The organism is Alcaligenes sp. YSL9, assembly GCF_030515105.1.
Lineage (GTDB): Bacteria > Pseudomonadota > Gammaproteobacteria > Burkholderiales > Burkholderiaceae_B > Alcaligenes > Alcaligenes phenolicus.
In genome coordinates, this window is the sequence record NZ_JALXJU010000001.1 from 795746 (window position 1) to 852193 (window position 56448).

The following is a 56448-nucleotide window of genomic DNA, read 5'->3' on the forward strand; positions in this document are numbered from 1 at the left end:
AGTTGGAAGACGAATTAGGCGTGGTCATCTTCGAGCGTGGCGGGCCCGAGGTGGCTATTACCCCCATTGGGCTGCGCATCGTCACCCAAGCACAGAAAGTGCTGGAAGAGGGCGCCAACCTGCGCGAGATTGCCCGCCAGGGCCACGATCCTTTGGCTGGCCCTTTGCGCGTTGGCATTATTTACACCGTGGCACCGTACCTGCTGCCCAAGCTCGTTCCCAAGCAGATTGAGCTGACCCCGCAAATGCCACTTTTATTGCAAGAAAACTTTACCGTGCGTCTGCTGGAATTGCTGCGCCAAGGTGAGATTGATTGCGCCATTGTGGCCCTGCCTTTGCCTGAAACAGGCTTGGTTATCCGCGAGCTGTACGACGAGCCTTTTGTGGTGGCCATGCCCCATGAACACGCCTGGGCCAAGCGCAAGGAAATTGATCCCGAACAGCTGAAAGATCAGACCATGCTGCTGCTGGGTGCCGGCCATTGTTTCCGCGACCAGGTGCTGGATGTTTGCCCGGAGCTATCGCGCTTTTCAGCGTCCAGTGAAGGCATACAGCGCACCTTTGAAGGCTCTTCACTGGAAACCATCCGTCATATGGTGGCCACCGGCATCGGTCTGACTGTCCTGCCTGCCAGCTCTCTGACAGCCCCCGGCCAGGCCAACGAACTGCTGGCCTATGTCCCCTTCAAGAAACCCATTCCAGATCGTCGCATTGCCTTGGTCTGGCGCAAAAGTTTTCCACGTACGTCGGCCATTGACGCCTTGACCCGTGGGATCATGGAAAGTGGCTTGGCTGGGGTCAACTACTTAAAAGTCGAATACAACAGCAATTTCCCGTATCCTGAACTAGCGTAAATCGCACACCTACTGCGTGTTATTCTGCTTCAGTACCTATTTAGCCCTCTGTTCAACAGGAGTCCACTATGGCAAAAGCCGTGAAAGCAGTCAGTAAAACCGCCAAGGTCAGCAAGGCCGAAGAAGCCCCGAACACTGATACCAAGGTCGCAGTTGCAGCCGATGTAAAGGCTGAACCAAAACCGGCAGCCGCCAAGGCCCCCGCCAAAAAAGTGACCGCTAAAAAGGCCGTCGCCAAAAAGCCTGCCACCGCAGCCAAAGCTCCCGCCAAGGCGGCCGCTAAACCTGCGGCCAAGCCAGCTGCCAAACCAGCCGCTGCTCGCAAGCCTGCCGCGACCAAGCCTGTTGCCGCCGCCAAACCCGCTGCTCCTGCCAGCGCCGCCAGCAGCGCTCTGAAAATTGATATCGGTATTTCGACGGCAGACCGTGCTGCTGTAGTTAAAGAGTTGTCCAAGGTACTGGCCGACTCCTACACCGTGTACCTGATGACGCACAACTTCCACTGGAACGTCACCGGCCCTATGTTCAAGACTCTGCATGAGCTGTTCATGACGCAGTACACCGAACTGTGGCAAGCCCTGGATGACATCGCCGAGCGTATCCGCGCCCTGGGTCACTACGCCCCTGGTACCTATGCCGAATTCCAGAAGCTGTCCTCCATCACCCAGCCCGCTTCCGTGCCGGATGCCACCACCATGATCGAACTGCTGGTCAAAGGTAACGAAGCGCTGGCTCGTACTGCACGCACCGCTTTTGACCGTGCCGACTCGGCCGACGACCAGCCTACCGCTGACTTGTTGACCCAGCGTCTGGACGTGCACGAGAAAAATGCATGGATGCTGCGTAGCCTGCTGCAGTAATTTCCATCTTATCGCCCTCAAATAGCGATAAAAAAAGGCCACCAAACGGTGGCCTTTCCTATTCCCCCTATAGAAAACCCTGAATTCAGGCGTCAGGCAGGCATAAAGCCCTGTTATCGGTGTATGCTTTCCTGCATATTCACGGAGGTGTTTTCTATGAAAATTCGTTTCACTCCTGTTGCAGCGGCCATGAGCCTGGCAACGGGTCTGCTCTTGTCCGGTGCTGCTCACGCTGACAACATCCGTATTGCACTGGCCGGTCCTTTCACAGGCTCGGTTACCCAATACGGTGACATGGTCAAACAAGGCGTCGATACGGCCATCGAACAGATCAACGCTGCCGGTGGCGTTCTGGGCAAACAGCTCGAACTGGTCACTGTTGACGATGCCTGCGAACCCAAGCAAGGTCCCGTCGCAGCCAACCGTATCGTGAATGACAAGATCCACTATGTTGTCGGTCACGTTTGTTCGGGCGCTACCATCGCGGCCACCGATATCTACAACAACGAAGGCGTGTTGATGGTGACTCCATCGGCAACAGCACCTGCTGTTACCGACGGCAAAGGCTACGAAATGATCCTGCGCACCATTGGTCGCGACGATCAGCAAGGTCCAGCCGCTGCCAAGTTCATCCTGGAACAGATCAAGCCCACTAAAGTTGCCGTCCTGCACGACAAACAGTCCTACGGCCAAGGTATTGCCGCTTCGGTTCGTTCCGAACTGCAAAAAGCCGGTACCGAAGTTGCCCTGTTTGAAGGCATTAACGCGGGGGACAGCGATTACTCCGCCGTCATCACCAAGCTGAAATCCACCGGCGTGGACTTCGTGTACTTTGGTGGCTACCACCCTGAAATGGGCCTGCTGCTGCGTCAAGCCGCCGAGCAAGGCGTGAAAGTCCACTTCATGGGACCGGAAGGCGTGGGTAACCCCGACATTAACGCCATTGCCGGCAAAGCCGTTGAAGGCATGCTGCTGACCTTGCCTGCGGACTTCTCGCAAGATCCGGACAACCAGGCCATCGTCCAGGCTTTCAAGGACAAGAAGCGCGATCCTAGCGGCGCGTTCCAGCTCTCCGCTTACGCAGCCACGATTGCGATTGCCGAAGGCATCAAGGGCGCTGGCGAGGACGATCCAGTCAAAGTGGCCGACTACCTGCACGCCAACAGCGTGAAAACGCCTATCGGTCAAATCAGCTGGAACAAGCAGGGCGACCTGAACGACTTCAAATTTGACGTCTTCAGCTGGCACGCTGACGGTTCCAAAACCGTCTACGGCAAGTAATCCCTGATTCTTGCTCGTAAAAAAACCGGCCTTCGGGCCGGTTTTTTATTATGTATCGCCTTGGAGCACCTTGCTTCAGGCAGGCTGCTCAGGCCTCGATACGCAAACCCGTATCGCGGTCGAACCAATGCAAAGGGTGGGGTGGCATGTAGCCAATCTGGATGGCCTCGCCAATTTGAATTGGATATTCGCGAGTCTGCTCAATCGGGCAGCGCACGATGATGCGATAGTCGCCACAACCCAGATGCAGTAACTGCTCGGAACCCAGAATTTCCACCATTTCCACCTGCGTAGTCACACCGGGCACATGCAGCTGGATGTGTTCTGGTCGTATGCCCAGGAACACCTTGCGGCCACGCACCGCAGCGGGCACCATTTCCGGGCCAAACTGCACGGGCTGGCCATTGTCTTGCGTGATCTGACCTTGTGCATCCACCTCTACTGGCAACAAGTTCATGGGCGGTGAGCCAATGAAAGTGGCCACAAAAACGGAAGCAGGCTTTTCGAATACCTCGGCGGGTGTCCCGATTTGCTCAGGCATGCCCTGATTCATCACAATCATGCGCTCGGCCAAGGTCATGGCTTCAATTTGATCGTGAGTCACATACAGGCTGGTGGTTTTCAGGCGACGATGCAGTTTCTGAATTTCCAGACGCATCTGCACTCGCAGCTTGGCATCCAGATTGGACAAGGGCTCGTCAAACAGGAACACCTTGGGTTCACGCACAATCGCACGGCCCATCGCAACACGCTGACGCTGGCCACCCGACAGTTGCCCAGGACGGCGTTCCAGCAGGGCACCCAATTCCAAAATCGCAGCGGCGGCATTGACCCTTTGCTTGATCTCATCCTTGGAAAACTTACGGATTTTCAAGCCATACGCCATATTGTCAAAGACCGACATATGAGGGTAGAGCGCGTAGTTCTGAAACACCATGGCAATGTCACGTTCAGCCGGTTCCAGATCATTGACGACCTTGCCGTCGATCAGCACCTGACCTGCCGTGACAGATTCCAGCCCCGCCACCATACGCATCAAGGTCGATTTACCGCATCCAGAGGGGCCCACAATCACCACGAACTCGCCATCCTTCACGTCCACATCAATGCCGTGAATAACGACCGTCCCGTTCGGGTAGGTTTTCTTGACGCCTTCAAATCGTAAGCTAGCCATTCAATAAAGCCTGTAGAGAATTACTTTTCAGAGTCGATGAGACCTTTGACGAACCACTTTTGCATCAGCATCACCACCAGGGCAGGCGGGATCATGGCCAAAAGGGCCGTTGCCATCACCACGTTCCACTCGGTCACGCTGTCACCACCGGAAATCATGCGCCGGATACCAACCACGATCGGGTACATATCCTCTTTGGTGGTAATGATCAGCGGCCACAAATACTGGTTCCAGCCGTAGATAAACTGAATCACAAACAAAGCGGCAATGCTGGTCTTGGACAAGGGCAGCAGAACATCTTTAAAAAACCGCATCGGGCCGGCACCATCAATACGGGCGGCCTCGATCAATTCATCGGGCACCGTCAGAAAGAACTGACGAAACAGGAAGGTCGCGGTTGCTGAAGCGATCAAGGGCAGGATCAGGCCCCCATAGCTGTCCAGCAACTGTAGGTCCGCCACGACCTTGTACGTGGGCATAATGCGCACTTCCACCGGCAGCATCAGGGTGACGAAAATCATCCAGAAAAACAGCATGCGGAACGGGAAGCGGAAATACACCACGGCAAAGGCCGAGAGCATGGAAATAATGATCTTGCCAACCGCGATGCCCAGCGCCATCACCATGCTGACCAGCAACATGCGTCCCACTGGTGGGGAGTTGGTGGCCGTACCCTGCAAAGCGGTGATGTAGTTCTCTACCATGTGCGAGCCCGGCCAGAGCGACATGGGCGCACGGGCCACTTCCGCACTGGTCTGGGTGGAAGCCACAAACGTGATGTACAGGGGCAGAGCAATCACGATCACACCCAGGATCAGGGTCAGATGCGTGAAAAAATCAAGAATAGGGCGTCGTTCAACCATGACTATGTTCCTTGCTGCGCATCAGCTGTACGTCACTTTGCGATCAATATAGCGGAACTGAATCACCGTCAGCGCCACAACCACCGCCATCAGCACCACAGACTGGGCTGCCGAAGAACCAATATCCAGGCCACGGAAACCCGTGTTGTAGACCCGGTAAACCAGAATCGAGGTGGCTTCACCCGGCCCGCCCTGACTGACCACGTCAATAATGGCGAAGGTGTCAAAGAAGGCATAAATAATGTTCACGACCAGCAGGAAGAAGGTCGTCGGGGCCAGCAAAGGAAACACAATGCCCCAGAAACGGCGCATGGGACCGGCACCATCCATGGCGGCCGCTTCAATCAGGGAGCGCGGGATGGCTTGCAGGCCAGCCAGGAAAAACAGAAAGTTGTAGGAGATCTGCTTCCAGACCGAAGCAATCACCACCAGCAACATGGCGTCATTGCCATTCAAGCGTGGATTCCACTGAATGCCATGCTCCAGCAGGAACACGGCCACAATCCCTACAGAGGGGGAGAACAGGAACAACCACAACACCCCGGCCACCGCCGTTGCCACGGCATAAGGCCAGATCAGCAAGCTGCGATACAGCAGCGCGCCCCGTATTACTCGATTCGCCATCACGGCCAGCACCAAAGCCACGACCAGTCCCAACACCGACACGGCGAGCGAAAATACCGCCGTCGTCTTGAACGAGGCCATATATTCTGCACTATTGAACAGCTCGGCAAAGTTATCCAAGCCTACAAACTGCGAAGACAGGCCAAAGGGGTCTTCCAAATGAAAAGCCTGCCACAGCGCTTGACCGGCAGGCAGAAAAAAGAAGATCAGAGTAATGGCTAGCTGCGGAGCAAGTAGCAAATAGGGCAGTGTCTTATGACGAAAGACGACACGTTTTTCCATAGGTTTGCGCGCAATGGGAAGGGAGCGCCACCATCAGGGTGGACAGACTTCTAATGAAACGAAAAGCGTATGAGCGGCTTGGACAAGATGGTGACAGTTTGCCGGCCTGAGGCCAAGACAAGACGCCGTCCGCACACTCATACGCTCGATTGTAAACCACCCGCGCAAGGCGGGCAGGGCTTACTTCACGCTCTTTTCAAAGCGCTCCAGCAGTTCGTTGCCACGACTTTGCATGGCTTTCAAACCTTCTTCAGGGGTGACTTTGCCAGCAAAAATCTGTTCCATCACCCCATCTTCGATGTCACGAATCTGTGGCAAGGAACCCAGACGAATGCCACGCGAATTCTCGGTGGTGCTGGCGTCCAGCTGTTTGACGGCAACATCTGCGCCCACGTTCTTGGCGTAGAAATCGGAGTCCTTTGTCTTTTCAAAGCCTGCTTTGGTCACAGGCACATAGCCGGTGTCCTGGTGCCAGGCCGCCGCTTGCTCAGGGCTGGAGATAAAGTGGAAGAATTCGGTCACGCCCTTGTAGACATCATCCGATTTCTTGGCAAAGACCCACAGGGAAGCACCACCAATAATGGAGTTCTGAGGCGCGCCTTGTACATCGCTGTAGTAGGGCAGGCTGCTGGTGCCAAATTCAAATTCGCCGGTTTTGATGATGTTGGCGCGGTTACCGCTGGAGCCGGTAAACATGCCGCACTTGCCGCTGGTAAACAGGGCGTTGGCCGTATCACCACGACCACCATAGGAGAAGGAACCATCCTTGGACATATTTGCCAGGAAAGTCATGTGCTTCAGGAACAGTGGGTTATCCAGCTGCAGACGAGCGCTGGGGCCGCCAAAGCCGTTGTTCTCGCTGGCAAAGGGGATGTTGTGCCAGGCAGCAAAGTTCTCCAGCAGAATCCAGGAGGGCCAGGAAGAGGTGTAGCCACACTCTTGACCGGACTCACGCAGTTTCTTGGCGGCTTCGTGCAGCTCCTGCCAGGTCTTGGGCGGCTTCTCGGCATCCAGGCCAGCTTTCTTGAAGGCGTCCTTGTTGTAGTACAGCACCGGGGTGGAGCTGTTAAAAGGCATGGAAATCAGCTTGCCTTCATTGGAGGAGTAGTAGCCGGCAACCGCACCCAGAAAGTCATCCGGGTTGATAGGTTTGCCCGCTTTCTCCGACATTTCCTGAACTGGTTGAATGGCGCCCTTGGCGGCCATCATGGTGGCAGTCCCCACCTCGAATACTTGCAAAATATCGGGGGCATTACCGGCACGGAAAGCGGCGACACCGGCGTTCATGGACTCGCCATAGTTGCCTTTATACGAGGCTTTAACCTGGTAGTCCGACTGAGATGCGTTAAAGTCTTTGACTAATGCATTAACCCGTTCGCCCAAGGCTCCTTCCATTGAATGCCAGAACTGAATTTCTGTGGCCGCTTGCGCAGTGCCGATAGAAGCAATCAGACCGGCTAGAGACAGAGCAAATAGTTTTGTTCGCATCAGGCTTTCTCCTGTATAAAAGGTGCCGCTAAGGTGTAGCAGGTTTTAAAACTCAAGCTTATGACTTGTTTATGACGCTCTCGTGAATGTATCCATGACAGCGTTATATAAGCAATGACTAATTACCCTCAAACGCTAAGAAAACGTGTCAGAGGACAGATTTTTAATGGGAGCGATGATGAATCCACACGATACCTCTTTTAAGCTGGCGTTTATCGGCGCGGGCAATATGGCCAGCGCCTTGGCGGCTGGTTTAATTGGGAAACGCTGCGGCGGCTCGGACGTTTTGGCGATTGATATTTACCCGCCCGCCCTGGAGTCGTGGGCCCAGCAGGGAGTACAAACCGCGTATGAACCCGGCCCAGCCTTGTCCAAGCAGCGTATCTGGGTTTTTGCCGTCAAGCCCCAGGTCATGAAAGAGACCGTACTGGCCTGCAAACCCTATCTGCAAGAGGACACCCTGGTGATCAGCGTGGCCGCTGGCATTCCGGCAACCGCTCTGGCCCAATGGCTGGGCGAACCCGGCCAGCCGTACCAGCGTGTAATCCGCTGTATGCCCAATACCCCGGCCTTTATTGGTTGTGGCATTACTGGCCTGATGGCCCTGGAACAAGTGGATGAAAGCGATAAAGCCATTGCGCAGCAATTGTTGAAATCCGTGGGGGAAGTGGTCTGGGTTGAAAATGATGCGGCCATTGATGCCGTCACGGCGGTTTCAGGCAGTGGTCCAGCTTACGTGTTTTTGTTCATCGAAGCTTTGATCAAAGCCGGTATCGAGCAAGGTTTGTCGCCAGAACAGGCCCGCCAGCTGTCCCTGGCAACGCTGCACGGCGCCACCCAGTTGGCCACCTTGTCGCCGGAAGAACCCTCGGTCTTGCGCGAGCGCGTCACCTCCAAAGGGGGGACTACGGCAGCCGCCCTGAATATCTTTAACGAAGGCGGCTTTACACCCCTGGTCCAAAAAGCAGTCAATGCTGCCAAAGTGCGTGCCAGAGAGCTGGCCCAAGAGTTTTCCTGATCCCCGGATTACTCCCTATAGCATCGTCAAAAATTGATATAGCGCAATAAAAAAGCAGTAAAACAAAGAGCAGGGGAGTTCTCAAGGGAGCTCCTCTTTTCTTTTATAAACAAGGCTTTTAGTATGCGAGCGGGTTTTGGAAACACCCTGTTAACAATGCCTCGTTATTTTCAAAATAAATAAGCAGGGCGCTAGGGCTTATACGAAGTGACAAGTTTTAGGCGGCTCCCCCAAAATGGGTTCCCCTGGAGCATAACAATGCCTATCCAGACCCCAGAATAAGCACTTTCTAAAAAGCAATGCCGGGAACCCCCGGCCTCGGGAGACAGCTGCTATGACCCTTACTCGACGCTTTACCCCCGCTCTGACCGCCTTGGCCACCGTACTGGCCATGGGCACCGCCTATGCGGCGGACACCATCAAAATTGGTATCCCTCAACCCATGACTGGTCCCTCCACCCAATATGGTGACCAAATCCAGGCCGGTGCATTGACCGCAATTGACGCGATTAACGCAGCAGGGGGTGTCAAAGGCAAAAAGCTGGAAGCCGTCCTGATTGACGATGCGTGCGAACCCAAACAGGCTGTGCCTGCAGCCAACCGTGTGGTCAACTCCGGCGCGAAATTCGCCGTGGCCCACGCGTGCTCGGGAACCACGGTGCCTGCCGTGAACATTTACGAGCAGGAAGGCATTGTGGCGATTACTCCCGGTGCGACCTCGCCTCTGGTCACCGACACCATCAAGCCCCATTACTTTTTCCGCACCATTGGTCGTGACGACCAGCAAGGCCCCTTTGCGGCCGACTACATTGCTGACGTCCTCAAGCCCAAGAGCATTGCCGTCCTGCACGACAAGCAGACTTACGGCTCCGGTGTTGCCACGCAAGTGCGTGACGCGCTCAAGAAAAAGAACATGAACATTGTCATGTACGAGGGCATTAACGTCGGTGACAGCGATTACTCGGCCGTAATCACCAAGCTCAAGGGCGTGAACCCCGATCTGATTTATTTCGGTGGTTACCATGCCGAGCTGGGTCTGCTGCTGCGTCAGGCGCGTGAACAAGGCATGACCAACACCTTCATGGGTCCGGAAGGCGTTGCCAACCGCGACCTGGTCGCCATTGCCGGTCCGGCAGTGGAAGGTTTGCTGGTGACCTTGCCAACCGACTTCACCAAGATGCCGGCCAACAAGGATGTGATGGAAAACTTCAGCAAATACAAGCGCAATCCTAACGGGGCCTTTACCTTCCCGGCCTACGCGGCCGTGCAAATTATTGCCGATACAATCAATGCGGTAGGCGAAGATTCGGCCAAGGGAGCCGACTACATGCACGCAAATGCGTTCGATACCGCCATTGGCAAGGTAGAATACGACGCCAAGGGTGATTTGAAGCATTTCGAATTTGCCGTTTTCAAGTGGGATAAAGAAGGTAACTTTGATCTAGTTGAGAAATAAGACTGGATTATGTGCCCCCGCTCTTTACGAAGAACGGGGGCATTGCTTTTGGATGCCCACAAAGCCTCAGAACAAAACGACGGACTCAACGGAAAAAAACAAGCATGTCTGATTTACTCCCTCAGATCGTGCAGCAGCTGTTCAATGGATTATCCTTGGGCGCTATTTATGCACTGATCGCCATCGGCTACACAATGGTCTATGGCATTATCGGAATGATTAACTTTGCCCACGGCGAGATCTACATGATCGGCGCCTATGTCGGGCTGGTAACCCTGACTGCGATTGGCGTAGGCTCGGGTCTGCCCATCTGGCTGATCATTCTTATCATGTTGCTGGTTGCCATCCTGGTAACCGCGGTTTACGGCTATGCGATTGAAAAAGTTGCCTATGCGCCGCTGCGTGGCAGCCCTCGGCTGGTCCCGCTGATCTCGGCCATTGGTATGTCCATTTTCTTGCAGAACTGGGTTGCCCTGGGCCAAGGCGCACGCGATATGGCGGTGCCTACCTTGCTGTCCGGCTCCTTTCAGTTCAGCCTGGGCGCAGACGGCTTTACCGTCACGGCGCCTTACTCACGCGTCATGATCATTGTCGTGACCGTGGTGCTGATGATCATGCTCAGCCTCTACATCAAGTACTCGCGTCTGGGTCGCGCCTCGCGTGCATGTTCACAAGACTTGCGCATGGCCAACCTGCTGGGTATCGACACCAATAAAATCATCTCCTTCACCTTTGTCATCGGCGCCATGCTGGCTGCCGTGGGCGGCGTGCTGATTGCCACCGCCATTGGCAAGCTGAACCCCTTCATCGGCTTTATTGCCGGTATCAAGGCCTTTACGGCAGCCGTGCTGGGCGGTATTGGCAGCATCCCGGGCGCCATGCTGGGCGGTGTCCTGCTGGGTCTGGCAGAAACCTTTGCCGCTGCCTTTATTTCGTCGCAGTACAAGGACATCGTGGCCTTTTTACTGTTGGTCTTTATCCTGCTGTTCCGCCCAACGGGCCTGCTGGGTAAACCCGAGGTGGAGAAAGTCTGATGATGAACCGCTTTAGCAATGCATTTATCGCCGCTGTCTTGGCAGGCATTATTGTGGCTCCCGTCTTTGGCCTGCAAATTGTGCGCGCCGGGATGAACACCCATCTGGAAAGCGATTGGCAGATCATTCTTATCGGTATGGCACTGGTCTTTGTGGTCCAGCTGATCCGTCCTAACGTCAATCGCACCAAGATACGTGAAAGCCGCTGGACGCTGCCCAAACTGAGCATGCAGCACAAGAAGATCCTGCTGTACATCGTGATCGCTTGTGCCGTGGTCTGGCCCTTTTTTGGTGGTCGTGCCCAGGTGGATATTGCCACCCTGGTGCTGATCTACATCATGCTGGGCCTGGGGCTGAATATCGTGGTGGGCTTTGCCGGCCTGCTGGACCTGGGTTTTGTGGGCTTTTACGCCGTGGGTGCCTACACTTACGCCTTGCTCTATCACTACGCAGGCTGGGGCTTCTGGGAAGCACTGCCATTAGCGGGTGGTATGGCGGCCCTGTTCGGCTTTCTGCTGGGTTTCCCCGTGCTGCGCTTACGCGGCGACTATCTGGCTATCGTCACCCTGGGTTTTGGTGAAATCATTCGCCTCTTGCTCATCAATATGTATGACCTGACCGGCGGCCCGGATGGCATCTCCGGTATCCCCAAGCCAACCGTATTCGGTTTCCCAATGGCACGCCGTGCACCGGAAGGGCAGACCACCTTCCACGACCTGATGGGCTGGACCTTCAGCAACCAGGACGTGGTGGTGTATCTGTATTTGATGGCCCTGGCTTTGGCCCTGATCACCTTGCTGGTCTCCAGCCGTGTGGTGCGCATGCCTATTGGCCGTGCCTGGGAAGCCCTGCGCGAGGACGAGATTGCTTGCCGTTCGCTGGGCCTGAACCCCACTTCCATCAAACTGTCCGCCTTTACCATGGGTGCCATGTTTGCCGGTTTTGGTGGTGCTTTCTTTGCTGCCCGTCAGGGTCTGGTCAACCCAGAGTCCTTCACCTTTATTGAATCCGCCCTGATCCTGGCCATCGTGGTGCTGGGTGGTATGGGTTCACAAATCGGCGTCATTCTGGCGGCCATTGTGCTGACAGTGGTCCCTGAATTGGCCCGAGAGTTCGCGGAGTATCGGATGTTGATTTTTGGTCTGGTCATGGTGGCCATGATGGTTTGGCGTCCACAGGGCTTGCTGCCTGTGCAACGTCCTCATGTGGAGTTGCGTACATGAGCCCATTACTCCGAGTATCCGATCTGTCGATGCGTTTTGGTGGCTTGCTGGCGGTGGATTCCGTCAGCTTCGATGTGGCTAAAGACGAAGTGTTTGCCATCATCGGCCCCAACGGTGCCGGTAAAACCACGGTATTTAACTGCGTAGGCGGCTTTTACAAACCCACTTCCGGTTCCGTCACCCTGGAAGACCAGCCCATTCACGGCCTGTCCAGCCACAAGGTGGCACAAAAAGGCCTGGTACGTACCTTCCAGAACGTGCGTCTGTTCAAGAAGCTGACGGTGCTGGAGAACCTGCTGGTTGCCCAGCACAGCCAGCTCAAGGCCGGCTTTTTGTCCGGTCTGCTGAACCTGTCACGCTACAAGCAATCCGAAAAGGAAGCTAAAGAGCGTGCGGTGACATGGCTGGACTTCATGGGCCTGACCGATATGGCCAACCGTGAAGCGGGCAACCTGGCCTACGGCCACCAGCGCCGCCTGGAAATTGCACGTTGCATGATCACCCAGCCGCGCTTGCTGATGCTGGACGAACCTGCGGCGGGCCTGAATCCCCAAGAAAAACGCGATCTGCAAGCCCTGATCGACCAACTGCGCCGCGAATTTGGCGTGGCCGTCCTGCTGATCGAGCACGATATGAGCCTGGTTATGGGCGTATCAGACCGGATCCTGGTTATGGAATATGGCAAACCCATTGCCACCGGCCTGCCTGAAGAAGTGCGCAATGATCCGCGCGTCATCAAAGCCTATCTGGGGGAAGAATAAGTGCTGAAGCTGGACTCCGTATCTACCCATTACGGCGCTATTCAGGCGCTGGATCAAGTTAGCGTGGACGTGAATCAGGGCGAGATCGTCACCCTGATTGGCGCGAACGGCGCTGGCAAAACCACCTTGCTCATGACCGTTTGCGGCTCGCCCCGAGCCAGCTCGGGCAGCATCAGCTTCATGGGCGAGGACATCACCCACGCCGATACGCACCGCATCATGCGCAAAGGCATCGCCATCTCTCCTGAAGGCCGTCGCGTCTTTCCAGACCTGACCGTGTCGGAAAACCTGAAGATGGGCGGTTTCTTTCTGAACCGCAGCGAGATCGACGAAGGAGAGGACCACGTCTACAAACTGTTCCCCCGCCTGAAAGAGCGCGCTACGCAACGAGCAGGAACCATGTCAGGTGGTGAGCAGCAAATGCTGGCCATCGGTCGCGCACTGATGAGCAAACCGTCCTTGCTGCTGCTGGACGAACCTACCTTGGGCCTGGCCCCGCTGATCATCGCCCAGATCTTTGACATCATCCGTACCATTCGCGATGAAGGCGTGACGGTGTTTCTGGTAGAACAAAACGCCAATAAGGCCCTGCAAGTTGCAGACCGTGGCTATGTGCTGGAAACCGGCAAGGTAGTGATGCAGGATACCGGCGCCAATCTGCTGGCAAATCCGGATATTCGGAAGGCGTATTTGGGGGCTTAGACTGCCAGCGAATGCAGCCTCAAAGCGGTAGAGCGTCATCGATTTAAAGCACGCTTTAATTTACGTGCTTGAAAAAAACCTGAATCTCAGCTTTTGCTGGATTCAGGTTGTTTTTATTCGGGTGACAAGTCAGAACAAGGCCATTCGCACCAGAACTAAAAGCTGTCGATATGCTTGCCGGACGCTTCAGGGGAGCAGAACACGACAGCATCCCCTGAAACCTGATATCGCTAGCTGCGAAACGACTTAATCCTTCAACAAGCCTTCGCCGCGCAGTGCCGCCTTCACACCTTCGTTCTGCTCCATGCGAGCAAAGAAAGCGTTCAGGTTCTTCATGCCCGACAGGTCCAGCTTCATCAGAGCAGCCCAGCGCAGTACCACGTACAGGTAGGCATCGGCCACGGACAAGGAACCAGACAGGGTTTCTTTGCCTTCCAGGTGCTTGTCGATCACGCCCAGTTGCTTAGTCAGCAAGGCAGCGGTCTTGGCCTTGACTTCGGCCTGGGTCGCTTCCTGATCCGCGTAGCGATGCGTACCGAACACCACACCCACGTTACGGTGGATTTCGGCGTTCAGGAAGGCCAGCCAACGGCGGGCTTCAAAGCGTTGTTCGATGGTGCTGCCAATCAAATTGGCTTGCGGGTTCTTCTCGTTCAGGTATTCCAGAATGGCGATGCTTTGTGTCAGAACCAGATCACCATCGACCAGAACAGGCACAGCGCCGTTGGGGTTCAGTTTCAGGAATTCTTCTTGCTGCAGCTCGTCGCGGCTGACGCGCTGGGATTCAAACGGCTTGCCTATCCACTCCAATGCAATGCGGGTCACCAAAGGACAAGCACCAGTCATGTAATACAGTTTCATAAGTTCTCTTTCCAAAAGTGCGATAAACAAATGGCGCGAGCTTGTCGCGCCACTCCAAAATCATCGAGGCTGCAGGTGGCGAGCCAGGAAGCGCTCCATGCGCTCGTAAAACTCGAACTTGTTCTCGTCGTTATGGAAGCCGTGGCCTTCGTTATCCTTGACCATGTACTCCACATCCACACCACGCGCTTTCAAAGCGGCAACCATCTGGTCACTTTCTGCCTTGTTCACCCGTGGGTCGTGTGCGCCCTGGGCGATAAATAAGGGAGTGCGGATCTTGTCGGCATGTAAAACGGGGGAGTTGGCTTCCAGCAGCTCTTTATCCTTTTCCGGATCACCTACCATGGCGTGCATTTTCACCAGCAAAGGCTTCCAGTACGGCGGGATGGTATTCATGAAGGTCAGCAAGTTGGACACGCCCACATAGTCCACTGCTGCGGCGTACAAGTCCGGGGTTTTCACGATACCGGCCAAGGTCGCGTATCCACCGTAGCTGGCGCCGTAAATAGCGATGCGCTTGGGGTCAGCAATCTTTTGATCGATCAGCCACTGAACGCCATCGGTAATGTCGTCCTGCATGCTCAAGCCCCATTGCTTGAAACCCGCTTCCCAGAACTTGCGTCCATAGCCGGTCGAACTACGGAAGTTGATTTGCAAGACGGCGTAGCCACGGTTGGCCAGGAACTGCACCTCGGGGTTAAAGCCCCAGTAATCACGCGCCCACGGGCCGCCGTGCGGGTTGATGACCACAGGCAGATTACGGCTGGGGACACCCAAAGGCAGGCTCAGGTAGCCGTGAATCTTCATGCCGTCACGTGCCGTAAATTCGATAGGGTGCATGACCGCCATATCGCTTTCAGGCAAGGCACTGTTGATTACAGCCAGTTTGTGCAAGCTATTGCTGTCCACATCGTAAAGGTAGCGTGAACCTGGATTGCGATCGCTGTAGCTGGCCACAATCATTTTCTTTTCATCGCGTGTGATGGACTGAATGCTGATCTCGTAGCCCGGCAATTGGCGGGCGATGGCGGCGTGGATTTTCTCGCTGTGCTCGTCAAAGAAATGCTGACCGGGTTTGTCGGTGTAATAATCCACCGAAGTCAGCACCTGACGCAGGCGAGAATAGCCAGCTCCCATCAGATCGTGATCGGGTAATTCGTAGATTTTTTCTTCTTCATCCGGCTTGGCAGGGTCAATCAAGACCAAGGCCAAGGTGTCACGACCACGGTTGCTCAAGGCGTAGAAGCGCTGATTGTCGGCATGAAAAAAGAGAGGGCTGACTTCCGTGCGGAAGTCCGTTTGCAAAATGCTGCGGAACGGCTCGGAATCGCTGTCGCGATAACGCAGTTCGGAATCCACGCCCGAGATCGAAATCGCCATGCGCACCCGACCTTGGTGGTCTGTGCTCCAGCCCAGTACATCACCGGGGTTCTCGGCCGCCAATGTGCTTTCACCGGTCAGGACATTGACCTTGTAGACGTCGAATACTTCCGGATTACGGCCGTTGTGCGACACCAGAATATGCTCCGGGTCGTCCGGCAAATCGTCCTGCACTCCGGCACGTACGCCTTCCAGCGGCGTCAGGTCCGTGACTTTACCAGTCAGCACGTTTACGGCCAGAACGTGATAGTTCTCGTCGCCATTGACGTCCTTGGCATAAATAACGGTTTCATCGCCTTTCCAGAAGTACTCGGCAATATCGCGCTGATGTTCGGCGGTGACGCGGCGAGCCTCGCCCACAGGCTCACTGCCTTTTAACTCTTGCACAAAGATATTCTGACGGGCGGGGTGACCGTCGATCTTGACGGGCTCCATAAAGCCGATCATGCGCCCCTGATCCGAAATCCGGAAACCGCTACGCTTGGGATTCTGAAAGAAGTCCCGAATGTCGTACAGTGGGGGAGTGGTGCTCGCGACGTTATCCGGTATCAGGGCGTGGGCGCCCAAAGAGAGCAAGAGGGACAAGAGCATAAGCAATAACCTATAAAACAGGGTTATGAGGGTGAGACCAGGGACAAGCCTGTATCAATCCCATTACTATATCGGATGATGGTCCCAAGCAAAGGCAAGAACCCTCTGAAAATAGGGCCAGAATGCCAGGGGCAGCTCAAGGACAAGGACAGGCATGACTTCTTTGACTCGTATCGTTTTTCTGGATAGGGAAACACTGTCAGACAGCGTAGAGCTGCCGCAGGTTCCCTTTAAGCATGAACTGCAAGTTTACGGACGTACCGCTCCCGATCAAGTGGCCGAACGTATTGCCGATGCCGACATTGTCATCAGCAATAAAGTGGCACTCCGCCGCGAGCATTTGCAGGCCGCGCCCAACTTGAAAATGATCGCATTGGCCGCCACGGGTAGCGACAATATTGATCTGGATGCCGCCCGTGAACGCGGCATTGTGGTCAGCAATATCCGCGACTACGCCGTGCGCAGTGTTCCGGAGCACGTTTTTGCCCTGATCTTTGCCTTGCGCCGCAATATCTGCGCCTACCGCCAGTCCGTCAAGGAAGGCCGCTGGCAAGAAGCCCAGCAGTTCTGTTATTTCGACTATCCCATCCGTGATCTGGCAGGCTCCACCTTAGGGCTGATTGGCTCTGGATCTCTGGGGCAGGCCGTCGCCACCATGGGGCGAGCCCTGGGCATGAAAGTCATCTTTGCTCAACGCCGTGGCCAGACCATCGTCAGCAATGCGGATGACCGCTTGCCCTTTGAGCAAGTGCTGGAGCAAGCCGACGTCCTCTCCCTGCATTGCCCCCTGACTGCTGAAACACAAAACATGCTGGGCATGGCCGAGTTCGAGCGTATGGCCCCACGCCGCCCCTTGCTGATCAATACCGCCCGTGGCGGGCTGATCGACAATCAGGCACTGGAGCACGCCTTGCGGCAGGGCTGGCTGGGTGGTGCAGGCATTGATGTTTGCACGCCCGAGCCGCCACCCGCTGACCATATCCTGATGCGCTTGTTAGACTTACCCAATTACATTTTGACGCCGCATATAGGCTGGGCCAGTCAGGAGGCCATGCAGGCCCTGGCAAACCAGTTGATCGAAAACATTGTTGCTTTCCACCGCGGCCAAGCACGCCATACGCTGTAAATAATGACTGATTTAAGCTCCTATCAAGCCAATTTCTCCCTCGCTGGTCGCTGTGCGCTGGTGACCGGCTCGTCCGCCGGTCTGGGCCTGGAAATCGCCCGTGCCTACGCCGCCCATGGCGCCCATGTGATTTTGCATGGTCGTAAGGCCAGTAAACTCCTGCCTCTTGCCAACGAGCTTGAAGCTGGCGGTGCCCAGGTTGATACCTGGGAACATGATCTGGCCGATCTGGACTCCTTGCCAGACTCCTATCAAGCCCTGTGCCAGCGCGTCGGCACTCCCGATATTCTGGTGAACAATGTGGGCGTGCGACTACGCAGCCGCTTGCAGGATGCCGATTGGGACGATGTGGAGCATTTGCTGAATGTAGACCTGCTGGCCACGCTGAAACTGTCCAAGTACGCGGCCCAAGCCATGCTCGAGGCTCAGACCCGGCACGGCCGTATTGTGACCTTGACCTCCATTGCAGGCCCGCTGGCTCGCCCAGGCGACGCCATTTACCCGGTTGCCAAGCAGGGTCTGGCCGGCATGGTACGAGCACTGGCCGTAGAATTTGGCGGGCAGGGCATTACCAGCAATGGCATCGCCCCCGGCACCTTTGCCACGGAAACCAATGCCGCCCTGGCTCAAGACCCCGTCAAAGGTCCTTTAGTGGTTGGCCGCAACCCTTTGGGACGCTGGGCCAAGCCGGACGAAATCCGCGCTGCCGCTGTGTTTCTGGCCTCTCCGGCTGCTTCCTATGTCAATGGCCATATCGTGGTTGTAGACGGCGGTTTCTCCATTACTTTCTGATTGTTCCCTGACCATGCCGCTACCTCGTCCCATCCGCATCGCGATCAATGGCTATGGCCGCATAGGCCGTTGCCTGCTGCGCGCCATTTACGAATCCCCACGACGCCAGGAATTTGATGTCGTGGTCATTAACGAGCCCGCCACCATAGCCACCATGGCGTATCTGACGCGCTTTGATTCGACCCACGGCGTATTTCCGGCCCAGGTAGAGCACAACGAGCACGAGCTGATTGTGGGGGATAAGGCCATCCGGGTGCTGCATGAAACCGACCCGAAATCCATAGACTGGGCGGCGCTGGATCTGGACATGCTGATCGAATGCAGTGGTGCCTTTGGCAGTCGAGCCCAGCTGCAGCAATTTCTGGACGCCGGTTGCCCGCGTGTGCTGGTATCCAATCCCGGCAATAGTGCCCAGGACGTGGATTTCACCGCTGTGCTGGGTATTAACCATGAACAGTTGCAAGGCGACGAACGGATTGTCTCCAACGCCTCCTGCACCACCAATGCCATCATCCCGGTTCTGGCTGAACTGGATAAGACTTTCGGCATACGCCACGCCTTTTTAAGCACGCTGCACTCGGTCATGAACGATCAACCCATGATCGACGGCTACCACAGCAGCGATCTGGCCCGCACCCGTTCCGCCTTGCAATCCATGATTCCAGTCTCTACCGGGCTGGCAACTGGCGTAGAGCGGCTGTTACCGCAACTAAAAGGCAAAGTTCAGGCCAAATCCATACGCGTCCCTATCTTGAACGTGTCGGCCATTGATCTGATGGTCAACCTGGAACGCGACACCAGCCGGGATGAAATCAACCAGTTGTTCCAGAAAGCGGCGCAGCAATGGCCTGGTATTCTGGACTACTCCGATCAGGCCCATGCCTCGATCGACTTCAATCACAACCCGCACTCCGGTGTGGTGGACGGCTCGCAAACCCGAACCAATGGGGATGGGCTGGTCAATATGCTGGTCTGGTTTGACAACGAATGGGGGTTTTCCAACCGCATGCTTGATATTGCCTGTGTGTGGGCTGCGCGCTTCTTGCGCCAGCCGTGAACACCCCATTTTCAAACTGAACTGTCTTCCGAATTCTTACAGGAGCCATGATGAGTACGACACGTATTGAACAGGATTCCATGGGAACCATTGAGGTTCCCGCCGACCACTATTGGGGCGCGCAGACACAGCGCTCGATCCAGAACTTCCCGATTGGCCGAGACCGCTTCCAGTGGGGCCGCAGCATGATCGAGTCGCTGGGCATCCTGAAAAAATCCACAGCCCTGGCCAACCAGGAACTGGGCGAATTGCCCGACGAGCTGGCCCAGCTGATTGTCAAAGCGGCTGATGAAGTGATTGCAGGCCAGTGGGATACCGAGTTCCCATTGGTCGTGTTCCAGACCGGTTCTGGTACGCAAAGCAATATGAACGTGAACGAGGTGATCTCCAACCGCGCCATTGAGCTGGCTGGTGGCGAGAAGGGCAGCAAAAAGCCCGTCCACCCGAATGACCACGTGAACCGCGGCCAATCCTCCAACGATACTTTCCCCACCGCCATGTACATCGCTGTGGGTCTGGAATGTCAGCGCCGCCTGCGCAAAGACGTAGGTCAGCTGCGCGACACCCTGGCCGCCAAAGCCAAGCAATTCAACAGCATTGTGAAAACCGGCCGCACCCACTTGCAAGATGCCACGCCCATCACGCTGGGCCAGGAAATTGGTGCCTGGGTGGCGCAGATTGATTTCGGCCTGCAAACCGTGGACAAGGCTCTGGACGGTATTTACCAACTGGCGATTGGCGGCACCGCCGTGGGTACGGGTCTGAACGCCCATCCCCAGTTTGGCGAACGCACAGCAGCCCATATTGCCAAGATCACAGGCTTGCCATTTCAGGCGGCTGAAAACAAGTTCTTTGCGCTGTCGGCTCACGACGCGCTGGTGAATCTGTCCGCCTCCCTGCGTACCCTGGCCGGTGCCTTGATGAAGATGGCTAACGACGTGCGCTGGCTGGCCAGCGGCCCTCGCTGCGGGATTGGCGAGCTGCAAATTCCCGAGAACGAGCCCGGTTCCTCCATCATGCCCGGCAAGGTCAACCCCACTCAGTGCGAAGCGCTGACCATGGTGGCCGTGCAGGTGTACGGTAACGACGCGGCGGTGGGCTTTGCCGGCAGCCAGGGCAATTTCCAGTTGAACGTCTACAAACCTGTGATGGTGCACAATGTGCTGGAAAGCATTGCCCTGATCAGCGACGCATGCCTGGCTTTTGACGAGCATTGCGCTCAAGGTCTGGAGCCTGTCATGGAAAAGATCCAGCACAATCTGGACCAGAACCTGATGCTGGTCACCGCCCTGAACCGTCACATCGGCTACGACAAGGCCGCCTACATCGCCAAGACAGCCCACAAGGAAGGCCTGACCCTACGTGAGTCCGCCCTGAAATCCGGCTATCTGACTAACGAGCAGTACGATCAGTGGATTGTGCCACTGGATATGACCCACCCAGGCTAAATTCAGCCTCGCTTGTGCTTGAGCGTATTCGCCCCTTCAATGGGGCGAATACGTAAACAGCGTAGCCATTTGTCCCTATGAAAGAGTAGGGGAGTGTCCCATCCCACCTATCTGCCTTTCACTGCCTTATGCGTATAAAGAAAACCTTCAGTTTGTCCTCTGCATGTGCAGCCACCGTGCTGGGCCTGGCCGTAGCCACGGCCTCAGTATCGGCCCAGGCACAATCTGAACCTGTTCCTGCCATCAGCGGACCGGCTGTCTCGGTTGAGACCCTGGTCAGTGGGCTGGAACACCCTTGGGCCATGGCTTTTTTGCCCAATAATGCTGGCATTCTGATTACCGAGCGCCCAGGCCGCCTGCGTGTTTGGACCCAAGAAAACGGCTTGTCCGAACCGATTGCCGGTGTGCCTAAAGTCCATGCGCAATCCCAGGGGGGCTTGCTGGATGTCGCTCTGGCCCCGGATTTTTTCCGTAGCCGCCGTATTTATCTGGCTTATGCCGAGCGCCGCGACAAACAAAACTCGGCCACCACCGTCGGTTATGGCGTGCTGTCGTCGGACTTGAAACGCATCGACGCCTTCCGCCCGATTTTCCGTCAGGAGCCTGCCTTGTCCACGGGGCAGCACTATGGTGTGCGCATGGCCTTTGATCCCGGTGGACGAGACCTGTATATCGCCCTGGGCGAGAACAATCAGCCGGCCACCGCTCAGCAACTGGATCACCTGCAAGGTAAAGTCGTGCGTATTCGCCCGGATGGCATTGTGCCGCGCGACAATCCTTTCCGCAGTCAACGTGGTGCCAGAGCAGAAATCTGGAGCTATGGCCACCGCAACCCGCAAGGCATGGCCTGGAACCCTTGGACAAACGAGTTGTGGGTGGCTGAACATGGCCCGCAAGGCGGCGATGAACTGAACCGGATTCAAGCCGGCGCCAACTATGGCTGGCCCTTGCGTACCGAAGGGCAAGGCTATGACGGCAAACCCATTCCCAACGCCAGCCCCACACCGCTTGAGGGGCTGACCGAGCCTTTCCACTACTGGTCAGTCTCGCCCGCCATCAGCGGCATGGCTTTCTATAACAACGAACGCGTCCCGGGCTGGCAGCACAGCCTGTTTGTAGGTGCATTGAAAGAACAAGCCTTGATTCGTCTGGAATTTGACGAAGAGGACGGCCACATCGTCGGTGAAGAGCGCTTGCTGCAAGACTTGAAGCAGCGTATCCGAGATGTGCGTGTCGGGCCGGATGGCGATGTTTATGTGCTGACCGACGAAAGCAACGGCCAACTACTGCGCATTCAGCCCAAGTCCTGAAGCTTTAAACAGGTTTGCGACTGCGCGTCGCAATAAAACTGGGCAGGTATTTCTCGATCTCAAAGCGTGGGGCGGGGTGCATTTCTTCGATGTAATCGACCAGATACAAACCCGCTTCCAGCTGCCCGCCAATCTGCTGCGCCAAGGAGTGCCCAAAAATCAAAGGCTCCATGCGTGCCTGCTTGGCTTGCCGTGCTTCGGCGTCCAGGCTGCTCAAATCCGAGTAAGGCACCGTGAATTTAGGGCGAATCAAACCTTGCTGGGCGTAACTAGGATCTCGATCCGCAATAAACACAGCCGGATTAAAGAAGCTGGACAGCAAATGCCCACCCGGACGCAGAACACGAGCGCATTCTTTCCAGACCAGGCTGATATCAGGCACATACTGGTTAGAGACCGGGTGCAAGATCAGATCAAAACTCTCGGCCCCAAAGCGCGACAAATCGCACATATCACCTTGTTCGATCTGCAAGGACAAGCCATCACGCTCGGCCACCATACGGTCTTTATCCAGCTGTCCGGCCGACAGATCAAACACCGTTACCGAGGCCCCGGCAGCGGCCAGAATGGGGGCTTGCTGCCCACCCGCACTGGCCAGGCACAGAACGGATTTGCCTTGAACATCACCTAACCAATCCGCAGGAACAGGCGAGGGCAGCAAATGCACTTGCCATTGCCCGCGACGGGCTTGTTCAACCTGCTCGCTGCTGACAGGCAAGGACCAGGGGCTCTCTGTTTGCGCTTGTTTGTCCCAGGCGCGGGCATTGTGATCGAGTAAAGAGGGATCTGACATAAGTAGTTCTTTTATAGTCACTATCACTGTATTGAAACACAACCCTATCTTGCCCGGCGGCGAACTGGCGATTTTTTTATACCCTCAAGCTCTAAAGAAAACGCCAACCCTCGGTTTAAGACTATAAAAAAGGCCGTCTCAAGGACGGCCTGTACAGACTGAACAGTCAGCTCAATTACTTGATCAAGGTTACTGGCACATTCACCAGGCTCAGCACCTTGGTCGTGACCGAACCCAGAACCAGGCCGGGCAGGGCGCTCAGGCCGCGCGTACCCATCACAATATGATCGATCTGGTTCTTCTCTACATAGTCTTTGATCGTTTGGGCGGCATTACCGGCAATAATGCTTTCCTTGATTTTCAGGGGAGAGCCGGCGAGCACGGAACGAGCAGGCAGGAGCGCATTGCTGCCTTCGTCCTGGTAGTAAGCCTGCAGCACATCTTCCGAGAAAAAGCGTTTGACGTTACCCGACACGATCGGAGTAGGAACAGCCAGCACGTGCAAAGTGGCTTCTGGTTTGCCCGTTAGGATGTCCACGGCGGTTTTCAAAGCACGAGTGGAAGCATCAGACCCATCGACAGGAACGAGAACATTAAGCATGAAGACCTCTTGTAGTGTGTGAACTGTTTAAGTATGAAGCAATAACTTCTACTAGGACATTACAGAATAAGCGCGCAGACCAGCTTGATCAGTATCAAGCCCCACCGCTATTTGCTAAAGGCTGTTCTATCATAACCGTATGATCTCGGTGTGGATGCCACATCACCCCGTTTATGTGCGGAAAAAAACAAGCGCCACATCCCTTCGTCCCACCATTCCTTGTGCCCGTTTTTCTTAGGAGATATCCCTCATGAGCTTGAAGCAGCTACTGGTCTGTACGGCCTTGTTCAGTGCCGGTTTCAGCGCCCAGGCAGCCGAAGCCGGCTTTGACTCGGTCAAGGATGTGCTGACCAGAAATGCTTGTTTGTCTTGTCATACCATAGACAGAAAAGTGGTTGGTCCTGCCTATAAGGACATAGCCAACATGCGCAAGGACGATCCAGCCAACGCTGAAGTCATTGCCCAGCATATCCGTCAAGGCAGCAAGGGCGTCTATGGACCGCTGCCCATGCCTGCGAATGCAGCCATTTCTGATGCCGACATCAAGGCGGTGGTGGATTGGATCATGGCGGGTGCGCCAAAACAGTAAGCAGTGTGTTTACACAATGGGAAACGGTCATCCAGGGATGGCCGTTTTTATTGGCTGCTCATCTGTGCCATCGGGACATGAATTTTAGAAAAAACATCTTCAACACGCCCATCCATATGAATGCACGGCTGTTCGTTCGACTCGACAGGCAAGGTTTGGGTCTGAGCAAAAAAGCGGGCAGGGGTGGTGCCCACCGTACGACGAAACATGGTGATAAAGGCGCTCAAGCTTTCATAGCCCAAATCTTGAGCGGTTGCGGTCACCGATGTTCCGTTCGCCAGTTTCTGCAGGGCAATGGAACTATCCCATTGTTGCAGCCAGCGCCCAAAAGACATGCCTGTTTCGCGTAAAAATAGCCGTCCCAAGGTACGCGTACTGACTCCAATCAAGGCCCCCCATTGCTCCATGCTCAACTTCAGGCCGGGGTTTTGTGCCAAATGATCGATCAGCCTTTTCAAACGACGGTCCCCAGGCATGGGTAAATGCAGGGATTTTTGAGGGCTCAGGGCCAATTCATCCATCAGCACCGCAATCAAACGAGCATGGCGCAGCTCGCTCCCCGGCAGGTGCTCGCCAGACTGTACCAGTCTCAGAATCAACTCCCGCAACAAGGGACGGGTGAACAGAATCCCACATGCTTCCAGATGGGCAGGGGGCTGAGCCTCAATGTACAGATTCGCGATACTGGCTTGCTGGGTAGCTCGAGCAAAATGCATCACATCAGCCGGTATCCAGATCGCGCACTGAGGGGGCACCGCCCACACCCCTTGTTCGGTCTGTACAGACATGAATCCTTTCAGAACGTACAGTAGCTGGTGTTTGCGATGCTTGTGAGGCTCAGTGTCTCCCACAAAGGCCAGCTCTACCTGTAACCCCGTCACAGGTAAAGCGACCTGATCCAGATAGGCCTGGACAGTAACAATGGCATCTTTCATTCAAGGGTCGCAGGCGTGCTTGAAACAGCTGAAGCTACGCCCTTAAAAAAGCCGAAAAAAATACCGTAACACAGCGCTGGGCTGCAAAATTGCGGCTAACAGCCAGTTTCTATCGTATTCCGGCCAAAATAAAGTCGAATCCTGTGCCTACAAGAGCACGCCGCCGTCTGCCCGTAGCACGCGCCGCGCAAAATTTGCAAAGCTCAGCGCCAATACCTTGGGTTTAAGCAAGAAATCCCGAGACTCTCGTGCCAGCTCTGGCTTAATGTGCCTGATGGTACCCATGGCCCTGGCGTTCAATTGCATTTGTGCCGCGTGCTCCATCCACACCGCTAACAGGCACGCTTCCTCAATACTGCGTCCAGCCGTCAACAAACCATGATGGGCCAGCAAAATGGCATGTCGGTTGCCCATTGCTTGCGAAATGATCTGCCCCTCTTCATCCCCAATGGGCAAGCCAGGCCAATCCGGAAGAAACGCACAGTTTTCGAAAAGAGGAGTGGCGTCCATATGAGCCACGACCAATGGCTCTCCCGTCATGGATAAGGCAGCACAGGCCGGCGGATGTGTATGGACAATCGCTTGAACATCAGGGCGATTGGCATAAATCCAGGCATGAAAACGTACCCCAGGATTGGGCATGGCGCTCCGTCCCCGAGGCTGTAACTGTTGATCGACCTGCACCAAGGAACTGGCACAAGCTTCGTCAAAGCCAATCCCAAAACCCAGCGTCAACATATCCGTGCTATCCGGTGACAAGCGAGCCGTAATTTGCCCCGCCAAACCGCGCCAATGCCCCTCATCAAAAAGAATGCGACACGCCAGGGCCAACTTCTCCCGCTGAGTCCATGAGCCGGTATTCAACTCTCCCATTTCCTGGTTCACCTGGGCGGCAATCTGATTTTTCTCTTGAATTTTCATAGTCCATATCTTGTTGTACAGGCCAAAATAGCAGGACGGCTACCCGTGACAGGCAGCCGGTCAAACCATGCACCTTAAATCGTTGCCACCACCTGAACTTCCACCAAAAACCCCTCGGCAAACAGCGACTGCACGCCCACAAGCGTACTGGTTGGCGGGATGGAGCCTGCCGGCCTTGCCTGAGTCAAGGCTTGAACCAGCTGCGCTGTATGTTCAGTGCAATCACCAACGATATAGATCGTCTCGCTGATCACCTCGGAACGGCAGGTACCTGCAGCCTGGAGCACGATATCGATATTGCTGTAGGCACGCTCGAACTGGGCAAAGAGATCACCGGCTACCAAATGGCCATTTTCATCCCAGGATAGCTGTCCCGAGGTATAGACCAAACCAGCCTTATTCAGAACAATGCCGTGAGACACCACCCCAGGCAGCTTGGGCAAATTGTCAGGGTTAATTGCTTGTTTGTTCTGCATTCATATGCTCCTTTTGCGGGTCTTGGGCTGCTATGCCCAGGCCCGGATTGATATTGATAACCTTGGCCTGGGTAAACTCCAGCAGTCCCTCCGCGCCCAATTCAATGCCAAAGCCTGACTGCTTACTGCCGCACTGAGGGATATGCGGCCCCAAGTCAATGTGCTGATTGATCCAAACCGTACCCGCTTGCAACTGATCGGCCACTCCTCTGGCTCGCTCCAGATCGGACGCCCATACCGAGGCGCCCAGGCCATAAGGGCTGCGATTAGCCATGGCAATCGCTTGCTCCACGTTGCTGTAGCGAATGACAGGCAAGACCGGGCCAAACTGTTCCTCATCCACCAGACGAGTACCGTCTTCAATGTCCAGCACCAGAGTAGGGGGCAGAAAGTAACCGGCCCCCTCCGGCACCGTACCCGCACTTAGAACCCGCCCATGCTGTCGGGCGTCCTCCAGGAGGGACTTCACCTTCTGAAACTGCTGCTGGTTCTGCAAGGGTCCCAGCGTTGTCTGTGAATCCAGACCATCTCCCAGTACCAGGCGCTGACAATGACTCCATAGCTCATGACTCAAGGCCTCGTAGAGCGAATCAGGAACATAGAGACGTTTCAAGGCGATGCAGGCCTGCCCACTGTTAAAGAAAGCGGCTCGCACAATACCGGGGGCGATCTGCTTGGGGTCCGCATCATCAAGCACAATCCCGGGGTCATTGCCTCCTAGTTCCAAGGTCAAACGTTTCAAGGATTTGGCTGCATTAGCCATGACCTTGTAGCCAGTTGCGGTAGAACCCGTAAAAGAGATCTTGGCGACCTGAGGATGGCTGCTCAACGCATCGCCCAGATCGTTGTGATCCGTGACGATGTTCACAACCCCCGCAGGCAAGGCATCGACAATAAGCTCACCCAGTTTCAAGGTGGTCAGCGGCGTGGTCGCCGCCGGTTTGATAACCACCGTATTACCCGCCAACAAGGCGTGAGGCACTTTGAAGGCCAACAGCATCAAGGGGAAATTCCAGGGCGTAATCACGGCCACTACGCCCAAAGGCTGGCGTTGCAGATAAGCGTGTCTGATCGTGCTCTCTTCCAAGGTCTGCGTCTCTATGCGGCACTGAGCGACATACCGAAAAAACGCGGCAGTGCCTTGCACTTCAGCCTGAGCATCCCGCAAGGGTTTGCCTTGTTCCTGGGTCAGGAGATGCGCCAATTCCAGGCAGTGTTCCTCAATAAGATCGGCAATCCTCAAAATCAAGGCGCGCCGTGTCTGCATCGTGGTTCGGGACCAAACAGGAAAACTGCGGCTGGCCGCGTTGATCGCCTGTTCCATTTGCCGGAGCGAGGCACGTGGACTATGAGCAAAAGGCTGCCCCGTACTGGGGTTGATGACAGCCATGGTTTGTTCGCCATCCACCAAGGCACCGTCAATCAACATTCTGAACGTGGATGTTTGACTATTCATCGGCCAGCCTCTCGGTGGTTTCCAGCGCATGAGACGCAGTCTGAAAAGGCGTTAAAGCGTGTCGCATTGCCAAACGCAGGCGAGTGGCGTCTTGCTCATTGCTGGCCCAGGCGATATAGCCATCAGGCCGAATCAGCACAGCAGTCACGTGCTCCCAACCCTCACTGCGAACGGCCAGTGAGCTCCGATACAACACAGCCTTCAGGCCCTCCGGGCATTCCAGCTCATCGTTGTCATGCCCACTCACCTCCAGCATCACGTAGTGCCCCTGTTCCAGGAGGCCAAAAAGACTTTGTCCACCAACCAGATCCTGATCCGCTGCACGCCGTCCCACCAAGGCATGGTCACCCGGCACGGTTGATGGATACAGCACACTCAGGCCAGACAGCCTCTCGGCCAATGTTTTCTCCAAGGCAGGGGACTGCTTGATGAGCTTGTTCAAAAAGGAACGTAATTCCATACCCTCAACAGAGAAACAGCTCATCAAGGCAGTCTGTGCCTGGGTGTGCTCCAGCAAATCCTGGCCAACGGGGTAACGCTCCTGATGGTAGCTATCAAGCAAAGAGTGCGGCATCCACCCGTTGATCACGGCAGCCAGCTTCCAGCCCAGATTCATGGCATCCTGAATCCCGATATTCAGCCCCACACCCCCGGCTGGCATATGCTGGTGGGCGGCGTCACCCGCCAAGAAAACCCGATTTTTACGGTAGCTCTCGGCCTGGCGGCTGGTATTGCTATAGCGAGACAGCCAGGATGGGCTGTGCAATCCAAAATCGGTTCCAAAGACGGCCCGGACTTTTTCGCGTAGCTCTTCCAAAGGCAAATCACCCGGCCATGGACGATTCACGTCGTCCGGCGACAGCCCGACCAAACGATGCTGGCCATCCGGCAACTTCGCAACCATGGCCGTCCCATTCAGCCCCCACTCACCAATCATGACGCCCTCGGGCGGGTCGGTCAGCATGGCGTCTCCCAGCCAGCCCAAGACCGTGGCATCTGTTCCAGGAAACGCAATCCCGGCCTGTTGACGCACTGTGCTGCGCGTCCCATCGCAGCCCACCAGCCATTGCGCTGTAGCGACATACTGCTCTAGCTGGCTGTTTTCAATCCAAACCGAGACTCCCTCCGGGTTCTGTTCAAAGCGGCATACTTTCTCGGACCGGCGGATATCCGCGCCCAAGGAGCGCGCACGCTCCTGCAAGATAGCGGTAATGCGCGCCTGGGGAATAGCCAGCGTATAGTCAAAGCGAGTGTCCAACTGCTTGAAGTCCAGACGATGCTCAAAGACGGCAAAATGTCCGCTAGGAATACGCACCGCCTGCGCCAGCATCTCGTGGTGTGCGCCACGCATGGCAAAGACTTCAATGGTTCGCGGATGAATCGTCAAAGCCCGAGATTGAGGGCTGATAGTGGCAGTTTGTTCAATCAGCAAGGTCTGCACACCCGCAAGCTGTAACTCGCAGGCCAGCCAGCAGCCAACCGGGCCGGCGCCCGAAATAATGACTTGATGTTCCACTGATGTCTCCTCGTTTTTTATGTAATCGTGGAGACATCATTGTTGAGGAAAGGCTGTCCGTCGGGATGCGCATAACGGACGAGTTCTAGCCTGAAACGGCCAAAAAAAACCTGGCTTGTCGCAAAGCCAGGCTATTTCTACCGATACGAGCTGCTACTCAGGATGCGTCATTTCGCTTCATCTTTTGGGCGTATCGCGCAGGCTGAAAGCTCCAGGCCATGATGGCCACCAATACCGCCATTGCCGCATGCAACATCCAGCCTGCCTGAAAGCCATTACTCATTTCACGCAACTGTACGCTGATCATGGGAAAGAGGGCGGCAATCGGAAAGCCACCGCCTTGCATCAAGGCACTCAAGGTCCCGGCACGGGCTGCATCCGGAAAGTGGTCCAGAGCCACCAACAGCAGCAAGGAAAAGCAGCCGCCCAAGCCGATGCCGATAATAATCGCCCACAGATAGGGGGCCATATCGGGAATATAGGCAAAGGCCAGGAAGCCCACGAACTGACACGCCAGCGCCAGCCATACCCACATGCGGCGATCTTTATTCTTGGCCGCCAAGGTAGGCAAGCCAAAGGCGGCAATGGCTTGTGCCACCGACAGGACCGCCACCAGGCTACCGCTGGCTTCAGCCGTCCAGCCCCGGTCTTGATAGAACGTCGCCAGCCAGGTCACCAAAGAGGCATAGCCGCCATTGATCAGGCCAAAACACACAATCAAGGTCCAGGTGCGAGGGCGAGCCAGCAAGGACAAGGATGGGGGCGACAAATTCGCGCCCGGAGCTTCACGCGGCACCACTTTCCAGGCAATCCACAAGGCCACGCTGATCGGCAAGGCCCAGAAAGCCAGCGCGATACGCCAGCTGTCCGTCAAGGAGCTGACCCACGGCGTAATCTGCGCACCCAAAGCACCCCCACCCATCAAGGTCGCGGAGTACACCCCGGTGACCTGAGCGATATGGCGCGGAAACTGTTCCTTGATCAAACCGGGCATCCCCGCTTGCAGCAAGGACACGCCCAAACCACAGATCAGCGCTGTTGCAATCAGGGTGGCCCCATTAGGCACAAACCAGCGCAGCACACAGCCCAGGCACAGCAAGAGCAAGGATGTAATCAAGACATGGCGCAGTGCCAGGACGCGCCGCAAGGAGGGCATGCAGAAAGCGCCCAGTCCCATCACCATCATGGGCAGCAAAGTCAGCCAGGCCAGGCTGCTCAAGGGCATGTTCAACCCTTGGGCAACCTGTCGTGCCAAGGTGCCGCTGGAGGTCAGAAAAGGACGCAGGTTCAAGCCGACCAGAATGACGAAAGCCAGCCACAAAGCTGGGCTGGCTTGAACACCCGTCGACGACGGGGCAGTCTGAGTAGAAGACATAAAATCGTTATTGTTGTGATTGGAAGAAAAATGCAGCCGCCGAGTCGGCGACGTTTAAGGATTCGCGCCAGCCTGTTCCAGAATCTCGGCCATCTCTGTCTGGCTGCGCTGGCGAGCCAGGCTCAAGGGACGCACTCCCTGACGATCCGGCAGGTTCACATCCGCTCCGGCCTTGATCAGCAAACGCAGCACTTCCTGGTGTTCCGGCCCGCCATCAGAGAGCACAATCGCCTCATGCAAAGCAGTCCAGCCCAAGTAATTCACATGGTTAGGGTCGACCCCCGCCGCCAGTAAAAGGCGCACAACATCGACATAACCGTGCTCAGCCGCTGGAATCAGCGCCGTACCACCATAGCGGTTCACGCTACGCAGATCGGCTCCGTTCTCCAGAGTCATGCGCAGGATTTCCAGACGACCTTGTGCACCCGCGACCAAGTAAGGGCTGTCGTGAATGGAGTCGGCCTGATTTACATCCGCACCGGCACGTATCAACTGCCGGGCAATATCAATATGGTTTAACCAGGTTGCACGTAACAAGGGGCTTTGCCCTTGATCGTCGCTGACACTGACGCTGGCGCGAGCCCGCTTTTCTGAAAGAATCTCGCGCACTTTGGCGCTATCGCCTTGCTCTACCGCTTCCAGCAATACTGTTTGTGACCACACACTGCCACTCCCCAAGGCCAAACTCATCACCATTCCAGCCAGCAAGCTTTGCAGTACTACTTTCATGCGCTTCCCCCCGTCATGGCATTGGCCCCAGAGGACCAAACGTTTATAAATAGCATAGATAGGCCTTGGGCAACACCGATTCATAAGCATACTGCTTATTTTCTTACGGATAAGCTTGACCGGCTGCGGCCACATCCAATTCGGGCTGAGACATCAATCTATCCAGCTCGCTACGCAGATAATTAAGGAACACGCGAGTCTTTTGCGGCATCAGACGCGAGGGGAGCAAAGCCAGAATAGGGAAAGGCGCAAACTCCCAATCCGGCAAAACACGCTCCAGGTGCGCGCAATCCGGATCCAATTTTCGTTCCAGCAAGGAAGAGGCGGTAATACCCAGGTCATGCACGGCCAGTTTGCGCATCATGATGGCGTTATTGACGGTAATGGAACCTTCCACAATCGCGTCATAGCGCTCCTGATTCGGCCCACGCAAGGACCAGACTCGATCCGAGCTGGCGGGGCGGGCACAAATACAAGTATGGCCTGCCAGTTCAGAAGGATGCTTGGGTCGCCCTTTGCGGTCCAGATAGTTGCGGGTGGCATACAGCCCCAGACGAATCTGTCCTAACATGGTGGCCACCGCGCTGGAGTCAGGCTGAGCACCCACACGGATGACGCAATCGTAGTTGTCGGCCTGCAAATCAATAGGCCGTATGGTCAGGTCAAACTCCAGCTCAATATCCGGGTACTGTTGATTAAAGCCCCGGATAATGGCGGGCATCAGCACAATGCTGAAACTGGCAGGCATGGAAACCCGTAAACGTCCTTTGGGGGTCTGAGCCACATCCAGCAATTGTTCATGAGCCAGACGAGCCTGTTCGACGACAGCCAGGCAGCGCTCGAAATACACTTGTCCCGCGTCGGTCACATCTACATTGCGCGTACTGCGTTTGAGCAGGGCCACACCCACTTCTTTTTCCAATTCGCGGATACGGCGTGACACGGTGGAAACCGGCATTCCCAGGGCTTGGGCAGCACGGCTAAAGTGGCGGGCACGAGCCACTTCCACGAAGATCGCGATGTCGTTGAGCAGGGGACCGGCGATAATGGTACTCATTTGAATTGTTCCATGAATGGAAATACGTTTGCAATATTAAGGGTTTTTACTAGGTTTAGAAAGGCTCATACTCCATCTAACGATTCGCTAAACACAACAGCGAACCACCGAAAAACACACCGTAGATTTGGAGTAAATAATGAAAAACATCGCACGCGCAACTATCGCCAGCCTGATTCTTGGTGCCACCGCTTTGAGCGGCACTGCCATGGCAGCTACCAACAATGTCGCTACCGGCGAAAACCTGAACTACCCAGCAATTGAATCGACCGACGCTCCTTTGAGCCGTCAGCAAGTCGTTCAAGAACTGGCTGCTGCTCAAGAGCAAGGCTACATTAGCACGGGTTCCATGGGCGACTACCCACGTATCGATACCCGCTCCGAGCTGAGCCGTGATCAGGTTGCCGCAGAAGCCAAAGACTGGAACAACAACAACGGCACCTTTGTTGCTTACTAAGCTGCTGATTGATCCCTAATTAGTCGTAGTTCCCCCTTGAAACGCCTCTTCGGAGGCGTTTTTTTTATCAGCTGTTGACCTTCCCATCGGGTCAAGCCCTAAAGTGGCTTCATTGACGATCCATTGAAGGGTGATTTCGATGACAAGCAGCGCTTCAAACAAGGGCTCACGCCTGACTTTAGATGTGGAAGGCATGACATGTGCTTCCTGCGTCAGTCGGGTTGAAAAGATTATTGGCAAAGTCCCCGGTGTGCAATCGGCCCAGGTAAATCTGGCCACCAACAAGGCCACCGTGGAATTTGAGGGTGCCGCCCCGGTCGACGCCATTATGCAGGCAGTGGAAAAGGGTGGTTACAAAATTTCCCAACAAGACATTGTGCTGGACGTGCAGGACATGACCTGCGCCTCCTGCGTGGGTCGCGTTGAAAAGGCCTTGCTGAAAGTGCCGGGCGTACAAAAAGCCTCGGTCAATCTGGCAACCGCCAAAGCGCATGTGCAAGTGGCGCAGGGTGTGAAAGCTCCTGAGCTGATTCAGGCGGTGAGCAAAGCCGGCTATCCTGCCAGCCTTGCCGAAGCGGCTGTCACAAATGACCAGTTCGAGCGTGCCGAACAAACCTACGAAACGCTGCGCAAGCGTTTCTGGCTGGCGACGGTGCTGGCCTTGCCCGTTTTCATTCTGGAAATGGGCGGCCATATGGTGCCTGCTTTCCATCATTGGGTAGCCAGCACCATAGGTACACAAAACAGCTGGCTGATCCAGTTCGTGCTGACCACGCTGGTTTTGCTGTTCCCAGGCCGCGAGTTCTACACTAAAGGGATTCCTGTTCTCTTGCGTGGTGGCCCGGACATGAACTCGCTGGTCGCTGTGGGCACCCTGGCGGCCTACAGCTTCTCGCTGGTGGCTACCTTTGCGCCACAGTGGCTGCCTTCCGAATCCGTCTACGTGTACTTTGAAGCTGCCGCTGTCATCGTCGCCCTGATTTTGCTGGGCCGGCTCATGGAAGCCCGCGCCAAAGGTCGCACGTCTGAAGCCATTCAACGCCTGCTCAGCCTGCAGCCGCCTACCGCTCGTGTACGTCGCGACGGTCAGGAAATTGAGCTGCCCCTGGCAGATCTGCATACGGGCGATGTCGTGCTGGTTCGTCCCGGCGAGCGTATTCCCGTTGATGGAGATGTTCTTGCCGGTCAGAGCTATGTGGATGAATCCATGGTGACGGGCGAATCCATTGCCGTGTCCAAATCCCAGGGCGATAAAGTCATTGGTGGCACAGTGAACCAAAAAGGTTCGCTGGAATTTGAGGCTACCGCCGTGGGGCAGGACACCGTACTGGCCAATATTGTGTCCATGGTAGAGCAGGCCCAAGGCTCCAAGCTGCCTATTCAAGCCGTGGTCGACAAAATCACGCTGTGGTTTGTACCCGCCGTCATGACACTGGCCGTCTTGACCGCCATTGTCTGGCTGATTTTTGGCCCATCGCCCGCATTGAGCTTTGCACTGGTCAATGCCGTCGCTGTGCTGATTATTGCTTGCCCATGTGCCATGGGTCTGGCCACGCCAACCTCCATCATGGTGGGGACGGGCCGAGCCGCACAGGCTGGCGTGCTGTTCCGTAAAGGGGACTCTCTGCAAGCACTGCGTGATGTAAAAGTCGTGGCCGTGGATAAAACAGGCACCCTGACCAAGGGCGCGCCCGAACTGACCGATTTTGTCTGCGCACCCGGAGAGAACCAGGATCAGGCTTTGGCAGCGATTGCCGCTCTGGAAAACTACTCCGAGCATCCGATTGCCCAAGCCATTGTCAGCGCCGCCAAGGAAAAGCAAATCACCTTGCCCAAGGCTGAGCAGTTTGAGTCCCTGACAGGCCTGGGTGTCACCGCCCAAATCGGAGCTGACCAATGGCATGTGGGTGCAGATCGCCTGATGACGCAATTAGGGGCGGACCTGTCCGCCTTTACCGAGCAAGCCCAGACGCTGGCGCAGGACGGTAAAACCCCCATGTACGCCGCCCGCAACAAGCAGGTCATTGCCTTGCTGGCCGTGGCTGACCCCATCAAGGAAACCACGCCGCGCGCCATCGAGCAGTTGCATGCCCGTGGCATCAAGGTCGTCATGATTACCGGCGATAACCGCCACACAGCCAATGCCATTGCCCGCCGTCTCAATATTGATGAAGTGGTGGCGGAAGTCATGCCTGAGGGCAAGGTGCAAGCGGTTCAGGCCTTGCGCGATACCCATCAACATCTGGCCTATGTCGGCGATGGCATCAACGATGCACCCGCTCTGGCTGTAGCAGACGTGGGGATTGCGATTGGCACCGGAACGGACATTGCCATTGAAGCGGCTGATGTAGTCTTGATGTCGGGCGATATGCAAGGCGTGGTCACCGCGATAGCCTTGTCCCACGCCACCATGCGCAATATCCGTCAAAACCTGTTCTGGGCCTTTGCCTATAATGTGGCACTGATTCCGGTAGCAGCAGGCGTGCTCTATCCCTTTAACGGCACTTTGCTCTCGCCCATGTTTGCCGCTGGCGCCATGGCCTTGTCCAGTGTCTTTGTGGTCAGCAATGCCTTGCGCTTGCGGCGGGTGAAGCTGAACTAAGGTACCCGCACAACACGTTTCACTACAGCGCAGTAGAACCCGGTGTAAACCAAGGGGTTCTTTCAAGCAGAGAAAAAAATGCCGCCCAACTGGGGCGGCATTTTTTAGCAAAGCGATATTGCCAAACTCATGATCCAGACTTCACCGATCAGGCTTTCAGCGTATAACGCAAAATCTCCACGATTTGCTCGGGGCTAGTTGCCCAGGCCTGCGCACTGGCATCCACTTCTTTCAAGGGGTGGATGATGTCTTCGGCGTGCAACGTCACGTACGGTTTGCCCAGGGCGGCACAGAAACCGGCATCAAAGGCAGCATTCCACTGTTTGTACTTGTCTCCAAAACGCACCACGACCAGATCCGCCTGTTCAATCAGGGTTCTGGTACGGATGGCATTAATTTTGGAGGATTTGTGATCACGCCAGAAACCTTCGCTGGCCGGTCCCAGGTGATCGCCAGCGGCATCGCTGGCATCGTGATCGGTAACAGGGCTGGTAAAGGTAATATCCAATCCAGCGGCCTTTGCACCTTGAGCAATCTGCTCGCGCCAATCCGTGTGAATTTCGCCGGACAGATAAACGGTGTAAGTCATTACATACTCCATAAAGAAAAGCCGGACGCCTCTTTAACAGGCGCCCGGCGCATTCAAACCCACCCAACAGTAGCATATTGAGCGGCACCTAACAGCAGGCAAACGCGATAGCCCTTATTCGCAAACGCATCAAGGGCTAAAGAAACGGGTTTCTTTATGAAGCCTGTGGATCAGCGAATCGGGATGGCAACCGGACGCAGCGGAGCCGCATCACCGCCCCGGATCTTGAGCGGACCGCCAATAAAGGCAAACTCATAGACCTTGTCCTTGGACAGTTCATCCAGGGCAATCAACTCAATGATCGGTGCGCCTTGTTGAGCCAATAGATAGGTATGCAAGGGGACGTAGTCATCAGGCACCTCGGAAGGGAAGGTTTCAAAGCTCAAATTGTCCGCACCCACAATCATCGCACCGCCTTCCTCCACCAGATAACGAGCAGCATCCAGACCCATGCCGGGCGGCGCGTTCATGTAGGCTTTGGGATCATTAAAGAGCTTCATGCGGCCCGTACGGATCAGGACAATATCGCCTTCTTTCAGCACCGTTTTCTGACGGGCCAGTGCGTCCCTCAAGTCCTGGCGTGTGATGCGGTATTGGTCGGGCAGCATGTCTACGCCTTTGGCGGCGGCCACATCAATCAAGACGCCACGGGCGATCAAGGGCGGGAATTTCTCGATGCCAGTACGGTTCCAGCCACGGTCACCCAGATGCTCATCAGCCTTGAAACCATTCCAGATCTTTCCATGAATGCCGAAGTGATTCAGGGCATCGATATGGGTGCCCGTATGGCTGTACATGGAAAAAGCCGTGCCTGTGTAGCTACGAACCGCGTTCATCTCATCGCCAACTCCCATCGGGTCATCCACTGCGGTACCACGGGGGGTATGGGTCATCCAGAACTGATAGTGCGGGTCTCCCGCGTCCTGCCAGCTGGGCATGCCCAGGTAGTAGTCGGTTGCCAGGTCATAGACTTTGCTGCCATCCAGACGGGACAAGATGGCAGCCCGGGAAGCAGGAGTGATCAGGTTCAAGCGACCAATTTCATCGTCCGGCCCCCAGGGGCTGATGCCCACTTCCTGAGCACTAAGGGGCAAAGGGTTGCTCGCTGGGTGAGTGGAATGAGCCAGAGAGACGCTCATGCTGCTTGCACCAACCAGCAGTAAACCGAGAAGACGGTGAGAAAAACGAATCGACATGGATGTCCTTTTATGAAGCGTAGATAAGAAAGAAAGGGGCAGCGCTTACAGCAAAGCGCGCAAACGGCTTTTGAGCATTTCGGCGGATTGGGTCTGCAAACGGGCCAACACTTGGCCGGTCTCGCGTGAGGAGACTAATAAAGTGGGGATGGACTGGATCCCTAGCCGTACCGCTTCGGCGCGATCGGTTTGAACTCGCTGCTGCGCGATATCGCTATCCATAGCATTCAGAAAGGCCTCACCATCAAAGCCTTGCGCAATGGCGACCTCCAGCAGCGTGTCCATATCGCCGATATTGCGACTTTCTGCCAGATGCGCACGCTGCACCGCATCGAAGTAATCCCAATGGGCGTTGTCGCCAGAAAGTAGCTGCGCCGCCTGACACGCCCGAGCGGACAACATTCCATGGGGATAGTCGAAGTTCTGTGCTCGCATGCCCTCGATATTGATGGACTGCGTATCGTCGTGTTGGGCGCAGACGGCCCAGTGGCCCAGGATTTCACGTTTGGCGCGCTCCATGGAGCCGAAGGCTTGCAGCATCTGCTCGCGGCTGTCTTGCAGAACAAAGGTATGGTGGCGGACCTGGATGCCCAGTTCGGCGGCAACTTGCCGCAAGCGTGGCGACATGACATAACACCATCCGCAGACGGCGTCATGGAAGAAATCAATAATCAGGGGGGAGACACGCGGCTGGGTCGGGTGTGTTTGATCGTGCATTGTGATGTCCTTGTAAGATGGTCATCACAATAGCGTTCCCCGGAGCGGAGAATAAGCACGTGGCGGTGCAGACAGTTTTTACTTCGAGTTCATAAAGGTCTGTTTACAGGGCGTTGGACATGGCATGGGGCAGTTGGTCGGCCAGATAATCCACGAAGGCTTTGACCTTGGGTTGCAGGTGGCGATTGGTCGGATACACGGCGTAGATATGGCGGGGCTCATTCACGAACTCGGGCAAAACGCGTTGCAACTGCCCGCAAGCAATTGCTGGATCTGCCAGAAAGGAAGGCAGGGCGCCAATACCCAAACCGGCAATCAGAAAGTCGCGCAGCATCAGGCTGTTATTCACTTGACTATGCTCACCTGAAAACAGCAAAGCCGTACCACTGGGGGGGTGCTGTTGAGGATTGCTGTCGAAATCACTATCAAAAGCAAGGCCCTGGGTATGTGCCAGGCTATAGCTGATCATTTTGTGATTGCGCAAATCCTGCAAGGTCTGAGGCAGGCCATGCTGCTTCAAATAGGTGGGGGCGGCGCATAATTTTTGCTCGATGGTGGCGAGGCGACGAGCAATCAGGGTGGAATCATCCAGGCTGCTACGCAAACGCACCGAGACATCAAAACCGTGAGCCACGGCATCCACGATCCGGTCTTCCATCACCAGCTCCAGCTTCAGTTCCGGATACTTGTGTAGAAAATCCGTCATCAATGGCGACAGGACGCTAAGTGCAAACGACAAGGGGGCATTCACGCGCAAGGTCCCCGTCACGCGCTGGGACTGCTGTTTGACCGAGCGCTCCAAAGCGTCCAGCTCATCCAGTATCCGACAGCATTCGGCATAGTAGCTGCGGCCAGTCTCCGTCAGACTCATGCTGCGCGTAGTGCGCTGGATCAGCACCGTATCCAGATGCGCTTCCAAGGTACGCAGTTGCTTGCTCAAACCCGCTGCGGATATCCCCAGATCCTCCGCGGCTTTGGCAAGTCCGCCCAGCTCCACAATGCGCCGGAAGGTGCGCATGACATTAAAAGTGTCCATAAGGGATAGGTACTCCAACAATCAGCTATAGCAAGGCTTGGGCGGGAAACATGCCTGAAAACAGGAACGCAGCCCCCTCAGGAATCGTATCCTACCGCATTGCCGCGGGCTGTCTGCGTCTGATTTTCTTGTCTCGAAGCGAATCCCTTATTTCCAACCCAGGCTGTGGGATTGCTCCAGAGCCTGGTGACGCTGATCATCATCCGCATGCAGATAGATATTGGTCGTAGCGATAGACTCATGGCCCAAAGTGTCACGGATGATACGTAGATCCACCCCTTGATCAGCCAGGTGAGAACCCGCCGAGTGACGCAGCCAGTGAGCCGAGGCCTGCTCCAGAGTACGGGCCTGGGACTCCTGATCGGGATGCAGACTCCGTAAATGATCCGCACTACCTTGAAAAACCTGTTTGACCAGAACATGCGCCATGGCCCGCGTCAAATGCTTGTCGCTGGCACCGGCGGACATTAATAAAGGATAGGGCTCCAAAGCCTGGGGCGGTCCTTCCAGCCCATGCGCTTGTCGGTAGCGCATCAATTCGCCGTACAGCTCTTGCGTTAAAGGCACACGACGCCATTTGTCGCCCTTGCCGTGGATATGCAGCCACCATTGAGCCGTCGTTCCCGCATCAACACGTTCCTGAACATCGGCCATACGCGCCTGAACCAGTTCGGAAATGCGCAGGGCGCCGCCATAAAGAATGGAAAAGAGCCAACGTACGCGGGCTTTATAGCGCAACTCGCTCTGCGTATCTTCAGGAAGGGCCTGGATGTAATCCTGTACCCAACGCCATTGCAACCGGGTCAAGTACCGTTGCTGGGGGGCGGTGGTTTTCTTTTGACGTCGGCCCTGATGAGACAAGGCCAAAGGATTGCCCGCCAAATACCCCGCCTGTACCAGCCAGCTAAATAAAGAGTTCAGAATCAATAACGCCTGATTCCGGCTGCTTTCAGACAAGGGCCCCGCAAATGGCCGCCATGCCGCATGGTGACGGGCAGGGCGGGAGCGCCCTTGAACCACCCAGCGATGAGCGGGTTGAGGGTCCGCCAGAAACAAACGATAGGCCAGGATGTCTTCCAGGCTAAGCGAGGACAAGTCCTTGCGACGCTCCAATACCGCCCATAACAAGAGGCGCTCCGCCTCCTTGCGGTAGTTCGCATAGGTGCGTGGACTATCTATATAGCGCGCCAACCAGGCCCGCAATGCCTCTATATCTGTTTGCGCCTCAATCTGTGCACGTCCGCCGATAGACCGGTTGGCCCCTTGCCGCCCGTCAAAACGAGCCAGCAATTGAGCAATATCGTCCGATCCCAGGTCGGTTGAGGGCGAAGTGTTGGCTATTTCCATGAATAAGCAGAAAAACGAAGGCGATAAGAGAGCAGGGAAGGGCTTTCAAACCCGTGCCTGTGCCAATCAGCCTGTTTAGGGTCACATACTTGACATTATAGAGATAATGTCAAATTATAGAATCCAATTTGTTGATAATTTTATATATTACGTTGTATTATTAATTAAATTATCAACAAAGGTGGAAAAATGGAGCAAAGCCAGCCAAACGAGGGGCAAATCCTGGTCGATGTTGCCCAGTTACGTGATCGCTTCAGCCATACGCAGACTTTGTACAAAGAAGTGGCCGCACTCCTGTTTTTCCGCTATGGCGTCACACCTACGGCCAACAAGCTGTACCAATTGGTGCGCAAAGGCAGCATGAGCGCTCCGGCTCAGGCACTACAGACGTTCTGGGAAGATTTGCGGGATAAAAGTCGAGTTCGGCTGGATGTGGCCGACATGCCTGAAGAGCTACAAGCCCTGACGGGGGAGCTGCTGGGTCGTATCTGGCAAGAAGCGATGGGGCACTCGAAGCAGCAGATGCTGCATTACCAGACTCAGGCTGATGAACGCGTCGCACAGGCTCAAGCCCAAACCCTGGAGGCCCAACAGGCACTGGAAGCAGAGCAGAGCGCCTTGAAAAATGCCCAAGCCCATATAGAAAAGCTGAAAGAAGAACTACAGGCAGCCAGTCAGGTACAAGCAGCTCTGAAACAAGACTTGCTGCACGCCAAACAACGTCAAAACGAGCTGGAAACCGAAAAACAATTGGTTCAACAAGAACTGCGCCGCCAAGGTGAGCAATTCACCCAGGACTTGGAGCGGCTGCAAAAGGCTATTGAGCTGACCGAAGAACGCGCCCAGGCCAACGAGCGCCGTGCTTTACTGGAAATCGACAAGGAACGCTCCATTCAAACGCGACTGCGTCAGCAAATAGAAGAGGCCGAGCAAGCAAACAAGACCCAGCGTCAAGCTCACGAACAGGAGCTGAACAAACAGCAGGATCAAATGCAGAAACTGCGCCAGGAGTTGGGGCAAGAGCAGGGCGAGCGCCGCGCGATGCAAGCGGCTATGGATATCAGCCATAACTTGGCCAAAGAGATGCAGGGGCAATTGCAAATGTTGCGTACTCGCGCCGCTTTGCTGGAGCGGGAGAATGAAGAGGCGCGCAAAACAGCCCAACGACTCAGCCAGGAACTGGAACAAGCCCAAAGCCAGCCTGTACGCCCCCTACGGTTGAAGCGACGCCTGATCAAGAACGATCCTGAACAATAAAATCTATTTAGCAGCCTATGCCAGCCATCCGTAAGGTTGATTTGCTGCACTTTCAATCGCCTGGATAGACCACTGCGTGTAACGGTCTGTTTTAGCGCAAACGATGCACAGAAGGCTTATGCTAAGCTTTTGCCCATGCTGCGCGCCCCCATTTCATCTCGCAAAACAATAGGCTGGCTTTTATTAGTCGGCCTGCTTGTTTTTTTTGCCAGCATGAGTGTGAGTAGCAGCTTTGCCGCACACGCCACGATTCAACATACGGATCGCAGCACTGTTCAAGCGCAACATGCCTCGTCGGGGCAATCTCACCATAGCGCTCCCAACCATTGCAGCACTCCAATGAAAAGTGGTTGCTGCGCTTGTCTGGCGACGCAGGCTCCACCACCTGAAGCGGTGGCATTACAGCCCGTTTTCCCTCCCGTTCCCCTGCATCAAAACTACGTCTCCCGGCTGATTGGCCCCGCCCAGCCACCTCCGCGCTCGTCCTGATCATCTCGTTTTAATTGCCGCCCAAGCGCTAAAAGCCTGTGCTGATCCAGCCTGGGTGGTACGTGTGTATTGATGATTGATAGGGATAAACCCATGAAACGACGCGATTTTTTTAAACTGACTTTGGGTGCCAGCCTCTTGAGTAGCCTGCCTATGCGAAGCTGGGGGCAGGGCATGATGGGGCACCACGGCTCCATGTCTGAAGGTATGCACGGTCACGGCATGAGCACCCGCCCAGGCCTGATGCCCATAGAAAAAATGCCGGCTGGCCAGGCTCTGCAAGCTCTACCTGTACTTAAAAACAGTAGTCAGAAAAAAGGGCTTTTCCAGGCCAAAATTACTGCTGCTGCCCATCAACGCGTTCTGGCAGATGGAAAAAGCACCGAACTCTGGCTTTACAACGGCCAAGCTCCCGGCCCGCTGATCGAACTGTATGAGGGCGACCAAGTAGAAATCGAGTTTGAAAACCAGCTGGATCAGGCCACTACCATCCACTGGCACGGTTTGCCGGTTCCCTCTGATCAGGACGGCAACCCACAAGACGCGGTGATGCCAGGACAAAGCCGCTACTACCGCTTTACCTTGCCCGAAGGCTGCGCCGGTACGTACTGGTATCACCCACACCCTCATGGCAAAAGCGGTGAGCAAGTCGCCCACGGATTGGGCGGGACAATTATTGTCCGCTCTCCCAAAGACCCATTGAAAGACTACACGGAGCAACACTGGGCCATTAGCGATCTGCGGCTGGACATTAATGGCCATATTCCGGCCAACACAGGTCCTGACTGGATGAACGGCAGGGAAGGGCAGTTCGTGCTGCTGAATGGTCAACGCCAACCCCTTATCCAGGCCAGCACAGCAGAACGCATCCGTGTCTGGAACTCGTGTTCTGCCCGTTATTTGAAGCTGCACATCCCCGGCGCTCGGCTGGTTCAAGTCGGTACAGATGGCGGACTGTTAGAGCAAGCCTTGGCAGCGGCCGAGTCGATTTTGATGGCCCCGGCCGAACGGGTGGAGTTCTTTATCCAGGTGGATAAAGATCTGGATAGCAGCTTGCAAGCACTGTATTACGATCGGCAAAAAATGATGGTGCAGGAAAGTCCCGAAACCCTGACGTTGGCAACACTGAAAATCCGCCATCAGGAAATCGAACTGCCCAAGCAATTACGCGCAATCCCTGCCATTCCAGCAGCCGCCAGTACCGCAAAAGTCGTGTTCAGCGAAGTCATGCCCATGAACCATGACATGCAGTCTGGGCACGGTTCTGGTATGACAAACTCATCCGAGATGAACCACCAGGGTATGGCAGGCATGGATAACGATATGATGCCCGGCATGGCTGCCATGCGTTCCATGTTCCGTATCAACAATCAGGTCTACGACATGGACCGCATCGACCTGCGTTGCCCAACAGGGCAGTGGCAGTACTGGGATGTGATTAACGATTCCCATATGGACCATCCTTTCCATCTGCACGGCACACAGTTTCAGGTATTGGCGCGCCAAACCGGGATGCAGTCCGTACCGGAGGCGTTCCGGGCCTGGCGCGACACGGTCAATCTGCGGCCCAATGAGACGGTCCGGCTAGCATTCCGCCAGGAATTGCCCGGCCTGCGCATGTTCCACTGCCACATTCTGGAGCACGAGGACCTGGGCATGATGGCGCAGCTAATGGTGGAGTAGCCTGACCGCTGATGTAGAACCTTGAAAACATCCGCCCTGCAAGCCTGTGTGCCAGCAGGGCGGACAAAGCAGTCCTGCCTGAAAAAAACCCGGCGTCGCCTGCATTACAATACCGCTTTTGAATTTCTCATTTTCAGCGGAGCACGCGCCATGAGCCTGTTGGGCACCCCTTTATCGTCGTCGTCGGACAAAATCATGCTCTTGGGCTCGGGAGAGCTGGGCAAAGAAGTACTGATTGCGCTGCAACGCCTGGGGGTAGAAACCATAGCGGTGGACCGCTACGAGAACGCACCTGGCCAGCAGGTCGCCCATCACTCGCGCACCATCACCATGAGTGATGCCGAACAATTGCGCGCCCTGATCGAAGAAGAAAAGCCCACCCTGGTTGTGCCCGAGATTGAAGCCATTGCCACCGGCGTGCTGGAAGAGCTGGAAGCCCAAGGCAAGGTACGCGTCATTCCGACGGCCCGTGCGGCTCGCCTGACCATGGACCGCGAAGGCATCCGCCGCCTGGCCGCTGAAACCCTGGGTGTTCCCACCAGCCCCTACCAGTTCTGCGAATCGCTGGAAGAGCTGCAAGCCGCTATCGACGACAAGATTGGCTATCCTTGCGTCGTCAAACCCTTGATGAGCAGCTCGGGCAAGGGTCAAAGCAAGATCAGCGGCCCGGACGATGTTGCCAAAGCCTGGGACTACGCCATGGCGGGTGGCCGCGTCAGCCAATGCCGCGTCATTGTTGAAGGCTTTATCGACTTCGACTACGAAATCACCTTATTGACTGTCCGTGCCGTAGGCGCAGACGGCCAGATCGAAACCCAGTTCTGCGATCCCATCGGCCACAAGCAGGTAGATGGCGACTACGTAGAAAGCTGGCAGCCCCAGCCCATGAGTCCCGCGGCTCTGCAAAGCGCACGCGATATTGCCCAAGCCGTTACCCAGAACCTGGGCGGCCAGGGCTTGTTTGGCGTTGAGCTGTTCGTGAAGGGCGATCAGGTCTGGTTCAGTGAAGTCAGCCCCCGTCCACACGACACCGGCATGGTCACCATGGCCACCCAATGGCAGTCAGAATTTGAACTGCATGCACGCGCCATTCTGGGCCTGCCTGTGAATACCGCCTTGCGTATGCCCGGCGCCAGCGCCGTGATCTACGGCGGTGTAGATGCAAAAGACGTGAATTTCCTGAATGTGGCTGAAGCCTTGCGCATCCCGCAAACCGATATCCGTCTGTTCGGCAAACCCGAGAGCTTTGAAAAGCGCCGCATGGGTGTCGCATTGGCCGCAGACGCTGATCTGGAAACGGCCCGTGCAAACGCCCGCCAGGCCGCGGCCACCGTAAAAGTCCAAGCCCGCTAAAACAAGGAGTTTTCCACCATGCCCATCATCGTCGTCCTGCTTTTCCTGGGGATTATTGCGGCGCTTGTGTATGGTGGAATGCAGCTCTTTAGCCTGGTCAGTGCCAGTGCCGGAGTTATTGCCGCGATATTGAGCCTGCTGATCGCAGCGGCCATTCTGGTGGCCCCCTTCATCGTATGGCGACGCCGTTATCTGGCCATTCACGGCAAAAAGCAGCAAGGCCAGCGTATTCTGGAACTGGCTTTACCCGACGGTTCAATACGCCTGGATGCCCTGCAAAAACGCGGTCAGATTCAAACGGGGCAGGGAACACGAGCGTTTATTTTTGCGGATATAGACTCGGTCGAGCTGCAGGGCAGGGGATTGACGCTGACTTTGCGTAACCCAACGCAAAGTTGGGAAATCCAGCCTGCCCATACCGCAGAAGCCAAACGTTGGCGCAAAATCCTTAGCCTGGCAGCACGGCAGGATTTATAAGGCTCATCGTCACGGCAAGTCGACAATACGCCTAACCGAAGTAAAGCCTTGTCGGTAACAAAGCACGTGTAGCCTTATACCTGCTCACTGACCTGATCAGACAAGGCCGGCTCATTCAGGCTGATCATGTGCTCATCCAAAGACTCCAGCGTCTCGACGACCGTACGCAGAACCTGAATACGGGCGGCTTTTTTGTCCTTGCTGGGCACAATATGCCAAGGTGCCATGTGAGTATCGGTCTGGGCGAACATTTCCTCCGCAGCGCGTTGATACGCCGTCCATTTCTCCCGGTTACGCCAATCGTCTTCCGTAATCTTGTAATTCTTAAAGGGCGTTTCCTCGCGGGCCTTGAATCGTTTGAGCTGCTCGTCCTTATCAATATCCAGCCAGAACTTGATCACAGCCGTACCGTTGGCCAGCAACTGTGCCTCAAATTCGTTGATTTCCTCGTAAGAACGATGCCAGGCGGCACGGGAAATCAATTTTTCCACCCGCTCCACCAGCACACGGCCATACCAGGATCGATCAAAAATCGAGATTTCCCCCAGACGCGGCAGTTTGCGCCAGAAACGCCATAGATAAGGGCGTGCCAGCTCTACAGTATTAGGGGCCGAAATAGGGTGGATATCGTAAGTGCGCACGTCCAGGGCTTCGGTCAAACGGCGGATAGTGCCGCCTTTACCCGCTGCATCCCGCCCCTCAAACACCAGTACCAAAGAGTGCTTGCGGAAAGCTTTGCTACGTACCGCGCAGGATAAACGGCCCTGCCAATGCAAAAGCTCGGCGTCGTAATCCTGCACAGATTCTTCAGGAGGAGGGGACTGAAGCGAAGCAGTCGGGACGTTCAAGCGAAACGGGAAGGCATGCGGCTCTTTCACCTGACGCGGGACAATAGGCTTGTCCATGGCCTGCAACACCACCTTGGCCAAAGACACATCACGCAGGTTCTTATCTGCGCTAGGGATAACAACCCAAGGGGCGTAATTCCGATGGGTTAGATTGATAGTTTGCGTCGCGGCATTGCGCAAGCGATTGAATTGCTTATGAACTTTCAGGTCAGCCTTGCTGACACGCCAGGCAGTACTAGGATCAGACATCAAGGTAGCGCATCGATCCAATTGAGCCTGCGCAGAAAGATGGAACCACAGCTTCAAAACCTGCACGCCTTGATAGGCCAACTGCGCTTCAAAACGATTAATCAGATGGGTATACAAAGCAATCTTGGCCGGATCCGGTTCTTTACGGCCCAGTTCTTTCATCAAAGGCGCGTACCAGGAACCAAACACCAAACCCGTCTGACCACGAGCGGGCAAGCTATTCCAATAACGCCACATCAAAGGGCGCATGGCTTCTTCTTCACTTAACTTGCCGAACGCCAGAGTGTGCACATGACGAGGGTCCAGCCACGTGTTCAAGGTATTGATAGCAGAGCCTTTACCCACACCGTCCATACCTGCCACCACGATCAGCAGGGTTTGATCTGCCTTATCCAGACGTTCGTACTGCTTGGACAGCAAGGCTTCACGCAGGATTTCAATCTGCGCCTTGGCCAAGTCATCACTCAAGCTGGGATCGCGTTCGGCAAACTGTAGTACATGGCCCATGGTGCTTTGCTCCGATTTACATAGCTGCTCACTATAACCATGCAAGGGAAGACTTAACTACCTTCAGAGCAAAAATAATCCGGAAGAAGAGAGAGGAGTGACAAGCGATAAAAACAGGTGCTTAAGGGAATGGGCTCAAAGTCTATCGATCATTGACTTTACATAATATACATTATGCGATGTTTATAATTATCCAGAACATCGTATCTCAAGGCCCAAAACCTCGTCACCCTCAATGGCTACTTGCCACCGCTCGCATCCAGGAATGTTCCCGTGATAAAGGACGCCTCAGAGCTGGCTAGCCATAAAATTGCACGCGCCACTTCCTCTGCTTGGCCACCACGGCCCATCGGGATGCTGTCCTTTAATCGGTCTACACGGTCTGGCTCGCCGCCACTGGCATGCATCTCGGTATAAATATGCCCAGGCCGAACACAATTAACACGAATCCCTTCTCGGGCAACCTCTTTAGCAAAACCTGTTGTGAAAGTCTCCAAAGCTCCTTTCGAAGCGGCGTAATCCACATATTCGTTTGGACTGCCAAGCTTGGCCGCTATAGAGGAAACATTGATGACAGAACCGCCTTTCCCACCATGGCGATAAGCCATGCGTTTGGCCGCCTGTTGCGCACAAAGCATGGGACCAATCGTGTTGACCGCAAAAGTGTGTTGTATACGCTCGAAGCTGAGATCTTCCAGACGAGACTGCTGAAACAACACGCCTGCGTTATTTACCAAAACATCAATCCGCCCAAACCTTTGGTCAACCTGCTCAAAGAGCTGAGTAATCTGCTCCGGGTCCGCGCAATCCGCCTTGAAAGCAACAGCTTGACGACCTGTCGCCTCTACTTCAGCGACCACTGACAAGGCATCAGATTCACTGGCGACATAGCTAAGAACAACGTTATAGCCCTGCTTCGCCGCCAGACGCGCCGTCGCAGCACCTATCCCTCGACTCCCGCCGGTAATCAATATGACTGGATAATTTGACGCTACACCCATCTGCCTATCTCCAACATACAGTTTGAGAAAACATCATAAGGCTAAAAACCAAGCTCAGGGCTAGCTGTCCATTTTTCCAGACAGCATAAAGGACGAGGTAATCCCGACCTTTATGCTGCAAGATGCCAGGGGCAAAGCCGGTCTAGTCTTCATGAAAGTATTCGAGTTTGTGATTCCAAGCGCCGGATTCAGTACAGGGTTGCCTATCGGCAAATGCCCTTTGAGTTTGAAGGACGGCAAATTGACCAAAGAAATAGCCAGCTTGGCATTGATACGAGCCGTATCCGAGCTTAGCTGCACAAGGTGGCACTTGCGCGCACACGGCATTGTTCGATAGTCCACTGAATTATCAAACGGGCCAATCCCCTACTACGAGCTGCGCTAGCCATATGCACAGACTCAATCTCTCCACTCCACTCCTCCGGGTGCGACAAATCTGGCATATACGTGATCTGCAAAGCATCTGCCACCGCACCATCAAGCTCAACAACCGTCAGATACTGATTGTGGTTACCTCTATCGCCGCAAAGGCTTCCAGAGAGGACTGAGCCAAAGGCAGGCCGATGTTCACCAGCTTCTCGCCCAGATTATCGTCGGCCAGCATGGCTACGATGGCTTGCTCAGCTGCTTGGTCCGATCGCACCAATGCGTGACGTGCTTTCACTACGTTGTCCCATTCCACCAGGTCAGACCTACAGTGGGCCAACGCCATGACTGAAGGGGCAGAAAACAGTTTTCGTACTAATCAAGAAAAATTCAGACAATTCATTCATATAAAAACATCGTAATTACGATATTAATTTAAATTAGGGTGCGAATAATAAAGAAGATAGAAAAGCAGCTATTTTTTTATTTAAATTAAATTGTATTAAAACAATTCAACTGCTATTCTCTGCTTGCACATAAGTGCAAAACAATGTAGTTAGGCGCAACTTAATTAACAAGCTAAGGGCTTAACCATGACTGCTAAAGATATTGCAACTGAAGAAAGCAAGGTTCGGGCTTATGCACAATGGATAGAAATCACCATCTTCGTTGTTAACTCAAACTTCAAAATAGAAGGCGCTTATCTTAAGTGGGGAAAGTTTCATGTCCCTGGAAATAAGGATAAGGAAATAAGTCCTAGCCAAATCAATGGCACCATTATTAAAGACGAAGACTCATACACCATTGCCTCTTGCGGACGTGAAAATGCTTCATCTGGAACGGAAGGAGGCTTTTCTTTATACGATGGTGATAAATTAGTTTTCGATTATTACTGGGATTGCCCCTGGAGTGGTTCCAACAGTGATGAACTCACCGTAAAGGATAAAGAAAACTACACAGTGAGCAAAAAAGGTGGCGGCAGCCCAAGCGGCGCAACAGGCAACATCTTCATTACTGTTGTCAAAAAATCCTAAGGGAGAAAATCATGGGCATAGAAGCTAAATCCATCAACCCATTACTGGGAATCACAGTTGGATCTACTGTTCTTGGGAATGATTTCAAACCTTCGGTTCTGATAAATCCAATTACCAGAATGATTACCCAAAAAGAAATTGAAATGGGTATGAGTGGTAAAAGCCAATATGTCTATACTGACTCCTTGAACGAGGGAACCATTGGCTTTTCAGGAGCCTATGGCCCCTCGGGGATCGCCAAGTTTACGTCAGCAGTTGCTGTATCCGTCAGCAATGCGACTGCTTCGGAGTACAAGTCTATTAAAGTTTCCTACAACATTTCCATGATCTCGGGAATAGAATACATAGACTTTGACAACCTGACGGTAGAAGACGTATTAAATTCCTTAAGCGCAGGACCTAAAAATCTTTCGTTAAAGGTTTTAGAGAAATTTATTGCTGCCCGTGACTGCACTGGATCGTCTACAGAAAAAGACGAGCTCATGAAAGAATGGGTCAAATCTCTGCAGAACTTCATTTCATCCTACGGGGATGGCCTGGTCGTTGGAGCCATCTGGGGTGGAATGGGCTCTGTTTCTACGGAGATGACGAGCAAAAAATCAGAAGACAGCTGGAAGTATGGAGAAACGGCTGAATTCAGCTATTCAGGGATAGGAAGTTCCGTATCCATAGCGCAAACCTATAATGGATCTCAAAAAGATCAAAGCTCTGAAGTTGAGGTATCTTGCAAGGCTCTCGCCAGTGGGGGTTGCGTTGAAAGCCAGGTAAATTCCTGGTTTGATGTTGTTGCCAACAAGTCCTTTGCCGAGATTTCAGGAATTAGCCTGCTGGATAAAGCGCCTATGCAAAGTTCAGTAAGCCCTCCTCCAAAAATCCCTGATTTTCTCAAACCGGAAAAAAATGAAGGGGTAACGGAAAAGCTGGATACTATTAAAAAGCTGGGTGATTCTGAAGAATTCTCGCTCGCGTCCGGATATGAAGAAGCCAAAAAAACGAACCCGAATTTAACGTTTGAAGAATTCAAATCAACTGTTCGGGACAAGAACAATATTGATGGCTTAAACGACCTGGCCTCCAAAGTACAGGAAAACTCATTGGACGTGTTAGCAGAAGGAAGCGTCTCCAGAAGGAAGAAGAACATCTCGCTTCAAGGGGTCAGAACAAGCAGTTTGGATTCAAGCTCAGACTACGCCGTTCTAGGCGCCTGGATAGCAAACTGGTCAGATATTTTCCCATGGATGTCGATGGGATACATGAACGAAATCAACGATGCTGAAGTGGCCGAGTACATCCTGAAAATTCGTTGCATGATGCAAGATTTGTCCACCTTGAACACTATTTACAATACCTTTAACGCTTGCAATATCAAGCTGGATTTCTGCCATCTTAATTCAGCGTCTCAAGTAGCCGATTCGTTCAAAATTGCACAGGGTGTATTGAGCGACAACGTAGAGAGTGACGATGCGGTGGAAATCGCATTCAACTCCTTAAGCGATGAAGCCAAGAAGATTTATACCGCCTGGAACGAAATTGGTTTCTTACGTAACGCGGAGCTTGGTCTGGGCCTGCTCATTGGGGATCAATCAGTGAGCAGTGAAATTATCGACGTTAAGCCGATACCGTATCCCGAGGTGACCTACAAGGCTGCTTATTGCAGCTATGGGAGCAACAATCCGACTGCGTTTAGCTCGTTCATAAAAATGCTCCCGTTCATTGATACGAATGGTGATATTTATGCCTTCGGGCCGTCCCTCATGCTATTGCGAAAAGCCTTGCCTGAAAAAATGATTTTCACCAAAGGCGGAGAAATGGCAATGAAGCTAACGGCTGATAAAGACAAAGGGATTCTGACTAACGACAGTGTCAGGTTGATACCTATTCCATACTCTGCCGCCAAGGGAGTTCAATGGCGGGGTCAAGGCCAGGGCCGGAGTCTTGCGTCAAGCCAATCTCTACAAGATCAATTTGCCGCCTTGGAAAAAGAATTGGGCAATCTCAACATTTGCACCTTAAGCAGCGATTCCTGGTCTAAGGATTGGACTTATACCGTTCCCTACACCCTGAGAAAAATAAGCACTACCTATATCGGAACCGTTGAGAAAATCAACAGTATATTTGGATAACTTGGCCTGAAACTCAGGCAATTCCCTTAACAGTCTCCCCCATGAAAGGCTTCTCAGGCATCAGTCATGTCTGGGGAGCTTTTCCATTAATGCGGTGCTTATAGTTCTTGTTCTATGACCGCTCTTGGCCCAGATCCGTCCTGAAGAAAGAATCCTACAGCGTCATCTTGAAACCCTTGTGGCTGGCCGTGAAACCCAGTTGCTCATAAAACCGATGTGCATCGATACGAGCCATATCCGAGGTAAGCTGCACAAGATGACAATTGCGTGCACGGCATTGTTCGATGGCCCACTGAATCATCAAACGCCCCAAACCCGTACCACGGGCTGCGCTGGCAATACGTACAGACTCAATCTCCCCACGCCACGCGCCCTGGTGCGACAGGCCTGGCATATACGTGATCTGCAAAGTGCCCACAACCGTGCCATCCAGCTCTACAACGGCCAGATACTGATTGGGGTCCGCTTCTATCGCCTCAAAAGCGTCCAGATAGGACTGAGCCAAAGGCAGGCTGGTGTTTTCCCGTTTCTGGCCCAAAATATCGTCGGCCAACATGGCTACGATGGCCTCCAGATCCGCTGCCACAGCACGACGAAAAACAGGTGTCGACGTCACTTCAAACTCCTCAATAAAGCGAAATGGATCTGAAATTATGCCTCCCGGAGCTGACGAAACCGTGACTAGCCCTTCATTCCGATTGCGTATTCTCGGTAATTGCGGGATCGGCCGGAGTCTTTTGCGCTTCCAGCCATGCTAGCCAGGACGCCTGCAGGCGCCAGGCACTGGCTGCACCGGGGGCATAACCCATAATTTCTTCGATCTCAGGCAAGGAAAAACCTCGTTCGATCAAACCCGCCCCAAAGGTATTGCGCAGACGCTGAGGCGTCATCACCAGATCCATCTGCTTGATGCCCCATTTGCTGACAATGCGAGCCAGCGTGGCCGGATTCATTTGTGCCTGGGGTCGGGCAGCGCTGATTTGACGAGAGCCGGGGAAAACGCGGCTGTCCTTGGCCCAAGCTGAAGCGTCCTCTGCACCACTGAAAATCAGCCAGCTACGCAATATGGCTTCGCACCATATGGGGGCTACGACCTCGCGCTTGGCCGCTCCAGTCAATTTCAGCAGGATAGTTCCATCGCGCCATTGCGTGGTGTGCTCCTCATCTGCTTCGTCCGACTCCACCGGGTCGGCCCTGCGTTGGGCCACTCCGATAGCTGAAGGGTGCAACTGCCCCAACTCCACCGGCCGCAAGCCTGTGCCCAGCATCACAGCCACAATCGTCATATCACGATATTCACGCCAACGGGCGGCAATGGTCATATCACTGGCCAACTCCAGGACACGCCATCGATTTTGCAATGCCTTGATGGTGGCAGAGCATTGATCTACAGAAAGAAATTGGGTGGCCTGGTTGTCAGGGGCCTGGCGCCAGCTTTCCTTGAAGGGGTCGTTGATGGCGGGGGCCAGTGCAGGATTTTCGGAGCGTCCATCCTGGCGGCATAGTTCTTCATAAGCACGGGCGATTACTTGTTGATAGCGTTCACGCTGCGGGCGGCGCACTTCGTCCAGATTGCTCAAAAAGTTCCGTATATCCACAGGCTTGATCTGGGTGTACTGCTTTTTATGATCCTGAAGTGCCTGCAAGAAGCGCCGCCACAAGGTGCGATACACCCGCTGCGTGCTGGGTGCCATGGGTGGGCGTTGATGCTGCAACCAGGTATCAAACAAGGCCTCCGCCGAAATGTCGGCGGCCTGCGAGCCTAAAATAGGCAGATCAAACTGCCCTTCTTCTCTTGTAGACCGTTTTTTCATTTCGCACCCATCTTTTCCGTTAATTGCATTTTATTGGGGAATCAGTCTGTATGGCAAGGTCTAACTCGACGCTAAGGGGAAGCGAATAAAGGAGAAACAGGAAGGTTCTTGGAAAGCATGTTCGTCTCATGCTAATGCGTACAATGCTACAGCCTGACAACCTTTGCGAGCTACGCCACGATGAAGTACCTGGTCACCACCCCACATCGCTCTGAGTATCCAAATCCCTTAGTCCTGAAAAAAGGCGACTTTCTTATAGTTGGGGAACGGTATCAAGGCCCGGAAGACTGGCATAACTGGATTTACTGCTCTACTCAGGAACACCCTGGAGGATGGGTGCCCGAACAAATTATCGAGCGCCTGCCCGATGCTGGGACCGGTCGCGCCCTGCAAGACTACAGCGCGCTGGAAATGAATGTGGATGAAGGCGATCGGGTTCAAGGAGAGAAAATCCTGAATGGCTGGTGCTGGTGCCAGCGCCCCCGGGATGGCGCCCTGGGCTGGGTGCCTATCAGCCACCTCTCTCCCCTGCTTGCTGAAACCTGATTGCTGGCAGCGAGACTGGCAGCAACAGCAGCACCAGGGCAACGCTTTGCAACAATACAAGTGACAACGGCCGCATCGTTACGGCTACTTGCCAAGCACAGTTCGCTGCTTGCGTCCCAAGCTCTCAATCATGCAAAGCTGCACTATTGAACCGGGCTATCTGTACAGATTCTGATGAACCCAGCCCTTATTGGTCAGAATCATTCGTGCCTGCCCCTCGACTTCCTGGGCCGTCAACGCGCGCAGATCCTCGTAGGTATCCTGAACCGCGCTATCTTTGATCCAGCCCGCCGCATCGGCCAGATGATAGACATAACTCACCTGACTGACGGTAAACCCACCTGCGCTGGCCGGTTCGGTAAAGTAATTGATACGGTCCAGAACCAGGCGGCCTGTACAAAATGCATCATGCTCGCCCTGCGACTGTTCGGAGCTGGAACGACGCAAATAGGTGTCTGCATTGGCATCCAGCTCGTAGCGCGGTGCCTCTTCCTTTCCTACCTGACGCAACAAACCTACCTTGGCCAAGGCAGCCAGACGAGCTCGATCTTCCACAATCAAGGGGGAATCGTGCTCGGCCTGATAGGGATACACACGTCCAGGCACTCCTACACACAAGCCGTCTCGCGTATCCAGATAGCTCTGGATTGCCGTGCTGAAATTTTCCTCATTGGCCTTTTTCGAGTCCTGGCATCCTGCCAACAAACCGGCTACCACGACGACCAACGCTGTTTTCCACATAGAGACTTCCTTGCTTGCGAGCTGAAAAAAGGAGTTTAGCCCGCCCCCACCCCACCCTGAAAGCCTTGTCACACGCTGCAAGAAAATAGTCATCTTGCAAGAGATGCACGACCAATACCCCCCAATATTGCATTACTGCATTGCAAAATCTGGTCTTTTACGATGCTTACAAACAGGTTAAAGTTTCTTGGCTTCGTAAATGAAAGGCATTATCAATGAGCATCACCCCTGTTCCAGTGAATCGCCAACGCTACACCCGAGTCGCACGCATCTTGCATTGGCTGATGGCACTGGCCCTGACCGCCTTGGTGACCGTGGGCTACACCATGAAAACCTTGCCCCTGTCCCCTTTGAAACTGCAAGTCTATTCCTGGCACAAATGGGCCGGTATTTCCTTGCTGGTACTGGTGATCCTGCGCCTGCTCTGGCGTTTGTTCAACCGCCCCCCTGCTCTGCCCCCTGGTATGTCTGTTTTCAGCCGGGCTCTGGCCCACTGTGGTCATGCCGCGTTGTACCTGTTGATGATTGGTATTCCCCTGACAGGCTGGCTGATGAGTTCTGCCAAAGGCTTTCAGACGGTGTGGTTTGGCGTGATCCCCCTGCCCGATCTGGTTTCCAAAGATAAACCTTTGGGCGAGCTGCTGGTCCAAGTCCACATCTTTTTGAATTACGCCCTGATTGCCATGGTCAGCCTGCATGTTCTGGCGGCCTTGAAGCATCAGTTCATAGACCGTGACGGCTTGCTTGGCCGCATCACCTTTACTTTAGGCAAAGCCAAATCATGAAAAAATCTGTCTTCGTGTCCCTGCTGATCGGCTCTCTGGGCCTGAGCACCAGTCTGGCCGTCAATGCCAAGAACTACCAGGCTCTGGACACCCAAAATAGCGAAATCGGCTTTCAGTATTCCCAGATGGGTGTGAAGCTGGATGGTCAGTTCCGTAAATTTGAAGGCGAACTGAACTTCAACCCCGACGCCCTGGATCAGTCCAAGGTGGTCTTGAAGGTCGCGCTGGATAGCGTTGATACCGGCTCAGAAGAAGCCGATGATGAATTGCAAGACGTGCGCTGGTTCGATATTGACGCGCATCCCCAGGCCGTTTTCAGCTCCAAGAGTTTCCGCGCTGTCAGCGACCAGCAATATGAAGTGCAAGGCACGCTGCAGATCAAAGGCCGTGAGCAACCCGTCACTGTCATGGCGACCATGGCTCCCGAAGGCGACAAAGCCACTTTTAGCGGTGCCTTTGAAATCAAGCGTGGCGATTTTTCTATCGGTGAAGGCTCCTGGTCCAGCTACGACATCGTGGCCAACGAGATCACCGTCAACTTCAAGATTGATGCCAAGTAAGCAGACGCATCAGCGCCCCCTCCCTCTCCCTGCACAAC

Annotated in this window: 55 protein-coding genes (1 of these 55 running past the window's edge); 26 read left to right on the forward strand and 29 right to left on the reverse strand. The window is 54.7% G+C overall.

Annotation, left to right across the window (positions count from 1 at the left end):
• The 3 genes from M2Q46_RS03695 to M2Q46_RS03705 form a co-directional block, all read left to right on the forward strand.
• Nucleotides 1–854, forward strand: the 3' portion of a protein-coding gene (locus tag M2Q46_RS03695; protein ID WP_009453943.1) for a LysR substrate-binding domain-containing protein. The gene continues 112 nt to the left of window position 1, outside the view; only the last 854 of its 966 coding nucleotides appear in the window; its start codon lies beyond the left edge, outside the window; its stop codon occupies nucleotides 852–854.
• 392 nt (nucleotides 855–1246) lie between these two features.
• The gene (locus M2Q46_RS03700) at nucleotides 1247–1714 is read left to right on the forward strand and encodes a Dps family protein (RefSeq protein ID WP_026482584.1); all 468 of its coding nucleotides are present in this window, start codon (nucleotides 1247–1249) and stop codon (nucleotides 1712–1714) included.
• A 156-nt stretch (nucleotides 1715–1870) separates the two neighbouring features.
• Entirely contained in the window at nucleotides 1871–2995 is a 1125-nt protein-coding gene (locus M2Q46_RS03705) for a branched-chain amino acid ABC transporter substrate-binding protein (protein ID WP_026482583.1), read from the forward strand.
• Between the two features lie 88 nt (nucleotides 2996–3083).
• On the opposite strand, the gene M2Q46_RS03710 is transcribed toward M2Q46_RS03705, so the two are convergent.
• From M2Q46_RS03710 to ugpB, 4 genes are all read right to left on the reverse strand, one after another.
• Nucleotides 3084–4169, reverse strand: a complete 1086-nt coding sequence (locus tag M2Q46_RS03710; protein WP_021446598.1) for a sn-glycerol-3-phosphate import ATP-binding protein UgpC — start codon at nucleotides 4167–4169, stop codon at nucleotides 3084–3086.
• Between the two features lie 20 nt (nucleotides 4170–4189).
• On the reverse strand, nucleotides 4190–5032 hold the full coding sequence (gene ugpE / locus M2Q46_RS03715; RefSeq protein ID WP_021446597.1) for a sn-glycerol-3-phosphate ABC transporter permease UgpE: 843 nt from the start codon (nucleotides 5030–5032) through the stop codon (nucleotides 4190–4192).
• Between the two features lie 21 nt (nucleotides 5033–5053).
• Nucleotides 5054–5938, reverse strand: coding sequence for a sn-glycerol-3-phosphate ABC transporter permease UgpA (gene ugpA, locus M2Q46_RS03720; protein ID WP_009453951.1), 885 nt, complete (start codon nucleotides 5936–5938; stop codon nucleotides 5054–5056).
• 180 nt (nucleotides 5939–6118) lie between these two features.
• Entirely contained in the window at nucleotides 6119–7426 is a 1308-nt protein-coding gene (gene ugpB, locus M2Q46_RS03725; RefSeq protein ID WP_009453953.1) for a sn-glycerol-3-phosphate ABC transporter substrate-binding protein UgpB, read from the reverse strand.
• Nucleotides 7427–7604: 178 nt separating this feature from the next.
• On the opposite strand from ugpB, the gene proC reads away from it, so the two are divergent.
• The 6 genes from proC (at nucleotide 7605) to M2Q46_RS03755 (ending at nucleotide 13620) form a co-directional block, all read left to right on the forward strand.
• Nucleotides 7605–8444 (forward strand): pyrroline-5-carboxylate reductase, encoded by an 840-nt coding sequence (proC, locus tag M2Q46_RS03730; RefSeq protein ID WP_239054260.1) that lies wholly within the window; start codon nucleotides 7605–7607, stop codon nucleotides 8442–8444.
• Between the two features lie 334 nt (nucleotides 8445–8778).
• A complete protein-coding gene (locus tag M2Q46_RS03735) occupies nucleotides 8779–9900 on the forward strand; it encodes a high-affinity branched-chain amino acid ABC transporter substrate-binding protein (protein ID WP_009453957.1) in 1122 nt (373 codons plus the stop codon).
• Between the two features lie 104 nt (nucleotides 9901–10004).
• Entirely contained in the window at nucleotides 10005–10934 is a 930-nt protein-coding gene (livH, locus tag M2Q46_RS03740; RefSeq protein WP_009453959.1) for a high-affinity branched-chain amino acid ABC transporter permease LivH, read from the forward strand.
• Nucleotides 10934–12157, forward strand: a complete 1224-nt coding sequence (locus tag M2Q46_RS03745) for a high-affinity branched-chain amino acid ABC transporter permease LivM (protein WP_021446595.1) — start codon at nucleotides 10934–10936, stop codon at nucleotides 12155–12157. Before livH ends, M2Q46_RS03745 begins: the two co-directional genes overlap by 1 nt.
• Nucleotides 12154–12918 carry a high-affinity branched-chain amino acid ABC transporter ATP-binding protein LivG gene (gene livG / locus M2Q46_RS03750; protein ID WP_035271558.1) on the forward strand — a complete coding sequence of 255 codons (765 nt, stop codon included), beginning with the start codon at nucleotides 12154–12156 and terminating at the stop codon, nucleotides 12916–12918. The genes M2Q46_RS03745 and livG overlap by 4 nt, the downstream gene beginning before the upstream one ends.
• Nucleotides 12919–13620, forward strand: a complete 702-nt coding sequence (locus M2Q46_RS03755; protein WP_060185069.1) for an ABC transporter ATP-binding protein — start codon at nucleotides 12919–12921, stop codon at nucleotides 13618–13620. It abuts the gene before it with no gap.
• 246 nt (nucleotides 13621–13866) lie between these two features.
• Here the strand turns inward: M2Q46_RS03755 and M2Q46_RS03760 are convergent, their stop codons facing one another.
• Entirely contained in the window at nucleotides 13867–14481 is a 615-nt protein-coding gene (locus M2Q46_RS03760; protein WP_060185070.1) for a glutathione S-transferase family protein, read from the reverse strand.
• Between the two features lie 60 nt (nucleotides 14482–14541).
• Nucleotides 14542–16452 carry a S9 family peptidase gene (locus M2Q46_RS03765; protein WP_009453968.1) on the reverse strand — a complete coding sequence of 637 codons (1911 nt, stop codon included), beginning with the start codon at nucleotides 16450–16452 and terminating at the stop codon, nucleotides 14542–14544.
• A gap of 154 nt (nucleotides 16453–16606) precedes the next feature.
• Here M2Q46_RS03765 and M2Q46_RS03770 point away from each other — a divergent pair, with 154 nt between their 5' ends.
• The 5 genes from M2Q46_RS03770 to M2Q46_RS03790 all read left to right on the forward strand — a co-directional run bounded on the left by M2Q46_RS03770 (nucleotide 16607) and on the right by M2Q46_RS03790 (nucleotide 22185).
• On the forward strand, nucleotides 16607–17578 hold the full coding sequence (locus tag M2Q46_RS03770) for a D-2-hydroxyacid dehydrogenase (RefSeq protein WP_115633653.1): 972 nt from the start codon (nucleotides 16607–16609) through the stop codon (nucleotides 17576–17578).
• 3 nt (nucleotides 17579–17581) lie between these two features.
• The gene (locus M2Q46_RS03775; protein ID WP_035271564.1) at nucleotides 17582–18370 is read left to right on the forward strand and encodes an SDR family oxidoreductase; all 789 of its coding nucleotides are present in this window, start codon (nucleotides 17582–17584) and stop codon (nucleotides 18368–18370) included.
• A gap of 13 nt (nucleotides 18371–18383) precedes the next feature.
• Nucleotides 18384–19427 carry a type I glyceraldehyde-3-phosphate dehydrogenase gene (locus tag M2Q46_RS03780; RefSeq protein WP_060185072.1) on the forward strand — a complete coding sequence of 348 codons (1044 nt, stop codon included), beginning with the start codon at nucleotides 18384–18386 and terminating at the stop codon, nucleotides 19425–19427.
• A gap of 50 nt (nucleotides 19428–19477) precedes the next feature.
• Complete coding sequence (gene fumC, locus M2Q46_RS03785) at nucleotides 19478–20875, forward strand: class II fumarate hydratase (protein ID WP_026482570.1); 1398 nt, start codon at nucleotides 19478–19480, stop codon at nucleotides 20873–20875.
• A gap of 128 nt (nucleotides 20876–21003) precedes the next feature.
• Nucleotides 21004–22185 (forward strand): PQQ-dependent sugar dehydrogenase, encoded by a 1182-nt coding sequence (locus tag M2Q46_RS03790; RefSeq protein WP_302356816.1) that lies wholly within the window; start codon nucleotides 21004–21006, stop codon nucleotides 22183–22185.
• A gap of 4 nt (nucleotides 22186–22189) precedes the next feature.
• Here M2Q46_RS03790 and M2Q46_RS03795 read toward each other — a convergent pair whose 3' ends face one another.
• A complete protein-coding gene (locus tag M2Q46_RS03795) occupies nucleotides 22190–22978 on the reverse strand; it encodes a class I SAM-dependent methyltransferase (protein ID WP_052159377.1) in 789 nt (262 codons plus the stop codon).
• Between the two features lie 175 nt (nucleotides 22979–23153).
• Nucleotides 23154–23579 (reverse strand): universal stress protein, encoded by a 426-nt coding sequence (locus tag M2Q46_RS03800; RefSeq protein ID WP_026482567.1) that lies wholly within the window; start codon nucleotides 23577–23579, stop codon nucleotides 23154–23156.
• Between the two features lie 250 nt (nucleotides 23580–23829).
• On the opposite strand from M2Q46_RS03800, the gene M2Q46_RS03805 reads away from it, so the two are divergent.
• Nucleotides 23830–24168 (forward strand): c-type cytochrome, encoded by a 339-nt coding sequence (locus tag M2Q46_RS03805; RefSeq protein WP_083053519.1) that lies wholly within the window; start codon nucleotides 23830–23832, stop codon nucleotides 24166–24168.
• Nucleotides 24169–24215: 47 nt separating this feature from the next.
• Here the strand turns inward: M2Q46_RS03805 and M2Q46_RS03810 are convergent, their stop codons facing one another.
• The 8 genes from M2Q46_RS03810 to M2Q46_RS03845 all read right to left on the reverse strand — a co-directional run bounded on the left by M2Q46_RS03810 (nucleotide 24216) and on the right by M2Q46_RS03845 (nucleotide 32633).
• On the reverse strand, nucleotides 24216–25103 hold the full coding sequence (locus tag M2Q46_RS03810; RefSeq protein WP_060185075.1) for a helix-turn-helix domain-containing protein: 888 nt from the start codon (nucleotides 25101–25103) through the stop codon (nucleotides 24216–24218).
• Between the two features lie 147 nt (nucleotides 25104–25250).
• On the reverse strand, nucleotides 25251–26024 hold the full coding sequence (locus tag M2Q46_RS03815; RefSeq protein WP_115633656.1) for an aldolase: 774 nt from the start codon (nucleotides 26022–26024) through the stop codon (nucleotides 25251–25253).
• Between the two features lie 74 nt (nucleotides 26025–26098).
• Nucleotides 26099–26500 carry a RidA family protein gene (locus tag M2Q46_RS03820; RefSeq protein WP_035271572.1) on the reverse strand — a complete coding sequence of 134 codons (402 nt, stop codon included), beginning with the start codon at nucleotides 26498–26500 and terminating at the stop codon, nucleotides 26099–26101.
• A complete protein-coding gene (locus M2Q46_RS03825) occupies nucleotides 26478–27956 on the reverse strand; it encodes an aldehyde dehydrogenase family protein (RefSeq protein WP_302356817.1) in 1479 nt (492 codons plus the stop codon). The genes M2Q46_RS03820 and M2Q46_RS03825 overlap by 23 nt, the downstream gene beginning before the upstream one ends.
• Nucleotides 27949–29472, reverse strand: a complete 1524-nt coding sequence (locus tag M2Q46_RS03830) for an FAD-dependent monooxygenase (protein ID WP_081055305.1) — start codon at nucleotides 29470–29472, stop codon at nucleotides 27949–27951. The genes M2Q46_RS03825 and M2Q46_RS03830 overlap by 8 nt, the downstream gene beginning before the upstream one ends.
• Nucleotides 29473–29629: 157 nt before the next feature.
• On the reverse strand, nucleotides 29630–30847 hold the full coding sequence (locus M2Q46_RS03835) for a cyanate transporter (RefSeq protein WP_203144632.1): 1218 nt from the start codon (nucleotides 30845–30847) through the stop codon (nucleotides 29630–29632).
• 54 nt (nucleotides 30848–30901) lie between these two features.
• Entirely contained in the window at nucleotides 30902–31576 is a 675-nt protein-coding gene (locus tag M2Q46_RS03840) for an ankyrin repeat domain-containing protein (protein WP_080748042.1), read from the reverse strand.
• 103 nt (nucleotides 31577–31679) lie between these two features.
• On the reverse strand, nucleotides 31680–32633 hold the full coding sequence (locus M2Q46_RS03845; protein ID WP_026482563.1) for a LysR family transcriptional regulator: 954 nt from the start codon (nucleotides 32631–32633) through the stop codon (nucleotides 31680–31682).
• 139 nt (nucleotides 32634–32772) lie between these two features.
• Between M2Q46_RS03845 and M2Q46_RS03850 the strand changes: the two genes are divergently transcribed.
• Nucleotides 32773–33090, forward strand: a complete 318-nt coding sequence (locus M2Q46_RS03850; protein WP_026482562.1) for a DUF4148 domain-containing protein — start codon at nucleotides 32773–32775, stop codon at nucleotides 33088–33090.
• Nucleotides 33091–33105: 15 nt separating this feature from the next.
• On the opposite strand, the gene M2Q46_RS03855 is transcribed toward M2Q46_RS03850, so the two are convergent.
• Nucleotides 33106–33285 (reverse strand): hypothetical protein, encoded by a 180-nt coding sequence (locus M2Q46_RS03855; protein WP_021446589.1) that lies wholly within the window; start codon nucleotides 33283–33285, stop codon nucleotides 33106–33108.
• Here M2Q46_RS03855 and M2Q46_RS03860 point away from each other — a divergent pair.
• A complete protein-coding gene (locus tag M2Q46_RS03860; protein WP_115633659.1) occupies nucleotides 33230–35692 on the forward strand; it encodes a heavy metal translocating P-type ATPase in 2463 nt (820 codons plus the stop codon). The genes M2Q46_RS03855 and M2Q46_RS03860 overlap by 56 nt on opposite strands.
• 148 nt (nucleotides 35693–35840) lie before the next feature.
• On the opposite strand, the gene M2Q46_RS03865 is transcribed toward M2Q46_RS03860, so the two are convergent.
• The 5 genes from M2Q46_RS03865 to M2Q46_RS03885 all read right to left on the reverse strand — a co-directional run bounded on the left by M2Q46_RS03865 (nucleotide 35841) and on the right by M2Q46_RS03885 (nucleotide 40577).
• A complete protein-coding gene (locus M2Q46_RS03865) occupies nucleotides 35841–36281 on the reverse strand; it encodes a YtoQ family protein (protein WP_060185080.1) in 441 nt (146 codons plus the stop codon).
• 170 nt (nucleotides 36282–36451) lie between these two features.
• Entirely contained in the window at nucleotides 36452–37477 is a 1026-nt protein-coding gene (locus M2Q46_RS03870) for a cyclase family protein (protein WP_302356818.1), read from the reverse strand.
• Nucleotides 37478–37522: 45 nt separating this feature from the next.
• A complete protein-coding gene (locus M2Q46_RS03875; protein ID WP_239054265.1) occupies nucleotides 37523–38194 on the reverse strand; it encodes a DsbA family protein in 672 nt (223 codons plus the stop codon).
• A gap of 103 nt (nucleotides 38195–38297) precedes the next feature.
• Nucleotides 38298–39230: a LysR family transcriptional regulator gene (locus M2Q46_RS03880; protein WP_203144630.1), complete on the reverse strand. Its 933-nt coding sequence runs from the start codon at nucleotides 39228–39230 to the stop codon at nucleotides 38298–38300.
• Between the two features lie 147 nt (nucleotides 39231–39377).
• Nucleotides 39378–40577: a tyrosine-type recombinase/integrase gene (locus M2Q46_RS03885; RefSeq protein WP_239054266.1), complete on the reverse strand. Its 1200-nt coding sequence runs from the start codon at nucleotides 40575–40577 to the stop codon at nucleotides 39378–39380.
• 189 nt (nucleotides 40578–40766) lie between these two features.
• On the opposite strand from M2Q46_RS03885, the gene M2Q46_RS03890 reads away from it, so the two are divergent.
• From M2Q46_RS03890 to M2Q46_RS03905, 4 genes are all read left to right on the forward strand, one after another.
• On the forward strand, nucleotides 40767–41834 hold the full coding sequence (locus M2Q46_RS03890; RefSeq protein WP_302356819.1) for a DNA-binding protein: 1068 nt from the start codon (nucleotides 40767–40769) through the stop codon (nucleotides 41832–41834).
• A gap of 582 nt (nucleotides 41835–42416) precedes the next feature.
• A complete protein-coding gene (locus tag M2Q46_RS03895) occupies nucleotides 42417–44006 on the forward strand; it encodes a multicopper oxidase family protein (protein WP_302356820.1) in 1590 nt (529 codons plus the stop codon).
• A 150-nt stretch (nucleotides 44007–44156) separates the two neighbouring features.
• The gene (gene purT / locus M2Q46_RS03900) at nucleotides 44157–45359 is read left to right on the forward strand and encodes a formate-dependent phosphoribosylglycinamide formyltransferase (RefSeq protein WP_060185305.1); all 1203 of its coding nucleotides are present in this window, start codon (nucleotides 44157–44159) and stop codon (nucleotides 45357–45359) included.
• Nucleotides 45360–45377: 18 nt separating this feature from the next.
• Nucleotides 45378–45836 carry a hypothetical protein gene (locus tag M2Q46_RS03905; protein ID WP_035271590.1) on the forward strand — a complete coding sequence of 153 codons (459 nt, stop codon included), beginning with the start codon at nucleotides 45378–45380 and terminating at the stop codon, nucleotides 45834–45836.
• Between the two features lie 74 nt (nucleotides 45837–45910).
• On the opposite strand, the gene pap is transcribed toward M2Q46_RS03905, so the two are convergent.
• The 4 genes from pap to M2Q46_RS03925 all read right to left on the reverse strand — a co-directional run bounded on the left by pap (nucleotide 45911) and on the right by M2Q46_RS03925 (nucleotide 49123).
• Entirely contained in the window at nucleotides 45911–47440 is a 1530-nt protein-coding gene (gene pap, locus M2Q46_RS03910; RefSeq protein WP_302356821.1) for a polyphosphate:AMP phosphotransferase, read from the reverse strand.
• Nucleotides 47441–47679: 239 nt separating this feature from the next.
• Nucleotides 47680–48441, reverse strand: coding sequence for a glucose 1-dehydrogenase (locus M2Q46_RS03915; protein ID WP_035271677.1), 762 nt, complete (start codon nucleotides 48439–48441; stop codon nucleotides 47680–47682).
• A 290-nt stretch (nucleotides 48442–48731) separates the two neighbouring features.
• Complete coding sequence (locus tag M2Q46_RS03920) at nucleotides 48732–48911, reverse strand: hypothetical protein (protein ID WP_240688292.1); 180 nt, start codon at nucleotides 48909–48911, stop codon at nucleotides 48732–48734.
• Between the two features lie 23 nt (nucleotides 48912–48934).
• Entirely contained in the window at nucleotides 48935–49123 is a 189-nt protein-coding gene (locus tag M2Q46_RS03925) for a hypothetical protein (RefSeq protein ID WP_302356822.1), read from the reverse strand.
• A 277-nt stretch (nucleotides 49124–49400) separates the two neighbouring features.
• On the opposite strand from M2Q46_RS03925, the gene M2Q46_RS03930 reads away from it, so the two are divergent.
• Together M2Q46_RS03930 and M2Q46_RS03935 are read left to right on the forward strand one after the other, a co-directional pair.
• The gene (locus M2Q46_RS03930; protein WP_302356823.1) at nucleotides 49401–49841 is read left to right on the forward strand and encodes an aegerolysin family protein; all 441 of its coding nucleotides are present in this window, start codon (nucleotides 49401–49403) and stop codon (nucleotides 49839–49841) included.
• An 11-nt stretch (nucleotides 49842–49852) separates the two neighbouring features.
• Entirely contained in the window at nucleotides 49853–51964 is a 2112-nt protein-coding gene (locus tag M2Q46_RS03935) for a hypothetical protein (RefSeq protein ID WP_302356824.1), read from the forward strand.
• Between the two features lie 154 nt (nucleotides 51965–52118).
• Here the strand turns inward: M2Q46_RS03935 and M2Q46_RS03940 are convergent, their stop codons facing one another.
• Together M2Q46_RS03940 and M2Q46_RS03945 are read right to left on the reverse strand one after the other, a co-directional pair.
• Nucleotides 52119–52580, reverse strand: coding sequence for a GNAT family N-acetyltransferase (locus M2Q46_RS03940; protein ID WP_035271679.1), 462 nt, complete (start codon nucleotides 52578–52580; stop codon nucleotides 52119–52121).
• 73 nt (nucleotides 52581–52653) lie between these two features.
• Nucleotides 52654–53778 carry a tyrosine recombinase XerC gene (locus M2Q46_RS03945; RefSeq protein WP_247966793.1) on the reverse strand — a complete coding sequence of 375 codons (1125 nt, stop codon included), beginning with the start codon at nucleotides 53776–53778 and terminating at the stop codon, nucleotides 52654–52656.
• 180 nt (nucleotides 53779–53958) lie between these two features.
• On the opposite strand from M2Q46_RS03945, the gene M2Q46_RS03950 reads away from it, so the two are divergent.
• A complete protein-coding gene (locus M2Q46_RS03950) occupies nucleotides 53959–54324 on the forward strand; it encodes an SH3 domain-containing protein (RefSeq protein WP_302356825.1) in 366 nt (121 codons plus the stop codon).
• A gap of 156 nt (nucleotides 54325–54480) precedes the next feature.
• On the opposite strand, the gene M2Q46_RS03955 is transcribed toward M2Q46_RS03950, so the two are convergent.
• Nucleotides 54481–55065 (reverse strand): hypothetical protein, encoded by a 585-nt coding sequence (locus tag M2Q46_RS03955; protein WP_035271683.1) that lies wholly within the window; start codon nucleotides 55063–55065, stop codon nucleotides 54481–54483.
• Between the two features lie 215 nt (nucleotides 55066–55280).
• Between M2Q46_RS03955 and M2Q46_RS03960 the strand changes: the two genes are divergently transcribed.
• Both M2Q46_RS03960 and M2Q46_RS03965 read left to right on the forward strand, forming a co-directional pair.
• Nucleotides 55281–55850 (forward strand): cytochrome b, encoded by a 570-nt coding sequence (locus M2Q46_RS03960; protein WP_035271685.1) that lies wholly within the window; start codon nucleotides 55281–55283, stop codon nucleotides 55848–55850.
• Nucleotides 55847–56410, forward strand: coding sequence for a YceI family protein (locus M2Q46_RS03965; RefSeq protein ID WP_035271687.1), 564 nt, complete (start codon nucleotides 55847–55849; stop codon nucleotides 56408–56410). The genes M2Q46_RS03960 and M2Q46_RS03965 overlap by 4 nt, the downstream gene beginning before the upstream one ends.
• Nucleotides 56411–56448 lie beyond the last annotated feature (38 nt).

Excerpts from the sequence above, each read along its gene's own strand:
- M2Q46_RS03705 (WP_026482583.1), top strand. The coding sequence starts at position 1,871 with ATGAAAATTCGTTTCACTCCTGTTGCAGCGGCCATGAGCCTGGCAACG.
- M2Q46_RS03710 (WP_021446598.1), bottom strand. The coding sequence starts at position 4,169 with ATGGCTAGCTTACGATTTGAAGGCGTCAAGAAAACCTACCCGAACGGG.
- ugpE (WP_021446597.1), bottom strand. The coding sequence starts at position 5,032 with ATGGTTGAACGACGCCCTATTCTTGATTTTTTCACGCATCTGACCCTG.
- ugpA (WP_009453951.1), bottom strand. The coding sequence starts at position 5,938 with ATGGAAAAACGTGTCGTCTTTCGTCATAAGACACTGCCCTATTTGCTA.
- ugpB (WP_009453953.1), bottom strand. The coding sequence starts at position 7,426 with ATGCGAACAAAACTATTTGCTCTGTCTCTAGCCGGTCTGATTGCTTCT.
- proC (WP_239054260.1), top strand. The coding sequence starts at position 7,605 with ATGAATCCACACGATACCTCTTTTAAGCTGGCGTTTATCGGCGCGGGC.
- M2Q46_RS03735 (WP_009453957.1), top strand. The coding sequence starts at position 8,779 with ATGACCCTTACTCGACGCTTTACCCCCGCTCTGACCGCCTTGGCCACC.
- livH (WP_009453959.1), top strand. The coding sequence starts at position 10,005 with ATGTCTGATTTACTCCCTCAGATCGTGCAGCAGCTGTTCAATGGATTA.
- M2Q46_RS03745 (WP_021446595.1), top strand. The coding sequence starts at position 10,934 with ATGATGAACCGCTTTAGCAATGCATTTATCGCCGCTGTCTTGGCAGGC.
- livG (WP_035271558.1), top strand. The coding sequence starts at position 12,154 with ATGAGCCCATTACTCCGAGTATCCGATCTGTCGATGCGTTTTGGTGGC.
- M2Q46_RS03760 (WP_060185070.1), bottom strand. The coding sequence starts at position 14,481 with ATGAAACTGTATTACATGACTGGTGCTTGTCCTTTGGTGACCCGCATT.
- M2Q46_RS03765 (WP_009453968.1), bottom strand. The coding sequence starts at position 16,452 with ATGCTCTTGTCCCTCTTGCTCTCTTTGGGCGCCCACGCCCTGATACCG.
- M2Q46_RS03770 (WP_115633653.1), top strand. The coding sequence starts at position 16,607 with ATGACTTCTTTGACTCGTATCGTTTTTCTGGATAGGGAAACACTGTCA.
- M2Q46_RS03775 (WP_035271564.1), top strand. The coding sequence starts at position 17,582 with ATGACTGATTTAAGCTCCTATCAAGCCAATTTCTCCCTCGCTGGTCGC.
- M2Q46_RS03780 (WP_060185072.1), top strand. The coding sequence starts at position 18,384 with ATGCCGCTACCTCGTCCCATCCGCATCGCGATCAATGGCTATGGCCGC.
- fumC (WP_026482570.1), top strand. The coding sequence starts at position 19,478 with ATGAGTACGACACGTATTGAACAGGATTCCATGGGAACCATTGAGGTT.
- M2Q46_RS03790 (WP_302356816.1), top strand. The coding sequence starts at position 21,004 with ATGCGTATAAAGAAAACCTTCAGTTTGTCCTCTGCATGTGCAGCCACC.
- M2Q46_RS03795 (WP_052159377.1), bottom strand. The coding sequence starts at position 22,978 with ATGTCAGATCCCTCTTTACTCGATCACAATGCCCGCGCCTGGGACAAA.
- M2Q46_RS03800 (WP_026482567.1), bottom strand. The coding sequence starts at position 23,579 with ATGCTTAATGTTCTCGTTCCTGTCGATGGGTCTGATGCTTCCACTCGT.
- M2Q46_RS03805 (WP_083053519.1), top strand. The coding sequence starts at position 23,830 with ATGAGCTTGAAGCAGCTACTGGTCTGTACGGCCTTGTTCAGTGCCGGT.
- M2Q46_RS03810 (WP_060185075.1), bottom strand. The coding sequence starts at position 25,103 with ATGAAAGATGCCATTGTTACTGTCCAGGCCTATCTGGATCAGGTCGCT.
- M2Q46_RS03815 (WP_115633656.1), bottom strand. The coding sequence starts at position 26,024 with ATGAAAATTCAAGAGAAAAATCAGATTGCCGCCCAGGTGAACCAGGAA.
- M2Q46_RS03820 (WP_035271572.1), bottom strand. The coding sequence starts at position 26,500 with ATGCAGAACAAACAAGCAATTAACCCTGACAATTTGCCCAAGCTGCCT.
- M2Q46_RS03825 (WP_302356817.1), bottom strand. The coding sequence starts at position 27,956 with ATGAATAGTCAAACATCCACGTTCAGAATGTTGATTGACGGTGCCTTG.
- M2Q46_RS03835 (WP_203144632.1), bottom strand. The coding sequence starts at position 30,847 with ATGTCTTCTACTCAGACTGCCCCGTCGTCGACGGGTGTTCAAGCCAGC.
- M2Q46_RS03840 (WP_080748042.1), bottom strand. The coding sequence starts at position 31,576 with ATGAAAGTAGTACTGCAAAGCTTGCTGGCTGGAATGGTGATGAGTTTG.
- M2Q46_RS03845 (WP_026482563.1), bottom strand. The coding sequence starts at position 32,633 with ATGAGTACCATTATCGCCGGTCCCCTGCTCAACGACATCGCGATCTTC.
- M2Q46_RS03850 (WP_026482562.1), top strand. The coding sequence starts at position 32,773 with ATGAAAAACATCGCACGCGCAACTATCGCCAGCCTGATTCTTGGTGCC.
- M2Q46_RS03860 (WP_115633659.1), top strand. The coding sequence starts at position 33,230 with ATGACAAGCAGCGCTTCAAACAAGGGCTCACGCCTGACTTTAGATGTG.
- M2Q46_RS03855 (WP_021446589.1), bottom strand. The coding sequence starts at position 33,285 with ATGCCTTCCACATCTAAAGTCAGGCGTGAGCCCTTGTTTGAAGCGCTG.
- M2Q46_RS03865 (WP_060185080.1), bottom strand. The coding sequence starts at position 36,281 with ATGACTTACACCGTTTATCTGTCCGGCGAAATTCACACGGATTGGCGC.
- M2Q46_RS03870 (WP_302356818.1), bottom strand. The coding sequence starts at position 37,477 with ATGTCGATTCGTTTTTCTCACCGTCTTCTCGGTTTACTGCTGGTTGGT.
- M2Q46_RS03875 (WP_239054265.1), bottom strand. The coding sequence starts at position 38,194 with ATGCACGATCAAACACACCCGACCCAGCCGCGTGTCTCCCCCCTGATT.
- M2Q46_RS03880 (WP_203144630.1), bottom strand. The coding sequence starts at position 39,230 with ATGGACACTTTTAATGTCATGCGCACCTTCCGGCGCATTGTGGAGCTG.
- M2Q46_RS03885 (WP_239054266.1), bottom strand. The coding sequence starts at position 40,577 with ATGGAAATAGCCAACACTTCGCCCTCAACCGACCTGGGATCGGACGAT.
- M2Q46_RS03890 (WP_302356819.1), top strand. The coding sequence starts at position 40,767 with ATGGAGCAAAGCCAGCCAAACGAGGGGCAAATCCTGGTCGATGTTGCC.
- M2Q46_RS03895 (WP_302356820.1), top strand. The coding sequence starts at position 42,417 with ATGAAACGACGCGATTTTTTTAAACTGACTTTGGGTGCCAGCCTCTTG.
- purT (WP_060185305.1), top strand. The coding sequence starts at position 44,157 with ATGAGCCTGTTGGGCACCCCTTTATCGTCGTCGTCGGACAAAATCATG.
- M2Q46_RS03905 (WP_035271590.1), top strand. The coding sequence starts at position 45,378 with ATGCCCATCATCGTCGTCCTGCTTTTCCTGGGGATTATTGCGGCGCTT.
- pap (WP_302356821.1), bottom strand. The coding sequence starts at position 47,440 with ATGGGCCATGTACTACAGTTTGCCGAACGCGATCCCAGCTTGAGTGAT.
- M2Q46_RS03915 (WP_035271677.1), bottom strand. The coding sequence starts at position 48,441 with ATGGGTGTAGCGTCAAATTATCCAGTCATATTGATTACCGGCGGGAGT.
- M2Q46_RS03930 (WP_302356823.1), top strand. The coding sequence starts at position 49,401 with ATGACTGCTAAAGATATTGCAACTGAAGAAAGCAAGGTTCGGGCTTAT.
- M2Q46_RS03935 (WP_302356824.1), top strand. The coding sequence starts at position 49,853 with ATGGGCATAGAAGCTAAATCCATCAACCCATTACTGGGAATCACAGTT.
- M2Q46_RS03945 (WP_247966793.1), bottom strand. The coding sequence starts at position 53,778 with ATGAAAAAACGGTCTACAAGAGAAGAAGGGCAGTTTGATCTGCCTATT.
- M2Q46_RS03950 (WP_302356825.1), top strand. The coding sequence starts at position 53,959 with ATGAAGTACCTGGTCACCACCCCACATCGCTCTGAGTATCCAAATCCC.
- M2Q46_RS03955 (WP_035271683.1), bottom strand. The coding sequence starts at position 55,065 with ATGTGGAAAACAGCGTTGGTCGTCGTGGTAGCCGGTTTGTTGGCAGGA.
- M2Q46_RS03960 (WP_035271685.1), top strand. The coding sequence starts at position 55,281 with ATGAGCATCACCCCTGTTCCAGTGAATCGCCAACGCTACACCCGAGTC.
- M2Q46_RS03965 (WP_035271687.1), top strand. The coding sequence starts at position 55,847 with ATGAAAAAATCTGTCTTCGTGTCCCTGCTGATCGGCTCTCTGGGCCTG.